Raw genomic sequence first — 55,631 nt, 5'->3', positions numbered from 1 at the left:
GTGACGAAGGCGAAGCGAGCGGCATAAGTTCGGGGTCCTACCTGAGCGACATCCGGGCGCGCTTCGCCGGGCAGGCGGACTGACCCGGAGCGATCATCGGAACGACACCGAGACCGGCCTGGCACTGATGGTCCCCGCCAGGGTGGTTCGCCGAAGGTCGGCAGATGCCCTCCCGGCCCGGGTCACGGGAGCGCCGAAGGATCGGCCATTGCCGACTCCGACGCCTCCGTGGCACCATTTATCGATGCGCGTCGAACTCTTGCGTCGCAGCAGGTCTCGTCTACTGCTGGCGATGGCAGCGGCTGCCGTGTCCACCGCATCCCTGGGCTTCGCCACGCCGGCATCCGCCGCGGCCTCTGACGGTCACTACTGCGGGTGGATCTCGCCGGACAGCCCACCAGGCAAGACGGACGCCAAGACCGTCAACTTCACCGGAACTGTCCAGTGCGACGGTCCGGTGCGTCGCGTCGACCTCACCGTGGAGTTGCTCTACCACGGGCTGGTCGGTGGCCCCGGCCAGACGGTGAACGGCCGTACCGAGGTGTGGCAGGACACCAACGTGACCCTGTTCGGTCTTGGCGTCACCAACCCGGGCACGCTCTGCGAGTCGGGCTACTACTCGGGTCGAGCGACCGCCACCGTCCAATTCCTTTCGGGAAGTCCGGAATACATCACCAGATCGGCAAACTCTCTGACGACATACCTGACGTGCCCGCCCCCGGATATTCCGATACCCCCGCCGAGCGGGGCGGTGACGGTCACCAACCCGGGCACCCAGAGCATGCTCAAGCTGGACTCCGTGGCGCTGCAGATGCAGGCCACCGGCGGGAGTGGGTCGTACGCCTGGTCGGCGACCGGCCTGCCTCCCGGGCTGGCCATCAATCCCTCGACCGGCCTGATCAGCGGCACGCTCAGCACCATCGGCACCTACAACGTCACGGTCACGGCCGACGGGGGCGGACAGGGCAGCACCACCTTCACCTGGAGTGTCCGAAAAGACTCCCCCTGCACGCGCTGCTGACCAGGACCTGCAAAACCCCCTCGGTGTCGGAATGACGACGGACGGCCGCACCACGCGCGACCGTCCGCAGCTGCCGCGGGTCAGTGCTCGGCACCGACAAGGCTGGGTGAGTCGTCCTCTCCCGACACCTTCGCACTCACCAGTGAGGTGAGCACCGACAGCACCGCCGCGCCGGACGCGATGCCACCGGCCGCCGCCCAATCCGCCTGCCATGCGTTGAACACGACGTCAGCGCCCCAGTAGAGCAGCAGACCCTGCGCGGCGCTCTTCACCGCCCGCTCGGCGGTGGCCTTCCAGAACTTCGTGGTGAACATCGTGGTACCTCCAGGGGTAGGTTCATCGGACGGTCCATATCCCAAGAATGCCTGGTCAGAGGCTGTTACTGCTTGCCGCGCCGCCCGGGGATGCCGGTTGTCCCGCCGTGCTAGCCAGGAGAGGTAGGCTGCTTGCCCGGAACGCTTCGGGTACCACGGCTGGCCTACTGTCCCGAAGGCTGGTGGTGCCAGGTGAAAGCAGTCGTGTACGACCGGTACGGATCCCCGGATGGGTTGCGGATCGAGGACCTCCCCAAGCCTTCCCCGGCTGCCCGACAGGTGCTCGTCAAGATTGCGGCGACCTCGGTGAACCTGAGCGATTGGGAGGCGCTGCGGGGTTCGCCGCTGTATGCGCGCATCGGTGGGCTGCGCTCCCCGGCACGCCGCACCCTCGGCTCGGACATCGCCGGACGGGTCGAGGCGGTGGGCTCCGCCGTCACCCGGTTCCGACCTGGTGACGAGGTGTACGGCGACAATCTCATGCTCAAGGGCGGGTTCGCCGAGTACGCGATCGCCCCCGAGTCGGTCCTGGCCCGTAAGCCCGCCGCCCTGACGTTCGCCGAGGCGTCGGCGATCCCGCAGGCGGGCGCGATCGCACACCAGGGCACTGCGGGCGCAGGAGCCGGCAGCCGAGTCCTGATCAACGGCGCCGGCGGGGGATCCGGCGCGTTCGCGATCCAGTTGGCCAAACGACTCGGCGCCCAGGTGAGCGGGGTCGACAACGCGGGCAAGCTCGACTTCATGCGGTCCGTCGGCGCGGACGAGGTGATCGACTACCGCAGCCGGGACTTCACCCGCGGCGGCCCGTACGATCTCATCCTCGATCTGGTCGCGTACCGGTCGGTGTTCGCCTACCGCCGGGCGCTGGCCCCCGGTGGCCGCTACCGGTGCGTCGGCGGATCGGTCCCGGCGGTGCTGCGCGTGCTGACGGTCGGCGCGCTGGCCGGCCGGCTCAGCAACCGCCGGCTGGGCGTGCTCGCCGTCCGGGAAGGGCCGGCCCACTTCGAACCGGTGGCCGATCTCTGCGTAGCGGGTGACCTCGGCATCCACATCGACCGGGCCTTCACCCTCGACGAGACGCCCAAGGCGTTGGCCTACGTGGGCGAGGGACGCGCCCTCGGAAAGGTCGTCGTGAGCGTCACCTGACAGGCGTCAGGACAGCGACGGCGGCCAGCGGTGTTCGCGCCACTCGTCCCATGTCGAGAATCCAGCCGGCGGATCGTCAAGAGGTTCACTGCCGTCGAGTTCTGCTCGCGTTGGGATCTCGATGGTGGCGGCCCACTCGGCGAGTTCGTCGTCGGACATCGGCCACGTCGTGTGTGGTGCTTCGGCTTGACGCCGATCACGTCGTCTCCGCTGCTCGGCCGGGGTGAGTTCGAAGTAGCGCATCTCTACCAGCGCGCCCCGGTCTTCTGCGGCCTGGCGGAGCGCGCTGCGCTCGTTCCGACTCCAGAGGCCGTAGTCGATCACGACGTTGTTGCCCAGTTCAAGCGCGCGCAGCCCGATCTGGATGAGCCGACCTTCGATCACGTCGCCCGCCGACGGCGGATTCTCGTGCCTGTAGAGAGCCTTCACCCATTCGTCCTTCGTGAGACGGAGCGCTGCCCGCTCGATCTCGATGCGCCGAGCGGCAGTGGTCTTCCCGGTGCAGGGGAGTCCCACAGTCAGGAACAGTGTTGGTCGCCTCATCATCACCCGCGTCCGGCCGTCAGCGGCGAATGACCAGGTTGGCCATGTCGACGACCGGTCGGTAGCCGAGCGCGGCGTAGATCTTGTTCGAGGTCGGGTTGGCCTGGTCGGTGAACAGGCAGACCCGCGTACCCTCGGCCTGGATTCGTCGGGAAACCTCGGCGACCGCGTTGCTGGCCCACCCCCGTCCGCGTTGGGTGGGCGGGGTGTACACCGGGCCCACCCGGGCCACTCCGAACGACGGCGGGTTGGCACCCGTCAGGTGCACCGGCTCTCCGGTGTCGTCGACCCAGAACCACAGCCGTCCGGCGTGGAGGCGGCGCACCATGTCCGCCCGGTCGGGCATCTCGTGGGCTCTGGTGCCGCGTGGTCGGCCAGCCTGTTCGTCGGCGTCGTCCATGAACGCGGCGAACCAGTCCGTGACCAGCTCCACATCGTCCTCGGTAGCGACCGTCAAGCCGCCCGGCACCGGTGGCGGCATCGTCAGCTCGCCGAGCTCGTGCAGTCGGGTGTGCTGGGTGATGTCGACTCGACCCCCGCCGAGCCGGGTCAGCTCGGCGGCGCACAGTTCCACGGCAGGCAGGGCCCCGTTGACAGCGAGTACCTCCTCCTCGCGCTCGTGCAACGCGTGGGCCAGCGCAACGGACGCCTCGTCGGGCATGGGCAGCAGAAACGGGGGGTGGGGGGCATACGGTGCCGTACGCATCCCGGCGCCGACCACGACGCCGGAGCTGTCGCTGACCACCAGCCACCAATTGCGGTCGGGCTGTGAGATGCCCTCGGCCCGCTGCGACAGCAGCCGGTGCGCGACGGTCGTCACGACCGTGCTGACGACCGGATCGGCGCTCAGGTAGTCATCCGCCACAGCCAGGAACTCGCCCGGATCGGTGCAGAACCGCAGGCGCAGCCCGGCCGTCGAGACAGCGCTCATCCGCCTACGCTAGCCACCGCCCCATTCTCCGCGCCTCCGAATTACCGGCTGCCGCCGGGACTGAGGAAGGCGACTCAGATGCCGTCAACCGTGCCGTCGCTGAGCTGCGGAGGCTTGGGTAGCAGGATCGGGACCGTTGACAGGCCTTGGATCGCCATGGAGTAGTACGAGTCGAAGAGGTCGAACACCTCGTTGGCCTGGTCAAGGGTGAGGTCGTCGGCGCCGGTGCCGGCTGGCCAGTCGTGCGATGAGACGTGGTACTCGGAGTCCATGGACATCACCTGAACCGATCCGATCTGCCGGGGCGTACGGGGCTCACCTCAGTGAAAACGTACGCGGTGCCGTTCTGGTTCACAGACGGGTGCGTCGATGTATTGTGATCGCTCGATGTGGTGGGCCGAGTGTAACAGGGGTCCACCCTAGTGAAGGTGCTCTTTGGGGCCACCGAATCCGTCGGTTCTGCCCGATAGATGGATGAATTCCCACGTCCTCGCGAGGTACGCGTAACCGGTGGTGCTCGCGTTCAACAGGGCCAGCAACATCAGCGCGCTCCATGCCATCGACGTGATGCCCAGGATCTGCATATCGGCCGGGACTTTCCATTGCAGGAGGGGGAGTTCTGCCTTGTAAACCATGAACAGGCCGCTGGCGGCGATCGAACACAGCACAGTGGCCAGCAGGGAGATCCGCGCCGCAAGTGTTCCCTCAAGTAGACGTCGCGGTTGGCTGTCAAAGCCGAGCCAGGCTGCGGCGACGGCGGGAAAAACCAGAAGGAACGCCGGCACGTCGGTTCCCGGGTCGGAGTCGCGCGAGGTGACGAAGCCGATCAGCCAGATGAGGAGTGCCGCCGCTGTGGAAGCGATGAGCGCGCGGAAAACCGAACCCGGTGGCACCTCGTAGAAGCGGAACCGCACATCCGGGATGCGATCACCGTTGGGCAGTTTTTCCCTGGGCTCGGGAAAGAAGCGTGTGTAGAAGTGGGCGTAGCGTTGGCCGGCGCGTCGGCGGAAACGGTAGTAGGGCGGGGGCGTGGTCAGTTCCAGCAGCGGCCCCGACTTCTCCTGCGCGAAGCTCTGCTCAAGTCGTGACTGGCGATCGTTCCAGTGGGCGTTCAGGTATCCCACCAGTTCCTGCGCCTCCTGTACGCCGACGAACACCCCGTCCTGGCAGTCGATGATGAGGTGATAGCTCTGCGTGGTCCACGCGTTGTCCAACGATATGGAGAAGTCGACAGGTCGGGAGCCGAGCAGCAGACGTGCGCGCGCCTTCAACCAGCTCAGGATGCCCTCGGACAAGGGCGCAAGGGCGAGGGTGGGCGTCATCATCCGCTCGTACGAGACGACGAATCGACCATCCACGGGACAGGGCACAGCCGCCACGACCGCGTAGTGGGATGACAGCTTCTTGATCAGTTGCGCCGCCAGCTTCAGCGCTGCGGGGTTCGCGAGCTTCGTCCGGCCGTTCGCGTGTCCTGCCCGGTACAGCGCGTTGCTGCCCTCGCTGTCATCAGGCTCGTCGCTCGTGGTCGTGGCCCGGCGCATCACCGCCTGGAGAGCGGTCCGTTCCGCGTCGAGAGCGTCCGGGTGTCTGCCGTTGGAGATGTCCTCGCCGTAGGCGATGTCGAGGAGGGTCCGGAGCACTTTGGCGACGAGTTGCAGGTACTGCCGGTAGGAGAGCACCGGTACCGCGCTGCCGTCGGCGGCCAGGACCCGCAGGTTGTCCACCATTTCGCCCTTGCGGGGCACGAGTACGGGGAAGAGGATGACGGCCGGATGCTGGGTGGCGTCGGTGGCGTCGCTCCGCCCACCTTCGAAGCCCTCGTTGCCTGTTGTCGTGCGCTGGGCCGGAATTCCTGGCCTCGGAAGTGTCGCGGTATCAGCGGTGTTCAGCAGCCGTTGGACGTCCCGTGACGGCAACTGCGCATCGATGGTGACCAACTGGGTCAGCGTCCGCTGGCCCGGATCGTATCGCTCGGTGAGCCGCTGACGAACGTGTGCGGGGTAGATGACGGCAGAGGCGAAAATGCGCGCCTGTGCGGGCCCGGCGTTGTCCGAGGTGTTGCTGATCTGCGCTTGGCCAGCGGTTCGCTGCAGGACGTTGACCTGGTATTCGGGTAGCCCCCATACCTTCGTGGATCGATGTGATGTCCGTTGCGGAAGAACGTAACGGCGTCGGGTGTGTATGACGAGGAGCAGACCGAGCGTCAGCGCCGCCAGTGCCCGTAGCGCCCATCTCAGGTCGGCGCCCCATCTGTCCGGCGTGCCGACGATCACGAAGACAAACAACAGCGCCATGAGGATGCAGGTGACGAAAACGGAGAGGGCCGATGGCGGCGATACCACTTTTCGCTCTGCGGTGACACGGGCCGACGACGATTTACCCGCCGGCTCTGCTTCCTGCGCGGCCGGTGCGTGTTTGAGCGAGGAGACCACATCCACCTCCGGGATCGCCGCTAGGACTCAATGAAATTCACGTTGGGCTCTACACCCTTACGGCCGGCCATAGAGGGAAGAAGATTGGTGTCAGCGATGCGACAGCAGGACCGGGCGGGCGGTTACAGTTGCCCACAGCAACGGTTCGATTACGGTGGACGGCCGGGCCGGCTGCTGCTCCTCCGAACCGGTTGATTGGGCCCGGCGGCTCAGCCCGCTGGGGGAGCGGGCGGCCAGCGGTACGCCGACAATGGGGGGATGAAGCGAGAGGTGAGCCTGATGCGGTTGACCGGGGCGCGGGCGAACGGCGCGGTGGCGACGGGTGCGGCGGCCACCGGTGCGCGGGCTGCGGGGGCTGTGTCGCTCGGTGCGCTGGCCGTGGGGGCGCTGGCCGTCGGGGCCGTGGCCGTCGGGGCGCTGGCCATCGGGCGGCTGGCTATCCGCAGGGCAGTGGTGCGGGAGCTGCGCGTCGGCCGGTTGGAGATCGACGAACTGGTGGTGCGCAGTCGACCCACCGCCGAGGAGTAGGGCGTAGCCGCAGCGGGCGGCAGCCGCTGGGCGGGGTCTGGCGGCACCGCGTACGGGAGTCTTGCGGGCACTTGCCGCTCCGGTCGGAGCTGACGCGTGTCCGTCGGCGGGGCATGCTCCCGCCGACGGACCTCAGGCAGGGCGGGCCTACGGTTTGCGGGCGAGCATCCCGACGAACGTGTGATAGGTGTCGGTCTGCACCGTGACGGGTGCGTCCGGCTCCGGGCGCCACTCGGCCAGCGGCACCAGCCCCGGTTCCAGCACCGTCAGCCCTTCGGCGAACGAGAGGATCTCCTCGTCGGTACGCCAGCGGCCGGTGCCCAGCGACTCGTTGAAGACCCGTTCGACCTCGCGGGCCTTGCGGGAGCCCTCTGGGTCCCGGTCGCCCGGGTCGCGGAAGTGTGAGATCGCCACGTAGCTGCCGGAGGGCAGCGCGTCGATCAGCGCCGCTGCCACCGCCTTCGGGTCCTCGTCGTCACCGAGGTGGTGCAGGATCGCGAAGAGCAGCAACCCGATCGGCCGGTCGAAGTCGAGGAACCGGCGTGCGTCGGGGTGGTTGAGGATCGCCTGCGGTTCGCGGATGTCCGCCTGGATCACCGTCGCGGTGCCCTCCGCGGCGAGCAGGGCGCGCCCGTGCGTCAGGACGATGGGGTCGTTGTCCACATAGACCACCTGAGCCTTCGGGTTCTGCTCGGTGGCGACCTCGTGCACGTTGCCCTGAGTGGGCAGCCCGGAACCGATGTCGAGGAACTGGTCGATGCCCGCCTCGGTGACGAGGTAGCGGATCACTCGACGCAGGAAGGCCCGGTTCGCCTGGCCGGCGGCCGGCCCGTCCGGGGTGATCCGCAGGGCGTGCTCGGCGACCTTCCGGTCGGCCTCGAAGTTGTCCTTGCCGCCCAGGAAGAAGTCGTAGACCCGGGCCACGCTGGGAATGGTGGGGTCGATGCCGGCGGGTGCCGCCTTGTCGCGGGTCATAGGCGTCTCCATTCGATCGGGGTTGGCGCAGGCAGGGGTCTACGGATGGTGCCGGCGTTGCGGCGAGTGTAACGATCGGAACTGTTGAATTTTGCCCCACTGGTATCGCTCCCAGCCCAGCGAGGGGCGTGAATGGTGCTGACTCGGGAGGAAGGGTGCGGCGACCCTCCGGTGTGGACCGGGCCGTCGCCGACCGAGGCGTGAGATACGTTGGCGATCATCGATGTATCACTGCATGGTCGGTGTATGACAGGCGTCTCCTGGTCCTCGCTGCTCTGCCGTCCCCGGCCGGCCCTGCTGGCCGCCGTCCTGCTGTCGACGGCGGTCCTCGGCACCGCCCTGAGCGCCGCGCCGGCGGCCGATGCCGCCACCGTCGCGCCCGCCGCCCATCCGGGAGTGGCCCCGGCAGCCGCTGCGGGCGCGGTGTCCGCCGCGACGCCGGCCGGAACCGCGCCGCCGGCGCCGGTCAGCACGCCGAGCACCACGCCCGTCCCGCCGAGCCCGCCCACGAACGTGACCGCCAGCGAGGTCCGGACCGGGGCGATCACCCTCACCTGGACGGCCGCCACGTCCGGCTGCTGCGGCATCGCCGGCTACGACATCGCGTATTCCCAGGAGTTTGGCGATATCGGCCTCAGCGCCACCGCCGGCGCGGTCACCACCACCACGATCACCGCCCACGTTGGGCCGGGCATGCAGTTCTCGATCCGCATGATGGCCCGGGACAGTCTCGGGCAACGCTCGAACTGGTCGGACGTGCTGACGGTGGTCACCCCGGTGACGGACACCGGCCCGGACACCACCCCGCCGAGCGCGCCGCAGAGCCTCACCGTCGGCGAGGTGACCGCCTCGACCGCCACGTTGTCCTGGTCACCGTCGACGGACAACGTCGGCGTGCTCGGATACAGCGTCTACCAATTCGACGGCTGGTTCACCTCCAGGCTGATCGCCACCGTGCCGGGTACGACGTACACGGCGTCGCTACCCACGTCGACGCCGACGCCGCTGCGCAACCTGTACTACGTGCGGGCCCGGGACGCGGTGGGCAACGTCTCGATCGCGTCCAACACGGTCGAGCTGCCCACGACGCCCACGACGCCGCCACCCGCCACCTGCCGGGTGACCTACCGCAACCAGTCCGAGTGGCCGGGCGGTTTCGTGGCCACCGCGACGGTCCACAACCTTGGCGCAGCACCGGTCGACGGCTGGACCGTGACCTTCAGCTACCCGGGGGACCAGCAGGTCACCTCGGGGTGGAACGCCACGATCGGCCAGACCGGCACCACCGTGACCGCCCGTAACGTCGACTGGAACCGGGTCCTCGCGCCGGACGGCTCGGCGACCTTCGGCATCCAGGGCCGGTGGGGGGTCAGCGACGCTCCGCCGACCGGTTTCTCGCTGAACGGCGCTCCCTGCACCGTGGGCTGAAGGAGTCTCGTGAACACCCGTCCGGTCACTCCCCACCGTCGCACCAGGGCCCTGGCCGCCGCTGTCACCGCCGGCGTCCTCGTCGCCGCCACGCTCGTCGGCGCGCCCGCACCCGCCTGGGCCGCGAACACGCTCACCATGAGGGGCGCCGACGTCTCCTCGCTTCAGCGCAGCCTGGATCTGGGGGCCACGTACTACGACGCCGGCGGGGTCGCCCGCGACCCGCTGGACATTCTGAGGTCCGTCGGCGTCAACTACGTCAGGCTGCGCGTCTGGAACAACCCGATCAGCGGCTACAACAACAAGAGCAGGGTGTTGACCCAGGCGAGGGCGGCCAGGGCGAAGGGCCTCAAGGTGCTCATCGACTTTCACTACTCGGACACCTGGGCCGACCCTGGTAAGCAGCACAAACCCGCCGCCTGGGCCACCCACAACCTGAGCCAGCTGCGTAGCGACGTGTACGCGTTCACCTACGACGTCTGCGCCAGCCTCAGCGGGCAGGGCACCCCACCGGACAGCGTCCAGATCGGCAACGAGATCAACGTCGGGATGCTGTGGAACGAGGGCAAGGTCGTCAACAACGACTTCGCGCCGCTGGCCAGCCTGCTGAAGCAGGGCTACTACGCCACGAAGGCGTGCGGCGGCGGCATCCCGGTGATGATCCATACCGCCAACGCCGACAGCAACGCCAACGCCAGATGGTTCTACGACGGCATCCGCGCCCAGGGTGTGCAGTGGGACATCACCGCCCAGTCGTACTACTGCATGTGGCACGGCAGCCTGGCGAACCTCTACAACAACATCGTCGACCTGCGTGGTCGCTACGGCAAGCCGGTGGTGATCGTGGAGACCGCGTACCCCTTCACCCGCAACAACGCGGACAGCGAGCCGAACGCCATCGGCGACGCGACCTGCGACGGCATCAGCGCGACCTGGTCCGGGCAGGCCCAGGAGTTCGACTGGGTGCAGAACACGGCGCGCAACGCGGGGGCCATCGGTGTCTTCTACTGGGAGCCGACCTGGTACGCCGTCCGCGGCAACGGCTGGGACCCGGCCAACATCAACGGCACCGGAAACCAGTGGGACAACATGGCCATCTTCAACTGGTCCGGCCAGGTGAACCCGGGCGTGCGCTGGACACCGTGACCCGGCCGGGTCGGACGTCCGGCGGCGGCTCCCGGCGTGTGCCACTGCCCCTCGGAGCGGCGGCCACGATCCGTCGCCGAACGTCCGCGATCAGGCGTCGGGGGAGGGTCAGCAGGTGCGCGTCTGCCAACTCACCTTCGTCGCGACCAGCGGCACGTAGAAGTTTCCCCCGCCGGGGCGAACGCACTCGACGCCGGTGTGCTCCGTCCCGAGATAGTTGTAGGACCAGCTGATCTCGGCGTTGCGTGAGGTGCGGTTGTAGAAGTTGAAGGCCGGGACGCTGCCGGACCACTCGGTGCTGGTCACCAGGGACGGAGTCGCGGTAGGACCCTCCGCTGGGTGATCCCAGTTGGCCCAGATGCAGAACGTGCCCTGCGGGCAGTTTCCGGGCGGCCAGACGTCGTTGGATGCTGCGGAGGGTGCCGCCGAGGCGGCGGGGGCGGTGGCCAGCACCCCGACGACAGACGCGACGAGGGCGAGGGATTTCACCAGCACGGTTCACCTACATAAATCGATAGCCGTCGATGTATATCGATAGGCTACCGATGGAAATTTGAAGGGTCAAGCACTTGACGTCGCCCCGGAGTGGAGCGCGGCCTACGCTGCGCAACAGGTGCCCAGGAGGCTTCCGTGAACCGTCAGCGGTTGAGGTAGGCGGCCAGGCCGCCGAGTTCCTCACTGGCGATGAAGACCGACCGCACGTTGAGGATGGCCTCCTCGACGTGGGTGGGGCAGCCCCACGCCGCGTCGCCCCACGAATCGGCAATCTTGATCTCGGCCGGCGCGGTGCACCCGGCGGCGCCGCCGAGTTGGCAGTGCTCAGGGTGCGGCGCGGCGGCCTGCGCCGCCGCGGCGGCTCGCATCTGGGTGGCGAGTTCCGCGGCGGCGGCGGCACGCTGCTCAGCCTCGGCGCGGAGCTCCCGCTCCACGAGCACCACCCTGGCCAGCTCGTCATTGGCCGACCTGGCGTGTGCCTCGGCGGCGAGCTTCGCCTGCTCGATGTGGTGGCGTTCGATGGCCAGGGCTGCGGTGCCGGCGAAGAGCCGGGCAAGGGCGAGGTCGGTGTCCTGCGGGACGCGCGGGGTGCGGTGGTACATCGCGAAGGTGCCCAGCAGGCCGCCGTCGCGGGCCAGGATCGGCGTCGACCAGCAGGCCGCCAGTCCGGCCTGGTCGGCCAGGTCCCGGAAGTCGTCCCAGAACGGGTCGGTGGCGATGTCGGTGACGATGACCGGCGCCCGCCGGTGGGCGGCGGTGCCGCAGGAGCCGACACCTTCGCCGGTCGCGATGCCGTCGATGGCCTTGTTGTAGAAGTCGGGCAGGCTCGGCGCGGCACCGTGGCGCAGGTGTCGGGCGTCGGCGTCGGCGAGCAGGACGGAGACGAGCACCCCCGGTGCGAGGTTCTCGATGCAGCGGGCCATCCCGTCGAGCACCTCGGTCAGCGGTGCCTGGCGGGCGATCTGCTCCAGCAGGGCCCGGTGTTCGGCCATCAGCCGTTGGGCATGTCTGACCTGTGTGGTCTCCACACCGAGCACCCGAATCCCGGTGACGTTGCCGTCGGCGTCCCGGCGCGGCTCGTAGGTGAAGTCGAAGAACGCCTCCCGCACCTGCGGGCCGCTGCCCAGCATCACCTGGATGTCCCGACCGGTGTAGGGCTCACCCGAACGGAAGACCTGGTCCAGTAGCGCGATGAAGCCCTGATCGGCCAACTCGGGCATCAGTTCGGCGAGCGGGAGCCCGACGCGGGCGCGTTCTTCACCGATGGTGGCGAAGAACGCCGGGTTGGCCGTCTCCAGCAGGTGCCCGGGCCCCGTGAGCGACGCGAAGACGGCGATGGACTCCCCGAACAAACCCCGCAGGTCCTCCTCCGCTGCCTGCTCGGCAGCAGCCGGAGCCGCAGCGGCAGGAGACCGTTGGCCTGGCACTGCGGTCATCGTGTGGTCTCGCCTCTCGTCTGCGGCTGTCGCCGGTCCAGCGTACTCACGGGTCCGGCACTGAGGTCCTACCCACCAACCAGGCGTCGCAACCCGTCGCCCGAGCAGCCACGACACCCGGCACGCGGGGTTCGTCAGCCCGTCTGGTGCGAGGGCTCCGCCGTGGTGGGCCGGGGTTGCTGTTGCCACGGATCACCGCGGGCGCCGGCGGCGAGGTGTCGCTCGTAGCTGTCCACCTTGCCGTCGACGAGGTCGAGGCAGTCGCGCAGCCGCGTGAGCTGCTCGGTGATGTGGCGCCGGTGTTCACGGAGCAGTTCGAGCCGTTCGGCCTCGTTGCCGCTGCCCTCGCGAACGAGCTGGGCCAGGCGGCCGATGGTCGTGAGCGGCATCCCGGAGGCCCGGAACTTGACGCAGTTCGCCAGCCACTCGACGTCCCAGGTGCTGTAGACGCGCCTGCCGGACCTGTCACGCTGCACCTCGCTGGCCAACAGACCCGCACGCTCGTAGAGGCGCAGGGTGTGCACACTCAACCCGGTGCGCTGTGCCACCTGCCCGATGCTCAGTCCGCCGTCCGCCATGGCACCGACCGTAGCCCGTTGACCTAGACCCCGGTCTAGCACCTAGCGTCCGCCTCATGACCCACACCACATTCGGCCCGCACAGTACGACCGACGACGTCCTCGCCGGAATCGACCTCACCGGCACTACCGCAGTCGTCACGGGCGGCTACTCCGGCCTCGGTCTCGCCACCACCCGCGCCCTCACCCGGGCCGGGGCCCGGGTCATCGTCCCCGCTCTTCGGCCGGACGCGGCGCGCCAGGCACTCGCCGACACCGCCGGGGTCGAGGTCGACCGCCTCGATCTGGCCGATCTCACCTCCGTCCGCGCGTTCGCCGAACGGTTCCTCCGCAACCATCCCGCCCTCGACATCCTGGTCGCGAGCGCCGGCATCATGGCCTGTCCGGAGACACGCGTCGGCACCGGCTGGGAAGCGCACTTCGCGGTCAACCACCTCGGCCACTATGCGCTGACGAACCTGCTGTGGCCCGCCCTCACCGCCGCCGACACGGCTCGGGTCGTCTCGGTCGCCTCCGGGCGGGACCCGGCGTGGCGTATCCGGTGGGACGACGTGCAGTTCGAGCGCCGCTACGACAAGTGGGAGGCGTACACCCAGTCGAAGCTCGCGAACATCCTGTTCGCCCGCCACCTCGACCTGCTCGGCAGGGCACACCGCGTCCGCGCCTTCTCCGTCAACCCCGGCTGGATCCGCACGCCCCTGCAACGGCACCTCGCGGCCGAGGAGATGGTCGCAGCCGGCTGGATCGACGCGGACGGGAACTCCGCGCCGGGCCTGTTCAAGACCGTCGAGCAGGGCGCTGCCACCCAGGTCTGGGCCGCCACGTCACCCCAGCTCGACGGGAACGGCGGCGACTACTGCGTGGACTGCCACCGCACCGACAGCGACCCGACGGACAGTGGCGAGGCAGCTCGACTCTGGGCGTTGTCAGCCGAGCTGACCGGCCTCGATCTCATCGCCTGAGCCGGAGTCGTGCGGCGAGGGCGGGCTCCTTCCCGGAAGGCTTGTCGAATCAGGCTTGTCCTGCAATTCAGTTCATGGAAATCCGCGTCTTGATCTATGTCTGCACCATCCACAATTGAGCGAAGTTGCTGGACATGGGACCGAATTGCGTCTCAAGGCCGATGCCGGGCGCCACATGAATTCACTTCAATTGCTGGATGTCTCAACGTCGGAGAGCCTCATGAACAAACAAGGTGCTTTCTTCAGCTAATCGGTTGGTGCGACGAGACAGCAGGGGGACGCCATCGGCAGTATCGCCATGGCACCTTGAACGCGCTGCTCCCATCCGGGCGCATCACCAGCACATCGGGGAGACCTAAACACCAATGACCAACCCCTACGAGCCTGCCCAAAACCAGCCATCCTCGGGCGCTCAGCAGCCGGCACCGCCAACCGCTCAATTTGCTCAGGTACCCGCCGGCCAGTATCCGCCGCCGCCCGGGCAGAGTCCGGCGCCCGTGGCGCCGCCGTCCACGCGCAAGCGGTCGTGGCTGATCCCCACCCTCATCGGTGCGGCTGTCGTCGTGGTGCTCTGCTGCGGTGGTGGGCTCGTGATCGGCCTGACCGGCGATGACAAGAAGCCCGACGCGTCGGCCAGCACCGACATCCCCGCAGCTGGCAGCAGTGCCTCCGCACCGGCTGCGGCAGCGCCGAGCACGGTGCAGTCGGCACCCGCGTCGGCGAAGCCCGACCCGGTGACGACAACCGCCGCTCCCGACAAGCCCAAGACCTTCGGCACCGGTGACAAAGTGCGTGGCGGTGACTTCGAGTTCACCGTCAACAGCGTGAAGTGCGGGATTTCCCAGGTTGGCAGCGAGTTCCTGAACAAAAAGGCGCAGGGCACCTTCTGCCGGGCCAGCGTGACCGTCAAGAACGTCACCAAGAGCGCGCACACCTTCCACGCTGATGGCACCATCACCGCCCAGGACGGCTCTGGTCGGAAGTACGAGGTCGACGGCGAGGCAGCCATCTACGGCAACACCGACGGGCAGGGCTTCCTCGACAAAATCAACCCGGGCAACTCGGTGAAGGCAAACGTCTACTTCGACGTACCGAAGGGCACGAAGCTGAAGAGCATCACGTTCGATGCCGGCTTGTTCACTCTCGCCGAGGACGCTGTCGTCACTCTGTGACGGAGACGAACCAGCAAGGCGCCGGGCTCACGGATGTGGGCGTGCCTCGTCGTCATTAGACCAATCGATGGCGGCGAGGACGCTGATGCTCTCCAAGGCGGCGGATCGCCCGTCGTGCCGCCCTTGGTGGCACGACGGGCGATCGCTGTCGCGCACCAGGCATCGCCGTACCAGACGGCGGTTCTCCGGTCGCCCTGGTCTCGCGAGGGTCAGATCAGGGCCGCGGCCAGGGTGCGGAACGCGTCGGCGGGGAACGTCGTGTCGTCGCCGCCGTTGAGCACCTGGATCGCCACCTCGTCGGCGCCGGCCTGGTAGTGCTGCTCCAGGCCGGCCGCAACCTTCTCGACCGTCCCCCAGGGGATCAGGGCGTCGACGAGCCGGTCGCTGCCGCCGTCGGCGAAGTCCTCATCGGTCCAGCCGAAGCGCCGCAGGTTGTTGGTGTAGTTCGGTAGCGCGAGGTACCCGCTCGTGTACTGCCGGGCGGTGGCGCGTGCGGTGGTGGCGTCCGCGTCGAGGACCACCGCGACCTCGGGGGCGAGCAGCCGGTCTGGCCCGATCGCCGCCCGGGCCTCGGCGGTGTGCTCGGCCGGGACGAAGTACGGGTGGGCCCCGGCGGAACGGTCGCGGGAGAGTTTCAGCATCCGCGGGCCCAGGGCGGCCAGGATGCGTCGCTCGGGCGAGAGCCCGGCCGCGTCGAGGCCGTCCAGGTAGTCCACCATCCTTGAGTACGGCTTGCGGTAGTCGGTGCCGCCGCTCTCCACCACCACTGCGTGGCTGGCGCCGAGACCGAGCAGGAACCGGCCCGGATGCGCCCGCTCGGCGTCCTGGGCGAACGCCGCCACCTCGGGGGGCGACGAGTGCCAGATGCTCACGATTCCCGACGCGACCCCGATGCGCGTGGTCCCGTCCAGGATCTCCCGGAAGCGCGGGGCGACGTTCTCGCCGAAACCACCGGAGAACCAGATTCGTGAGTAGCCGAGATCCTCCAGCTCGGTCGCGGCGTCGATCACCGCGCCCCGACTCTCGCTGGCGAGGAAGAACGGTTGCCATACGCTGACGAATCGTTGTGCCATACCTGAACCCTACGGCCTGCGGCAGCGTCGCGGCGTGGGTTCAACCCGGCCGATGACCATCCGCCCCGGTCTGCTGTGGACAGTGATGGCGTCGGCCCGCTTCATCGCTCTCGTGGCCGGGGTGCCTGTCCGGCCTGGATCACTCACGGTGCCAGGCCGGCCTGGATCGCCAGGATGGCCGCTCGTACCCGGTCGCGGCTGCCGGTCTTGGCCAGCACGTTCGTCACGTGGGACTTGACGGTGCTCATCGACAGGTAGAGGCGTTCGGCGATCTCGTTGTTGTTGAGCCCGGCGCCGATCAGGGCCAGCACGTCGACCTCCCGGGCGGTCAACTGGTAGGTCGACAGGTCCACCCGGGTGGCCGGGCCGGTCGCCCGGACCCGGTCGAGGACGGCACCGGTGACCTCGGCGGAGAGGACCGCCTCGCCGGCCGCGACGGTGCGTACCGCGGCGATCAGGTCGCGGGCGCTGGACCGTTTCAGCAGGAACCCGCGCGCCCCGGAGGCGATGGCGTCCAGCACGTAGGCGTCGTCGTCGAAGGTGGTGACGACGATGACGGCCGGTGCGTGCGGGATCGTGGCCAGCTCACGGGTGGCCTGCAGACCGTCGAGCACCGGCATGCGGATGTCGACGAGGGCGACGTCGATGCGGGAGTCGCGGCGTACCGCGTCGAGGAACTGCCGGCCGTCGGCCGCCTCGGCCGCGACCTGGATGTCGGGTTGGGATCGCAGGATCAGGCTGAAGCCGTCCCGGACCAACTCCTGGTCGTCGGCGATCGCGACGCGGATCACCGGTTCGCCACCGGCAGGTTGGCCTGCACGACGGTGCCGCCGCCGGGGCGTTGGCCCAGCTCCCAGCTGCCACCGTACGCGGAGACGCGTTCCCCGATGCCGAGCAGACCCGACCCGCTGGTGGGCGTGCGGGGCGGTCCGACGCCGTCGTCGCTGACCCGCAGGCGGGCATGGTCGCCGACCCGGACCAGTTCGACCCAGGCCGCCGTGGCTTTCGCGTGCCGGGCGATGTTGGTGAGGGCCTCCTGGGCGATGCGGTAGACGGTCAACACCCCGATCTCGTCCAGACCCGGATCGGGGTCCAGTTGGACCCGCACCGTCACCCCCTGCTGGCGCAACGGCTGCGCGAGCAGTTCGTCGATGTCGGACAGGCGCGGCGGCGCGCTCACCGCGATCGACGCGTTCGGGTCGCGCAGGTGCACGACGAGAGTGTCGAGTTCGCTCAGCGCGGTACGGCCGCTGCCCGCTATCGCCCGCAACGCCGCCCCCGGGTCGTCGCTGAGTTGGCCCGCCTCGGCCTGCACCACCATCGCGGTGACGTGGTGGCCGACCACGTCATGCAGCTCGCGGGCCAGGTTGGTGCGCTGTTCGAGCCAGGCGGCCTGGCCGCGCAGGTCGGCTGTCTCCCGGGTGAGGGCGTAGCCGCGTGACCACGAGCGCAACAGGACCGCCAGGAGGTAGCCGGCCGTCACGAAGAACAACGGCTGCTCGTACAGCCCCCGCTCGTTGAGCAGTGCGATGCCGAGTGCGCCGGCCGCACCGGTCAAGCCACCCACCCAGCCCAGCCACGGGTGTCGGGCCGGGTCCTCGCAGGTGGAGACGAACACCAGGCCGGCGGCCGCGAGGCCGAGCTGCACCGATTCCCCGGTGCTGACGATCGCCACGAACCCCGCGCAGACCGCGAAGATCAGGGTTCGGTGGCGCGGGTGCAGCGCGGTGGCCCCGAGGCCGACCGGCAGCACCAGCCACGCCCAGCCGGCCGGAACGGACACGCCCCCCTCGACGGTGGTGACGACGGCGACGATGATCACGCCAACCACGCCGTACGCGAGTCGGCGCGCCCGCGCGGGGTCACGCAACAGTTCGCGGATTCCAGTGCTCACCCGCACAGTCTCCGCGACCAGCCGGAACGCCGACCAGTACCCAGGTACCGGATCGGCCGGCACCCCGGTACCGCCCGCGCGCCCAGATCGGCACCGCGGCACGTTCCGCGCGAACGCTCACCGGACGAACCTGCGGGGGTGACTCTCGTTGACTCCCGTGCCGCCCTCACCGTCGGCCCTTTCCGTACGGTTCCCAACTACATCACCGCCGTTCGTACGGTCGCCGCTGTCGCCGTCGGTGTCGTCGCCCTCGTCTCCGGTTCGATGGCATTGATGGCGGTATCGTATGGTATCTACTGGGTCGGCGACGTGCTCGACGGCTGGGCCGCCCGCCGACTCGGCCAGGAAACGCGAGCCGGGGCCGTCTTCGACATCGTGAGCGACCGCGCCTGCACCGCCGTGCTCTGCGGGGGCCTGGTCGCCCTCGTGCCTGAGGTCGCGGTCGTCGCGGTGGTCTTTCTGCTCTCGTTCCTGGTGCTGGACACCATGCTGTCGCTGGCGTTCCTGTGCTGGCCGGTGCTCAGCCCCAACTACTTCCACCTCGTCGACCGGCGGGTATGGGCGTGGAACTGGTCGCCGCTGGCCAAGGTCGCCAACACCGCCGGGGTGATCGGCGCCATCGCGTTCGGGCAGTACCGGCTCGCGCTGGCCGTCGCCGTCGCCGTCGTCGCGGTGAAGCTGTGGTCGGTCGCAGCGGTGCTCCGGCTGCTCCACCGGGACGGCCGGGCGTGAACAGCCTCGCCGAGGCCGCGGTGGCGCTCGGCTACGGTCTCGCCTCGGCGCTCGTCCCGGTCGTCAACGCCGAGGCGTACGCGGTGGTCGCCGGGCACCGTGGCGGGCACGCCCTCCTCGCCGTGCTCGCCCTGGCGCTCGGGCAGACCGTCGGCAAGCTGCTCCTGTTCGAATCGGCGCGACGCGGATCGGGGCGGCTGGCCCGGACGCTCGCGCGGCGCGACGAGTCAGGTCGCGCCGCGGCCCGGACGGCACGGTGGACCGCGCCGATCCGGCGCTGGCTCTCCCGCCGCCGCACCGCCCTGCCGACCGTGCTCGTCTCCGCCACGGTGGGGGTTCCACCGCTGGCAGTCGTCAGCCTCGCCGCCGGCACCGCGGGCCTTCGACGCTGGGAGTTCGCCGTCGTGTGCCTGTCCGGTCGGATGCTCCGGTTCGCGGTCCTCGTCCTGCCGGCGGCGCTGGCCTGACCGCCGGTTCACCTCAGAGGAGCCGGCCGTCGTGGGCGAGCAGGGCGATCTGGGTACGGTTGTCGAGATCCAGCTTGGTCAGGATGTGCGAGACGTGGGCCTTCACCGTCGTCACGCTCATCAGCAGCTCGCCGGCGATCTCGGCGTTGGAACGGCCGTGCGCGATGGCCAGCACGACGTCGCGTTCCCGGGGCGTGAGCACCGCCAACCGCCCTCGCGCCTGCTCGTAGGTCTCGGCTCCCGACGCGACCCGCTGCATGAGCCGGCGCGTCACCCCCGGCGACAGCATCGGGTTGCCGGCCGCCACCGCGCGGACCGCCTGGCTGATCTGCTCGGGTGGAGTGTCCTTGAGCAGGAAGCCGCTCGCGCCCGCTCGCAGGGCCCGCACCACGTGCTCGTCGGTGTCGAAGGTGGTGAGCACGATGATCTCGGGCGGCCGGTGGCGGCGGCGCAGGCGCTCGGTGGCGGTGATGCCGTTGACGCCGGGCATCCTGATGTCCATCAGCACCACGTCGGGCAGGTGCCGGTCCACAGCGGTGATCGCCGTGGCACCGTCGGCGGCCTCGCCCACGACGACGATCCCGTCCGCCCCGTCGAGCATCAGCGTGAGCATCCCCCGCACGAGGGGATCGTCGTCGACGATCACGACCCGGATCGGTCCCGTCACGTCGGCCACGGCAGCCACGCGGTGAGGTGGAACCGACCCGTGGCGTCGACGTGGTGGGTGACCCGACCACCGGTGAGCGCGGCCCGCTCGGCGAGGCCGATCAGACCCGTGCCGGCGCTGCCGGTGGCGTCGCCGTCGGGCGTGGTCGGGTTGCTCACCGCGATGCGCAGGCCCGTGCCGGGCGCGCCGCCGAGCACCAGCCGGACCGGCTGCCCGGCGGCGTGCTTGCGGGCGTTGGTCAGCGCCTCCTGCGCGATCCGGTACGCGGTGCGGCCCACCGCTGCGGGAATCTCGACCGGCGGACCGAGCGGGTCGTCGACCTCGATCCGTTGCCCGGCGGCCCGCGCCTCGTGGAGCAGGCTCGGCAGGTCGGCGAGGGTCTGCCCGGGTGGCGCGTCAGTCGGCGACTCGGCGTCGTCGCTGCGCAGCAGGGTGATGACCTCGCGCAGCTCGTCGAGGGCGTGATGGGCGCTGGCCCGGATCACCCCGGCGGCGGCGCTGAGCCGCTCGGGCGGCGCGTCCGGCCGGTACTCCATCGCGCCGGCCGCCGCCGCCAGCAGTGACAGCCGGTGGGCCAGCACGTCGTGCATCTCCCGTGCGATCCGGCCGCGCTCCGCCGCCCGCGCCTCGTCGACCCGCCGTTCCTGCTCCCGCTCGGCCCGCCGGGCCCGGTCCCGCAGCTCCGCCAACAGGGCGTTGCGGGCCTGCGCCCAGGTGCCCCAGCCGAACAGGGCCGCGTACGCGATCGTCATCAGCACCAGCCGCCACCCGTACGGCAGGCTCGGCACCGGCCGCCAGAACGCCTGCACCGCCTCACCCGCCACGCTGACCGCCGCCACCGCCGCCGCCTGGCGAAACGGCCGGTTGCGGGCGACGAACAGCACCGCGAAGCTGGCCACCGGCGTGACCACCGGGGACAGCGCGACGAGCACACCGGCCAGCACACCACCGGTGCGCGGGCGGCGGATGACCACCGGAACGAGGATCAGGGCGGTCACCGCCAGCGCGACGTCGACGCCGATCATTCCGGCGGAGCTGGACCGGGTGGCGGACCACAGCATGGTCGCGACGAGGACGCCGACCACCGCTGTCGTCACGCCCACCCGAGCGAATCGCCACGCCCCGGGCGGTTCGACCTCGCACGCCGCCGCATCCACATCGCGCACGCTACTGCGCTGGTGGCGGGCCGGACCACCTCCTTTGGTAGTACGCCGAGCCGCCGGCGGACGTACCCGTCGCGGCGTCCGGACCGACGCGTCCCGCCCGGCCCGGTCCGCAGACTCAGGCCATGACGAAGAACCTTCCCCTGGTACGGGCCATCGTGGCGGCCGGCGCGATCGTGGTGGCGGTGGCCGAGTTCGCGTTGCTGCACTCGGCTGCCGGCGTCGACCTGTCGGTCAGGTCCGGCAGCTCGACCCGACAGGTCACTGTGGGCGCTGTCATCGTCGCCGCGGTGGTCGCGGCGCTGGCGGGCTGGGCGCTGCTCGCGGTGTTGGAACGTCGTACCGACCGCTCCCGTGTCTGGTGGACCTCGACAGCGGTGACGGTCCTGCTGCTGTCGCTCGTGGTCGGGCCACCCAGTGGCGTCGGCGGGGCAGCGAAAGCGACCCTCGCGCTGCTGCACCTGAGCGTCGGCCTCGTCCTCATCCTCGGCCTGCCCCGGCCCCGACCGGCAGGGGCGGACCGGTGACCGCCCTGACCGTCCGCAAGCAGGACGGGGCGTTCGTCCTCGACTCCGGGTCACGCGCCTCGCTGCGTACCGGCTGGACCTGGCGGTGCGGTGAGATCCGCACCGGCACCGGCCGCTGGACGGTCGAACCGACCGGCCGCCGACGGACCGGATTCACCGCCCGGGGCGAGTACGGCGTGCCGGTGCGGCTCGACCCGGGCCGGTCGCACGTGCCGGGGCCGGGCGGGGTGGCGCGCTGGCTGCCCGGTCACTGCGGTGGTGAGCTGGTCCGCGACGGGCACCGCCTGGCGGTGCGGCTTCCCGGCCGACGGGGTGGGCCGATCCGCGTCGACGTCACCGGCGAGTGGGCCGAGCTGGAGTTGGTGGTGCTCACCGCCTGTTTCGCGCTGATGAGCCAGCGGCGGCGGCGCACCCTGATCATGATGGCGGTGGTCAGCGGGGCCGGTGGCTGATCGTTCGACGGCGGAGCGTGCGACGCGACGCGGTGGGGTCGGTCGGCCCTGGTCCGACGGCGCGACCGCGACGCGTGTCCACGGCGAGCAGGGTGAGCGCGGCCAGCGCCAGCAGCCCGCCGACGAGCGCCAGCGGGCGGGCCCCCGAGGTGGGCAGCAGGGCACCGCCGAGCAGTGACCCGCCGGCGATGCCGGTGTTGAAGGCGATGCTGACCCCGGCCGACGCGATGTCGGTGCTGCCCGGGGCCAGGTGCAACATCCGGTTCTGCACGGCGGAGCCGAACGCCGCGTACGCGAGGCCGATCCCGGCGAGGAACGCGACCACACCCGGCTTGAGCGCGCCGAGCGCGTACAGCCCCAGCAGCGACACCATGCCGATGCTCAGCGGCGTCAGCAGCGAGGCGATCGGTCGGCTGTCCAGAGTCCGCGCCGCGACCAGGGTGCCGACGACCCCGGCCGCGCCGGAGACGAACAGCAGCGGTGCCAGCACCGCGTCGGCGAAGCCGCTGACGTCGAGCAGGAACGGTGTCACGTAGGTCTGCAGGGTCATGAAGCCGCCGATGCCGAGGGCAGTGGCGATCAACAACACCACGAAGCGACGCCCGTCCGGCGCGGAGCCCCGGGCGGCGCCACCAGCGGCCGGGGGATAGGACGGGAGGAGGACCACCACCGCGGCGGCGATCGCCAGACCGACCCCGGCCAGCACCGCGAACGCGGCGCGCCAGCCGGCCTGCTGCCCGAGCCAGGTGCCGAGGGGTACGCCGAGCACCGGGGCGAGCGTCGCCCCGGTCGCGAACAGGGCCACCGCCCGGCCGCGTACCGCGACCGGAAACGGTCCGATCACCGTCGCCGTGGCGACGGACCAGAACAGCGCCTGGGCGAGGGCGGTGACCAGACGGGCACCCGCCAGCACGGTGTACGTCGAGGCGAGCGCGGCGGCGGCGTTGGCGGCGGCGAACAGCAGCATCGTGACGCCGAGCAGCTGCCGCCGGGGGATCCGCTGGGTCAGCCGGGTCAGCGGCACGGACGCCAGCACCACCACCACGGCGTACCCGCTGACCAGCAGTCCCACCTGTGAGCGGGACCGGCCGAGATCGGGTGCGATGTGGGTGAGCAGACCGACCGGCAGCAGTTCGGTCGTGATGAACGCGAACGCGGCGAGGGAGAGCGTGACGAGCACCGCCCTGGCCCTTCGCGGCGACACCTCCGGTGCCATGGTCCACCCCCGTTCCAGGGGTCACCGTAGTGGAGTCCCCGACCTCAGCTCCGCTCGCGGGTCTCTCGACGGACGTCGATCCCGTCACGGGCGGGCCGGTTGCCGTTGTCGACGGCCGGGCCTGCGCTCACTGTCGGGTCCGGAACGGGGCGAGGACGGCGCGGATCTGCTCAGCCGCACCCCAGTCGTCGTCGAACTGGGCCAGCACGGCGAGGTGCTGCCGCAGTTGGATGAGCGGCATGCGGGCCTCCCAGCCGCCGTCGAGCGAGGTCAGCTCCGCGTAGAGCGCGAACATCCGTCGTGCCTCGGGTGGGGGAGAGGTGGACCACACGTGCGCGAGGTCCACCTCGGCCCACATGTACGACACGGCCGGGTCGATCAGCGCTGGCTCTCCGTCCACGGTCGCCATGATGTTCTGTGCCCACAGGTCGCCGTGCGTCAGACACGCCGGCCGGTCCGGCAGCAGGTCCGGCAGCCGGTCGCAGAGCCGTTCCAGCGCGGCTCGGTCCGCCGCGTCCAGCGCCGCCTCGACGCGGGGCTGATCGAGCCAGCGAAGCAGCCGGTGCTCGGCGAAGAAGGCGAAGCCGTCGTCGTTCCAGGTGTTGATCTGGCGGCGGCGACCCAGCCAGTTGTCGTGGTGCCAGCCGAAGCGCGGATGGGTGGTGCTCAGGTGCAGGCGGGCGAGCAGGTGCGCGAACCGCTCCCAGAAGACCTCGCTCTGCGGCCTGGCCCGCAGCACCGACAACACCAGCAGGTCCCGATCCGCCAGGATCACCTCGGGGGTCGCCACCCCGCCGAGCTCGCGCAGCGCGGCCAGCCCGTCGGCCTCGGCGGCGAAGACGTCGTCGGCCGGCGGATCGGCGAAGCCCTTGACGAACACCGGCGGAGCGTCCCGGCGGGTGGCGATGCCGGCCAGCGCCGCGAGCCCGCCCGTCACCGGCCGCACCGTCACCACCTCACGCATGCCGGCCCGGTGCAGCCGCTCCAGCAGGGTCATCCGGGATGCTCCTCGTGTCCGGCGACGGTCAGCCGATCCTAGGTGGCCGGTCGCGGCTCGTCCTGCCGGTGTTGGACACTGCTGGGCATGCGTCACCTGTCGGTGGACCAGCAGCGGCTGGAGCGGGTCGTCCGGGAGTTCGGCGCGCGGTGGACGAGAGACGCCGCCGACATCGAGACCTACCTGGCGGCGCAGGTCGCGGACACCAGCCACCGCGAGGTCGTCGGTCCGCTGCTCGCCGCCAGTGGGGCCAGCGGCGTCGTCCTGGTCGGCGGTCGCGAGGTCGCGGCCTGGGGCGACCCGGACGTCCCGGAGATGGCTTTCAGCGTCACCAAGTCCGTGGTGTCCGTGGTGGCCGGCCTGGCCTTTGACGACGGGCTGTTGGTGCCGGACCAACCGGTGCACCAGGTCGTCGACGTCGCTGAGTTCCGCGGGCCGCACAACGAGCAGATCACCTGGCGTCATCTGCTGCAGCAGTCGAGCCAGTGGGAGGGCGAGCTGTGGGGCAAGCCGACGAGCGTCGACGCGCAGAGCTTCCGCGAGCGGACGGAGGTGCACGGCACGCCTCCGGGGCAGGGGTGGGCGTACAACGACGTGCGGATGAACCTGCTGGCGTACGCGTTGACGCTGCTGCTCCGCCGGTCGCTGCCGGAGGTGCTGCGGCAGCGGGTCATGGACCCGCTGGGCGCCTCCGACCGGTGGTCGTGGCACGGGTACCGGACGAGCGTCGTCGACATCGACGGTCGCCCGACCGCTGTGGTCTCCGGCGGCGCACACTGGGGCGGAGGGCTGATCGTCCCCGCCCGGGACCTGGCCCTGATCGGTCAGCTCTTCCTGGACCGGGGGACCCATGCCGCGACCAGGCTGCTCAGCGCCGAGTGGGTTGATCAGTCGTGGTCTCCGTGCCCGGTGAAGCGGGAGTACGGCTATCTGTGGTGGCTCAACGACGATCAGGTGCCGTGGCCGGGAGCCCCGGCCACCGGCCGCAGCGCCCGGGGCAACGGCGGACGACACCTGCTGTGGGTGGATCCGGCCCGGGAGCTGGTCCTCGTCTCCCACTGGACCGAGGAACCGCTCGAACTGATCCGTGCGGTATCCCGCGCCGTCGGCCGGTCAGGGCCGGTTGTGGACGAACCACACGTCACCGGCCGATAGGGCGACGGCGACCTCCCACCGGCGCAGGTCGAGGTTCGGGGCGAGCGCCTTGAGCTGACCGGCGGCGACCCACGCCTCGTCACCCGGCGTCGGACGACGGCCCACCTGGAACTGCAACATGGTGCCCCAGGACGCGACCAGTCGGGCGTCCCACCGGTGCCGCCACTGCGCCAGCACCTCGGCGAGCTTCCGCTGATGTTCGCAGGTCAGCGCACCGTAGAAGTCCACCCAGTACGCCGAGCTGCGGACGTCGCTGGTGGGCACCAGCATGAGCAGGACGCTGTCGGGCGTGAACCAGTAGTCGGTCTGCGTCACGAGCCGCACCTTGCCGAGCACCTGGGCGTGCAGGTCGGCGTCGGTGAGCAGCCGGTCGTACATCGCCCGTTCCAGCACCGGGACGGGCGTCGGCAGCGCCACGTCCGACACCAGGGCGCTCAGGTCGACGCGGGTCGTGCCGCGCGCATGGTAGTCGATCTCGTTCTGCTCGACCTGCTGGTCCTCGCTGTAGTGGCGGTAGCTCAGCCAGGGTGCGGAGGCTGCGGCGGCCTCGGCGAACGCGCGCAGCTCGGATTCCGACGGACCCTGCTCGGGCTCCGGCCGGATCGTGAGCCCGTCGTCGAAGTCGTCGGTGACCAGGACGGGCCGACGTCCGGTGACCGGCACCAGCGCGTCTGCGGCCCGCCAGGCCTCGTACAGACGATCGGGGTCGACGTCGGCGACGAGGATGGTGCCCGCCGGGCCGTGCCCGATCGGCAGGCCGGCCAGTGGGGTGCCCACGAACGCCGCTTCGATCCGGGCGAGGTCGTCTCGCCGGTCGACGGGTATCCCGCTCATGCGAAGCGGTCGGCCAGCTTCGTCAGCTTGCTGACGTAGGCCGGCCAGTCGAAGTCGTCGGGGAGGATGGTGCTGTCCCGCCGAAGGCCGATCGCCGCGTCGTGCTGTTCGCGGATGATGTCGGCGTGCCCGGCGTGACGGGCGAGATCGCAGGTCACGTGGATGATGATCCGGTGCAGGGTCACGTCCTGCGAACCGGGCCGCCACCACGACACGTGCCCCGGCGCGTCGAGCGGTAGCTGGTCGATCGTCTGGTCGGCGAACGCGGCGACCCGGCGATACAGGTCGATCAGCCCGTCCTTCGTCTCGTCCTCCGTGGCGTACCAGTCGGCCTGCGGGTCCTCGTCGAACGCCGCCATCGGGACCAACTCGTCAGGGGTCGGGAACTCGCGGCCGAAGGTGGGCCCGAAGTAGCCGGCTTCGACATTGAGGCAATGCTTGAGAATGCCCAGCAGGTTGTTTCCGGTCGCCGTGCGGGGCAGCCTGACCTCGCGTTCGCTGAGCCCGTCGAGCTTCCAGATGAGGTCTTCGCGGGTCCCTCGAAGGTAGAGGTGCAGCGCAGCCTTCATGTCGCTCAGATCAGCCATGCCGGCCAGTCTTCCCTACCCGTCTGACGTTTTGGCAACCTCGGCGGGCCGGTGCCGGGGCACCGGCCCGCCGAGCGACGTGGTCAGCTTCCGGTGCAACTCGCGGTGGCTCCGCTGCCGGTGCCGGTGCCCTGGAATCCGAAACTGGTGGCCTGTCCCGCGGCCAGTCGCCCGTTGTAGCTCTGGTTCGTGACGGTGATGGTGCCGCTGGTGCCGCTGCTGACCCCGTTCCACAGCGAGCTGACCGACGCGCCGCCGGGCAGGGTGAGGGTGACCCGCCAGCCGGTCAGCGCGGTGGTTCCCGCGGTGACGCTGACGTTGGCGACGAATCCGCCGTTCCACTGGTCCTGCACGGAGTAGACAGCGGTGCAGCCGGGGGTGCCGGTGGGCGGCGGCGTGGTGGGAGGTGGGGTGGTGGGAGGTGGGGTGGTCGGCGGCGGCGTGGTGGGCGGTGCGCCGTCGTCGAGCGTCAGGTTCTTCTGCTGGACGCTCCACTGGCTGCGGCACAGACCGCAGTCGGCGCCGACGAAGTTGCGACCGGCGGTGGTGTCACCCTTCAGGCGCCACTTGAAGTAGAGGGTCGCGACCCGACCGAACTCGCCGCCGTTGGTCTGGTCGTAGGTGCCGCCGTGCCCGACGTTCAGGTTGCCCATGAAGGCGGGCAGGCCGGCGGGGAGTTTGCCCCAGTCGTCCATGGCGTTCGGGTACGCGATGTCGCTGGGCCCGCCGACGAAGTAGGCGATCGGCTTGGTCAGCCTCCGGAGCTGGTAGTCGTCGGCGTCGTTCAGCAGTCCGCTGCTGAAGATGCCGGTCGTGGTGACGCGCGGGTCGTTCGAGACGGCGTACGCCTCCAAGCCTCCGCAGGAGAAGCCGGCGACGGCGACCTTGCTCGTGTCGATCTTGTTGTAGTACTTGCTGCCCTGCCGGGAGTTCTCCGCGACGGCCCAGTCGATGGACTGGGTGAGCATCTGGGAGGTGGTGGAGCCGGACCCGTTCGGAGCACCATTGGCGATGGCCAGGAAGCCGTGGGAGGCGATCTCGCGGAGGAAGTTGCCCTGGGAGAGGCCGTTGGCCGAGCAGCCGCCGTTGCCCCACACGACGATGGGCAGGCGTTCGGACGGGAGTGTCTGGGGTCGGAAGATGGTGTGATTGGCAAGGGTGGTCGAGGTTTCGTAGTCGGCCGGGTAGGGGCCGGAGCCGCCGACGGCGGCGGACGCCGGTGTCCCGCTCAGCGCCATGATCACGGAGGTGACCGGGACGATGGCGGCCGCCAGGCCCGCGTAGATCTTCGATCGCCTTCTCATTGAACCCTCCAGGAACAGTCACGGTGGCGCTCCCTGGGGTGGTGGTGTCATCCGCACCCCGACGAAGGTGGTCGGCGCTGGCCACGGGTCTGGTCGACAGGGGCGCGTCGCGGCCTGGGCGGTGGCCGTGCCCTCGGCCACCACTGCCCGCTCGTCCGGCGCCGGCGACCGCCCGGCCGCGGTCCCCACAGGCGATCCGATGGGAGCTGTGTGCAGTTACTATCACTCTCGTAACGAAAAGTGTCAATGTCTCGGCTATTCTGACTGGCCGCGACCGGTCAGCCAACAGGTGGTCTGCCGCCGATCGGCGCCGGGCGGGAGGGGTTCCTCGACGCCCGGAAATGGGTGATCCACGACGAGGCCTGCGGCCAGTGCGGCGTCATCACCTCGACCAGACGCGCCTGGGCGAGCGAGCCGAGCATGGTGTGGATGTCCAGGAAGGTCTCCCGGGCCTCGGCACGGGGCCAGGGCTGCGGTAGCAGATGCGCGGGCAGGTCCGGGTCGACGTCGGCGAACTTCCGCCAGGAGTCCATGGCTGAGGTGCGCGCCACCAGCGCCCGGGCCCCGTCCACCTCCCCGTTGCGCGCGGCCGTTCGCAGTTGCGCGTACCGCGCGACGAAGCTCGCGTACGCCGAGGCGAGAGCGGTCAGGTCGTACGCGGCGGCCGGACCGTGTGGCCCGGTCTCCTCGTCGAACCGGGCGTGCAGGACCGACCACCGGGCGCCCTCCACGTGCCGCAGCAACGCACGCAGCGCCTCCCGCACCGGCGCGGCGTCGGACCCCGGCCGGATCCACACGCGGTCGTACAGGCCCACGAAGCCCAGTGCGCTCAACGACCTGCGCAGCGCGTGACGGGACGCCTGGCCGGAACTCGGAAGGGAGAAGGACGCCAACAGCCACTCGCCGGTCCAGGACGCCGGGTGGGAGCCGAAGTTCAGGAAGTGCTGCATCCGGGAGCGGTGCTTGGCGATCGCCTGCGGCGTGAGGTGGTAGACCGGCGGCCGGCGGTTCCCCCGCACGGCGATGAGACCACGCTTGACCAGCCGGGACAGCGCGGCACGGGCACTGGACTCGCTGACCCCGAACTCGCCCAGCATCGCGATGACCGCCGTCGAGGGCAGGTCGGCCTCCGCGGAGTCGAGGTACTCGCCGAGCAGGGTCGTCAGAAGGTGCTGCGGGCTGGACCCGGCCTGGGCCCGGGGGGTTCGGACGTCGTCGGCGGGCTCGTGGAGGTTCACCTCACCAGACTGCCGCACCACGACGCGCACGGGCCTCGTCACGAGCAGGGCGGGGTAAGGCGCTGCCCGGGGCGGACGAGGGCACTATCGTTCTGGCGTGCACATCCGCTTCGACGTCCCCGCCGATCCCGCCTACCCCGGCCGGGTGGCCGCCGCGCTCGGCGCCGTCCGGCTCCGCAGATTCGGCTATATCGGAGCGGTCCTGACGGCGGTCGGGGTCATCGGCCTCGTCATCTCGCGGGGGTTCGGGTGGGGCGAGCGGAGTGCACCGCTGTGGACCGCGCTGGTCGTTGCCGGTGTGCTGTCGATGCTGTACCGGCCGTGGGTGCTGGCCCGCGCCCGACGCCGCTCCGGCCGCTACGCCGTCGCGGGCGCGTACGACATCACCGATGACAACATCATGATGCGCAGCGGCTCCGAGTCCGGTGGCATCGCCTGGGACGGGGTCGACCAGGTGCGCGACGTCGGAGATTTCTGGGTCGTGTACGTCGGCCGGATGCCGGCGACCGTGATCCCGCGCTGGCTGATGGCCGCCGAGGACGCCGAGACGTTGCGCGCCCACCTGACCGAACGAGGGCTGCTGGGACATCGGTGAGCCCGGCTGGCGTGCCGGAAAGCGGCACGCCAGCGTCGCGGAATCGGGCCGCCGTGTCGGCATCCGCGGCCCCTGATCGGCGACGGCTACCTATCCTCGACGGAGATGCACCACATCTGAGTGGTGGCCGTCGGCCCGACGGCTGACAGGAGGCCGTCATGAGCAGCAAGGATCGACCTGCGGGGATCAGCCCCACGGCGGTGGAGTCAGCGCCGGGGCTGTGGCGGATCGACCTGCAACGGCACGACCTCAGCATCCCCGGGCGGGAGGTCATTCAGACCCGGGTGGAGTTCACGCCGGATTCGCCACCGTTCAAGCACTTCCACCCCGGCGAGGAAATCATCTGCGTTCTGCAGGGAACGCTGGAATACCGGCTCGAGGGGCAGCCGCCCGTGGTGTGCAATCCCGGCGACGCGCTGACCGTTCCGTACGGTGTGCACCACCAGGCCCGCAATGTCGGTGACGGTATCGCTGTCGAGCTGGCCACGTACGTCGTCGAGAAGGGGAAACCACTTCTCACCAAGGTGGAGTGAGTCGGGGGCCAGGCGAGTCGCCTGGCCCCCTCCGTGCGGGCTCGGTCAGCCCAGGTACTTCTCCCACGGACCGGTGATGGCCAGGGTGAGGCCCGGGTCCTGCATGTTGACGAAGAGCACCTTGCCGTCGGCGCTGAAGGTCGGCCCGCAGAACTCCGAGTCGTTGAGCTGGTTGCGGGCGATCGGGTACGTCGGGCCGCCCGGGATGGTGCTGAGCACGTGCGAGGCGCCGGAGCCGTCCTCGGCGAGCACGAGGCTGCCCCACGGGGTGACCGTCACGTTGTCCGGGCCGTCGAAGGTGAGGTCGGTGTACCTGACCGCCGTGCCCTCCTCGGACTGGGTCTGGTGCGGGAAGTACGTCACCAACTGGATGGTCTGGTCCTTGAAGTTGTAGAACCACACCATGCCGTCGTGCGGCGCCGCGTCCGCCGGCAGGTCACCCTCGTCCCAGGCGTACGAGTTGACCACGTACACGCCCTCGTCGGTGGCCCACACGCCCTCGAACTTGCGTCCCCGGGTGACCTCGCCGTCGGCGAACTGCTCGCGTACCGACGTGGTGCGCGCGTCGCGGTCCGGCACCTCGATCCAGCGGACCGGGAAGGGGCGGCCCAACTGGGCGGAGGTCAGGTACGCGACGTCCGGCAGCACCGAACCGTCGTCCATGATGATCTGCATGGCGGCGAGGACACCGGCGTTCGGTGCGAGGCGGGTGAGCACGCCCGGGCCCAGCTTGACGCCGTGCGGCGCCGTCCAGCGGTAGAAGAGGCCGTTGGGCCCGTCGGCGTCCTCGGAGAGGTAGATCCGGGTGCGGTCCCTGTCGACGGCCAGAGCCTCGTGGGAGTAGCGGCCCAGGCACTTGATCGGCTTCGGGTCGGCGCTGCCGTCGGCCCACACCTCGAAGACGTAGCCGTGGTCCTTCTGGTAGACGCCGGAGCGACTGCCCTCTTCCCACTTGTCGCCGGCCCGGTCCTCGGTCTCCTCGCAGGTGAGCCAGGTGCCCCAGGGGGTCGGCCCGCCGGCGCAGTTGGAGATGGTGCCGGAGAGCGCCACGAACTCACCCAGGTTGCGGCCCGCGAGGTCGGCCTTGATCACTGTGCAACCGCCGGCGTCGACGGCGCCCGCGTCGTAGACGGTCCCCTTGACGTGCGGCACACCGAACTCGGCGCCCGGGTCGATCTCGTGGTTCTGGATCAGGGTGTACCGGCCCCGGCCGGCGTCGTAGACGGCCATGCCGTCGTGGTCCGAGGGGGTCACGCCCTGGCCGCGGTCGAGCCGGGTGACGCCGGTCCGGGTGATCACCGTGTAGCTGAAGCCCTTGGGCAGGGCCAGGACTCCCTTGGGGTCGTCCACCAGCGGCGGGAAGGGCACGTTGCCGGGCTTCACCGGCGGGTGCGGCCGGGCCGGGCTGGCCTGGGCCAGGGACGGCAGGCCGCCCGCGACGGCAAGGCCGACGCCGGCGGCGGCACCGCTGGCGAGGAAGGTACGACGAGAGGAAGGCACGCGGATCAGCTCCTGGTCAGGACAAGTGCGACGGCTCGCAGCCAACTCCTGCGGGCGGACGGCGACACGTCACCAGTGGGAGCGGACGGTGACATCGGGGTGAAGAGTCAGGGTCGCGACGGCGTGCGGGTTGTGGTGTCGGCGGCCTGCGGGCTTGACCTTGACGCTGCGTCAACCCTCCATGCTGACGCCATGAGCATCCCGCCACCAACAGCGCAGGTCGAGCAGCCAGCGATCCACGTGCACGGCCTGGAGAAGTCGTTCAAGCAGCTGAGGGTGCTGCGCGGCGTCGACATCGACGTGGCGCGCGGCAGCATCTTCGCCCTGCTCGGCTCGAACGGGGCCGGCAAGACCACCGTGGTGCGAATCCTGGCCACGCTCCTGAAGGCCGATGGGGGGACCGCCCGGGTTGCCGGCTTCGACGTGGCGACCCAGGCCGCCGACGTACGGCAGGCGATCAGCCTCACCGGGCAGTTCGCGGCTGTCGACGAAATCCTCACCGGCCGGGAGAACCTGGTCCTGGTCGCCCGGTTGCGGCACCTCAGTGAGCCCGGCGTGATCGCTGACGACCTGCTGCGGCGCTTCTCGCTGACCGAGGCGGGCAGCCGCAGGGTGCGGACCTACTCCGGCGGCATGCGTCGCCGGCTGGACATCGCGATGAGCCTGATCGGGAACCCGCCGGTGATCTTCCTCGACGAGCCGACGACCGGGCTGGACCCGGAGGCGCGCATCGAGGTGTGGCAGGCGGTCAGGGAACTCGCCAGTGGCGGCACCACAGTGCTGCTCACCACCCAGTACCTCGACGAGGCGGAGCAGCTCGCCGACCGCATCGCGATCCTGCACGAGGGCCGGATCGTCGTGAACGGCACCCTCGACGAACTCAAGCAGCTCCTGCCACCCGCCCAGGTCGAGTACGTGGAGAAGCAGCCGACCCTGGAGGACGTCTTCCTCACCCTCGTCGGCACGAAGACGGAGAAGGAACAACGATGAACAAGCACTTCCTCGGCGACACGACGGTCCTGCTGGGACGCTCACTGCGCCACATCGCCCGCAGCCCGGACACCATCATCACGACCGCTGTCATGCCGATCGCCTTCCTGCTGCTGTTCGTCTACGTCTTCGGCGGCGCGATCGAGACCGGCTCCGACTCGTACGTGAACTATCTGCTCCCCGGCATCCTGCTCATCACCATCGCGTCGGGCATCTCGTACACCGCCTTCCGGCTGTTCCTGGACATGCAGGGCGGCATCTTCGAACGGTTCCAGTCCATGCCGATCGCCCGATCCTCGGTGCTGTGGGCGCACGTGCTGACCTCGCTGGTCGCCAACCTGATCTCGCTCGCCGTGATCGTCCTCGTGGCCCTGGTGATGGGCTTCCGCACCGGCGCCGGGGTGCTGGACTGGCTCGCCGTCGCCGGCATCCTGCTGCTGTTCACCCTGGCGCTGACCTGGATCGCCGTGATCCCCGGCCTCACCGCGAAGTCGGTGGACGGCGCGAGCGCGTTCTCGTACCCGCTGATCTTCCTGCCGTTCGTCAGCTCGGCCTTCGTGCCCACCGCGTCGATGCCCGGCCCGGTGCGCGCCTTCGCCGAGCACCAGCCGGTGACCGCCATCGTCAACGCGATCCGGGACCTCTTCGCGCAGAAGCCGGTCGGTGCCGGCATCTGGGCCGCCCTGGCCTGGTGCGTCGGGATCCTCGTGGTCGCGTACGTGTTCGCCAACCTGACCTACCGCCGCAAGATCTCCTGATGCGGATTCGGGTGGGGCCGGACGACTCGCAAGGCAGGATCAGTGCATGCTGACGATCAGCCAACTGGCGGCGTACGCCGGCGTCACGGTGCGGGCGGTGCGCCACTACCACCAGATCGGGTTGCTGCCGGAGCCCGAGCGGGACGCCTCGGGCTACCGGCGGTACGGCGCCACGGCGGCGGTGTCCCTCATCCGGATTCGGATCCTCGCCAACGCCGGGGTGCCGCTGTCCCAGATCGGTCAGATGCTGGAGGCCGACGCGCCGACCTTCGCCGCCGCGGTCGCTGACATCGACAGGCAGTTGGGCGACGAGATCGCCCGACTGGAGGCCAGCCGTCAGCAGATCGCGCAACTCGCCGCCGGGGACCGGCTGGCACTCCCGCCGCAGGTGATCGCCTATCTCGACCGGCTCCGGGAGATCGGGGCCTCGGAGCGGGTGGTGGCGGGCGAGCGGGACGGCTGGATCCTGATGTCGGCCCGTTGGCCCGACCGCGTCGGCGACTGGATGCCCGGCAAGATCGCGCAGCTGGATGACCCGCAGGTCGTTCGGCTGTACCAGATCCTGTCCGGGGTCTTCGACAGCGACGCGGGCGACGACGCGCGCCTGGAGGAAGCCGCCGACCTCATCGCCGGCCTGGCCGAGCAGGCGTACGCCTCCGGCGAGATCGACCTCGGCGAGGTGGGGCAGGACGACCTGCCGTTCGACCTGCTGGACGCGCTCGCCGTCGAGGCCGACCCGCGGTTGCAACGCCTGCTGGACCTCGTCCGGGAGCGGGGCTGGGCCGGGCTGGCCAGGTTGGAGCGGCTGCCGGCGTCCCCCGACTGACCATCGCCACGAACCGCGGTCAGCTCTGCTGGTAGTTCACCGCGGCGAACCCGCACGGCTGGTGCAGGTGCAGGTAGTAGGCGCCCTCGCCGACCTCGTCCAGGTCGGCACCCCCGATCAGGCCCAGGTAGTCCATCGGCTCGCCGCAGCCGGGGCAGTCGGGGTGCTCGGCGTCCTGGATCCAGTCGGGCCGGCCACCCACCGTCGAGCCACCCTCGTTCCAGGCGCTGGCCTGGTACGGGCTCGCCAGGGCCGGCCCCGGAACCGGGAGCAGCGTCGGCGGGTCCTCCGGCCCGACGTCACCGCCCAGGTAGCTCGGACGGGTGTTGTCAGCCCACCAGTCGGTGGTGCCGGCCGGCGTGACCCGGCTGTACAACGTCGTGTAGCAGGCGCAGAAGTGGCAGGTCTCGATGACCAGGCGGCCGGACCAGTCGGTATGTGCCAGCGCGGCGCGGATCGTGGGGTCGGTGGTGTCAAGGTCGGCGGCGACCCAGAGGGGTGACGTGCACCAGGGGCAGGCGGGTCGGTCGGCTGGCGCGGGCCCGTCCCGCATGACCCACCGGTACGCGAGGTCAGCGCACAGGTCCCGGCGGTTGCCGTCCGGCCCGATCGTCCAACCGCCCTCGAGGGCATAGCTCAGCACGCCGACGTGCAGGTCGTCCGCACCGGCTGGCGGCTGCGTCGACCAGCGACGCAGGGCACGCTCGGCGAGCGGGTGCCCGCTGTGGGCCAGGATGAGGAGCAGATGGTTGAGCTGGTCCGGCGTCCGCCCGCCGTCGATCTGCTCGATGACCCGGCTGACCACGTCGGCGTTCGCCGCCCGGTACAACGTCGCCGGCCACAGCAGATCGAGGTCGAGCAGACTTGCGTGGTACGGCGACAGTCTCCGCGGATCGGCGGCACCGATCCCGGTCAACTCCTCGATCGCGTCGTCGTCCCCGTCCGCCGCTCTGCCGATCAGTTCCTCGATCACCAGCGGATGGTAGCCGGGTGGCGGCCGCGCTTGTGAGGTCGGCGATCCGTTGACGCATCCGGCGCGGCTCGCCACCACCGGCGGGACGCCAACGCCGCCAGTCCGGCGCCGGCGGCGTTGAGCAGGACGTCGTCCACCGACGACACCCGGTCGAGCCGCAGGACGTACTGGGCGGTCTCGACCAGGATGGAGGAGCCGGCCGCGAGGGCCAGGATTCGCGGTACCGACGCCAGCGCCCGGAACCGCAGCGGGGCGAAGAACCCCACCGAAGCGAAGACCAGCAGATTGCCGACGACCTGGACCGTCGCCGTCAGCGGGCCCCCGTCGGAAAAGATCGTGAGCAGGTCGCGTAGCGGCACCAGGGCCACCCGGCCGGACACCACACCGGCCTGGTCGCCCGGCAACATGATCATCCAGACCCACGGCACCGTGCCGTAGACGATGCCGACGTCGGCCAGCGACGTCCGCCACGCCGAGGTGGTGCCGGCGGCACGTCGGCGGCGCGCCACCGCCCACACCGTCAGCGCGGCCAACGGCAGCAGGAGCACCGTGATGAGGACGACGCCGTTGATCGTGCCGAGCCAACCGTGCCAACCCTTGACCACGCGCCCCCGCCTCTCGCCCGGCCCCGAAACCTACCCGGACCGGGCGGCGCGCGTTCGCCCGTTTGTGACACCCGTGGGTCGGGGACAACAGCGGCATGGCGACGCAGATCCTGGTGATCCAGGGAGCCGGTGCCGGCGTACACGACGAGTGGGACAACCGGCTGGTGGACAGCCTGCGCCGTGAGCTCGGGGACGGGTACGAGGTCCGCTATCCGCGGATGCCCGACGAGGACGACCCGAGCTACGCCACCTGGAGTACCGCCATCCGGCGGGAGATCGCGGCGCTGGCCGACGGGGCGGTCGCCGTGGGCCACTCGGTGGGCGGGACGATCCTCGTCCACACCCTCGCCGAGCAGCCACCACAGCGGGTGCTCGGCGCGATCGTGCTGATCGCCGCCCCGTTCGTCGGCACCGGCGGCTGGGCCGCCGACGAGTTCGAGTTGCCGCCCGACCTCGGCGCGAGGCTGCCGCGCGGGGTGCCGGTGCACGTGTTCCACGGCCTCCGGGACGACACGGCGCCACCGTCGCACGCCGACCGGTACGCCGACGTCATCCCGCAGGCGCGTCTGCACCGGCTGCCGGAGCGCGATCACCAGCTCAACGATGACCTGCGCGAGGTGGCTGCGGTGATCCGGCGCGGTCCGGCGACCGCAGCGGACCGTGTTCCGCCGCGGTCGCCGCTCGTCTGAACCCGAAGCTGGTGCTCAGCGCATCACGGGTTCAACCGCACCTCGGGCTGGTGGCGGCGGGTGAGGCGATCGATGCCGGTAACAATGGCGGCGATCACCGTGATGAGGATTGCCAGTGGTAGCGGCTGACCGTCGAAGTGCCGCATCGCCGTGTTGACGAGAAGCGGGTCGGGGATGAGCCACCCGGCCAGGAATCCGGTGAGTCCGACGCCGACGATGACGGCGGGCCGATGGCGGCGGACCGCGAAGGCGGCGACGACAGCGGCGGTGGCGGCGGCGAGGATCCCCAGGACCGTCGGCACGGCGTCGAGAACGTAGACGCCGTGGCGTCCCCATGCTCCGGTGCCTTTCCAGGCGAGGATCCCGAGCGGGACGAGGGCCCACCAGAACAGGCGCGGCCGGGGCGCGGTCCACCGCTCGCGGGCGGCGATCACGAGCAGGACGAGGATCGAGACCGGTACGGCGGTGGTGAAGAGCTGTTGGCCGAGGTTCGTGCCCACGGCGCCGCCGTTGCGAGCATCGACGACGAACCAACCGACGGTGGCCGTCAGGAATATCGCCTGTACGGTGAGGGCGGTCCGGGCCGCGCCGCACAGCCAGGCGATCAGCGGTGCGAGGGGCAGCAGGCCGAGACCGACTGTCTGTGGCCAGCCGGCGATGATGGCCGGCATGTCGGTGGCGAGGACGGCGCCGGTGAACAGGTCCAGGGTCTGACCGGCGGGCTGGGTGCCGGCGGCGACGAGCAGGGCACTGAGGCCAGTGGTGAGGGCCGTGGTGGTGACGGGCGTGGTGAGTCTCAGTCGGATCGCCAGGGCGACGATGTGCAGCGTCTCGTGCCAGCTCGGGTGCCGGCGGCCGTGGTCGAGGTCCAGCAGCAGTCCGAGCAGTTCCTCGCCGCGGGCGGTGCGGTGCGCGGCTGGCAGCAGCCGCAGCAGCCGTCGATATCGTCGCTCCAGACTGCTCATGCCCGGGTTCATCCGGTGTTCCCGAGGCGCGGAGTGTTGCGGGCGGCACGCTTGCTGAGGCGCTCCTCGGCGAGCCGGACCGCTCCGGCCATCCGCTGGCTCTCGGCACGGATGGCGTCTGCCCCCGCGTCGGTCAGTTTGTAGAAACGTCGCAGCCGACCCTTCTCCACCTCGTCGTGGTCGGGGGCGATCAGCCCCTGGGCGACGAGGCGGTCAAGGGCTCCGTAGAGGGTGCCGGCGCGTAACCGGATCCTGCCGTCGGTCATCTGGTCGACCTCCGTCACCACGGCGTAGCCGTGCCGGGGTTGGTCGGCGAGGGCGGAGAGGATCAGGAACGTCTGCTCACTGAGGTCCATGCACGATATATATCGCACCGCGATATATAAAGCAACGATGCCGATGTGGGACGTCGCCGGTCGTGCCGCCCCCGGCTGCGTTGCGGGGGGCGGCGCGACCGATCAGTGGGCGGGTGGGTCAGCTGCGGGTGGACCACTGCTGGTTGCTGCCACCGTTGCAGGCCCAGAGGATGAGTTTGGTGCCGTTGGCGGTGGCGGCGCCATTGGCGTCGAGGCAGAGCCCGGACTGGACGCCGGTGATGGTGCCGTTGGAGTTGAGGTTCCACTGCTGGTTGGTGCCGCCGTGGCAGTCCCAGATGATGGCCTGGGTGCCGTTGGCGGTGCCCTGGCCGAAGGCGTCGAGGCACTTGTTGCCGTACACCTGGAGTTGTTTGCCGGCGGTGTAGGTCCAGCGCTGCGCGGTGCTGTTGCTGATGCAGTCCCAGAGCTGGACCTGGGTGCCGTTGGTGGTGGTGCCGTTCGGTACGTCGACGCAGCGCCCGGACTGGCCGCCCACGACCTGGGCGTTCTGTTGCGGGTTGCCGCCTCCGGCCGGTGCGTAGCCGGCGGCGTTGATGTTGGCCTGGACGGCGTTCTCGGTGGCGGCCGTCGGGTAGCCGGAGGTCAGTACGCCCTCGAAGAACGTGCCCCGGCCGGTGATGCTGTTGTCGCCGCCGATGCCGAGCAGGATGGCCCCTTCCTTCTTCATCGGGTGGTAGCCGTTGGGGCGTGGCCCGTCGAAGTAGGTCGTCAGGCTGCCCGACTGAGCGTTTCCGCCCCGGATCGCCCAGTGGTTCGGCTCGCCCTTGACCATGGCCGTGACGAAGCGGTGGTTGATGGACGCGATGTTGTTGTAGCCCGCGTTCACCCCGGAGAACAGCCCCCACTCCAGGTCGGCCATGATCCAGGGGCCGGCGCCCGCGCCGTAGCCCCACTGCTTGTTGGCGCCGAAGTAGACGGTCTCCATGATGGCGCGTTCGTCGGCCAGGTTGTTGGTCTGGGCGTTGCCGTAGTCGAAGCAGCACCACTGGTTGTAGTGCGTGCCGTCGACGACCGCGTAGATGCCCTCGGGCTGGTCGCCGGTGGCGACACCGTTGGTGTTGTTGTTGCGGTAGCCGGTGCCGGGGGCGATGTAGACGCCGTACGCCTTCTGGCCACCGACGGTGACCGGGGCCGCCTTCGCGTCGGCGAGGTTGTCCCAACCGCCGGGTGCGGGGCCGGCGAAGCCGCCGGGCGGTGCCTGGGTGAGCCGGTTGTTGCGGCCGGACTGGTCATAGATGATCGTGATGACGCAGCTGGTGCTGGCGCAGAACGAGTCCTGGGTGGCGGCGTTGGCGTAGCCCCCCTCGCTGAGTACGCCCACGTCGCGGGTGGTGTTGTCCGACGAGCGTCGGACCTGGTAGAGCGGGCCGTTGTAGGCGCCGTACAGCGCGCGGGTGGTGCTGTGCGCGGCCACGCAGGGTGTGCCGCCGGAGGCGTAGATGTCGCACGGGCCGGTGCCGGCGGCATGGGCGACGCCCGGGGTGTCCGAGACCACGTAGACGCCGGCGCTGACGACCACTGCCAGCAGGGTCCCGGCGGCGGCCATCAGGCGACCCAGTTTTCTCTTCACATTCATCGGATCCTTTCCGGTACGGGACGGGGTGCGGTGCGGAGATTGACGTCACACGTCATACCTGTGACATTAATAGTCGCCCATCTATGAGCGCTAGTTGGCACACGTTGGTTGTCGATCGATGAGCCTGAGGACGGATATGCTGGTCGGCGGTGCAAGGTGCGTCCCCGTGTCGGGGCAAGAATCGATTCGAGGGCGATTGATGAACATCGGGGAGATCGCCCGTCGGGCGGGGGTGTCCCGCAGCACCGTCTCCTACGTGCTCAGCGGGAAACGCAGCGTCTCGGAGGGGACCCGGCAACGCATCCAGTCGGTCATCGACGAGTTGAACTACCGGCCGAACGCCAGCGCCCGCGCGCTGAAGGAGGGGCGCACCCGCACCCTCGGGCTGGTCATCCCGCCGGCCAGCCAGCGATTGACAGACATGCAGCTGGGCTTCGTCGCCAGCGTCGTCGAGGCGGCCGCCCGCCACGACCTCGATGTGCTGCTGTCCCCCTCCGGTGGCGACCATGACCGGTCCTTCGAACGGATCGTGACCGGGCGTCGGGTGGACGGCGTGATCCTGATGGAGATCCGGTTGGCCGACGACCGGGTGACCCGGTTGACCACGGCCGGGCTGCCGTTCGTCACGATCGGCCGGACCGCCGAGCCGCACGGGATGAGCTGGATCGACATCGACTACGCCGGCCTGATCGCCCGGTGCGTGCAACACCTGGCCGATCTGGGGCACCGGCAGGTGGCCCTCGTGAACCGGTCGGCGGAGCTGGTGGCCGCCGGATACGGCCCCAGCCATCGCGCGCTGGCCGGCTTTCGTGCGGCGGCGCTGGAGCGGGGGCTGACCGGCGTGGAGGTCTGCAGCGGCGACGACACGGCCTCCGGCGAGGCGTGCATGGAGCAGCTGCTCGCCACGCACCCGGAGGTCACCGCGGTGGCCACCATCAACGAGGCCGCACTGCCCGGGATGCAGCGCGCGCTGACCGGCGCCGGGTTGTCGGTGCCCCGCGACTTCTCCGTCACCGGCGTCGCCGCGCAGCACTGGGCGGAGGACTTCCGCCCGCCGTTGACCGCCGCCGACGTGCCGATGGTCGAGATGGGCGCCGAGGCGGTGGCGCTCCTGCTGGAGATCATCGCGGCTCCCGGCGCCGTGCCACGACACCGCCTCTACAGCCCGCCCATCTCGTTGCGTTCCAGCACCGGGCCGGTCCGGGCCCGCTGATCCGACCCGGCTACCCGCCCCTGACCCGCCGTTGCTCCGCGGCGGCGGCGAGGATGAGATAGCTGCTCGCGGTCCAGGTGTACGCCCGGTCGCGCAGGCCGGTGCCGGTCTCGGCGTCGAAGTTCTCCGCGAAGCCGGACTTCTCACACAGGGCGAGGAAGCGTCGGCTGATGTCGTCGGCGATCCCGGTCTGCCCGGCCCGGCGCAGGCCGTCCTCGACCAGCACCGTGGACGGTGCCCAGATCGGGCCACGCCAGTAGCCGTCGGCCACGTAGTGGGCCGAATCCGTCGGCTCGGTGGCCAGCCCGTGCGTGGTCAGGTGGGTTTCGACGCCTCGCGCCAGCGCGGCGGCGACCGGGGCCGGCAGGTCGGCCCCCAGCGCGACGGGCATCAGGTCGAGCAGACTGCGGCTGGATCGCCGCTGCCCGGTACGGGGGTCACGCGCGCGGAAACGCTCACCGTCCCACAGGTCGCGCAGCATGGCAGCGTGGATCCGGTCGGCCTCCCGGGACCAGCGGGCGGCGGGCTCACCCAGCTCGGTGGCGAGGTCGGCGAGGCAGCGCAGCTGCGACACCAGGAACGCGGCGAGGTCGGCCGTCTCGAGGACCCGGTTGTCGTCGAAGGTGGTGGCGTTGTCCCAACCGCTGTCGTTGCCGTGGTGGTAGTGCGGCAGGTCGTGGCCGGGGGCCCGCCGCGCGTCGAGCCAGAACCCGGTCCAGCGCGCCAGCCGGTCGTAGGTCTGCGCCAGCGCCGCCCGATCCGGCGGCTCGGGAAGGCGTCGGCGCAGGTGACGCAGGGCCCAGCCGTGGATGGGGGGCTTGACGTAGTTGTGCAGGACCTCGGAGTGGGTGACCGAGTCGGGCAGGGCGCCGGTCTCGTCCTGGTGGTCGAAGGGCAGCTGGAACTGGTGCCAGGCCAGCTCCGGCTCGCCGGCCGCCAGGGCTATCGCGTTGAAGCAGTGGTCCCAGCTCCACACCTTGTCCATCCAGTGCTTGGACATCAGCACGGCCGGTCGGGTGACGAAACCCGCCGGAGCGACGGTGGCCGACCACAGGACGTACGCGGCCAGCTCGGCGGCCGGGGTCTGGGCACCACGCCAGGGCGCGATCGCGTCGACGAACGCGGTGAACTCCGCCATCCGGTCACGGCACAACCGCTCGAAGGCGACGGATCCGGCGTACGGGCGGCGCGCCGTGGCGTACTCCTCGATCGCGATCTCCCAGGGCTGGTCGCCCGGCAGGTCCACGGACCGGCCGGCGGTGCCGAGCGCCTGCGCGCCGTCGGTGCGCGACAGAGCGCCGGAGAGCACTGTGACCCGGTAGCGGCGACCGGTCTCGTACGAGGTGAACACGTGTGACCCGTCGACCGGGTCGGCGTACAGGTAGGTGCCGCTGAACGGGGTGAGGGTGTGCGCGGCGGCGGCCACCCGCAGGCCGAGCCGGTGGCCCCGGATCCGCAGGGTGTCCGGCCCGTCGTAGACGGCCTCGATCCGGCCGGTGCCGTTGTTCCAGGTCAGCACCGTGGGTGTGGCGACGACGGTGGTGCCGGCGACACTGGGGGCGAGCCGCAGGACGGGGTGCAGCCCGGTCTGGTGCGAGACCAGGTGCAGATCGTCGGCGTACGTCTTCTCGGCTACCACCGGGGAGATGTTGAACCAGGATCCTCGGTAGCTGAACGGGATGTCCTGGATTCCGAACTCCGGACCGGACGGGGCGACGGTCATGGGTGGCGGGTGCCTCTCTGTGGTGCGGGTGGTCGGTCCTCGACCGCCGCGGATGGTCAGTCCTTGACGGCGCCGGCGGTCACGCCCATCGAGACGTAGCGCTGGGCCAGGATCAGCAGTACGGCGGCGGGGATCGAGGCGACGACGGCGGTGGCCATGATGGCGTTCCACTGCTGGTTGTTGTTGCCGATGTAGTGGTAGATGCCGAGGGTGATCGGCTGGTGGTCGCCGCCTCCGGCCAGGGTCGAGGCGAAGATGAAGTCCGACCAGGACCACAGGAACGCGAAGAGCGACACCGTGACGATCGAGTTGCGGCTGACCGGCAGCACCACCGACCAGAAGGTCCGCAGTCGACCGGCGCCGTCGACCACTGCGGCCTGGAGCAGCTCGTCGGGGATGCCGGACATGAAGGCCGTGAAGATCAGGACGCCGAACGGCACCGCGAGCGTGGTGTCGGCCAGGATCAGGCCGGGCAGCGTGTTCAGGACGCCGAGGGTGAGGAAGATGGCGTAGAAGCCCATCGCCATGATGATTCCCGGGATCATCTGCGCGATCAGCAGCACGAAGCTCAGCGCCGGCCCGCCGGGTGGCCGCAGCTTCGCCAGGGCGTAGCCGGCGGGGGCGGCCAGTGCGACTGTCAGTGCCACGGTGCCGAGGCCGACCAGGAAGCTGGTGCCGAGGTACGGCAGTTGCTGGTCGAGCACCGCCCGGTAGCCGTCCAGGGTGCCGTTCGTGGGGAACAGGTGCGGGGGACTGGCCCGCATGTCCTGGTCCCGGGTGAAGGACACATTGATCATCCAGTAGACGGGGAAGAGCATCAGCCCGGTCAGCACCAGGCCGACGCCGGTCTTCCACCAGGCCCGAGGCGTCGAGGTGGTCATCGCAGCTGCTGCCTCCGCTCGATCCGGATGTAGACGAGGCCGGCGATCAGGGCCAGCACGATGAGCAGGTTCCCGATGGCCGCGCCCGGGCCGAACTCGGGCAGCAGGTTGCCGAAGCCGAGCCGGTACGACCAGGTGGCGAGCGTGGCGGAGGAGCCGGTCGGGCCACCCCTGGTCATGATCCAGATGATGTCGAAGACCTTCAGCGTGTAGATCAACCCCAGCAGGAGCGTGATCGCGGAGACGGGACGCAGCAGCGGGAAGGTGATCCCCCAGAACCGTTGCCACCCGGTCGCGCCGTCGAGCGCGGACGCCTCGTACATCTCCGCCGGGATCGCCTGGAGGCCGCTGTACAGCACCACCAGGTTGAACGGGATGCCGATCCAGACGTTCGCGATGACCACCGAGGTGAGCGACCAGCCCGGTGAGGTGAGCCAGTTGACCGGGTCGATCCCGACGACGCCGAGCGCCGCGTTGACCAGCCCCGAGTCGCTGTTGAGCAGCCACGACCAGGTCGACGCCGAGACGATCAGCGGCAACAGCCACGGTACGAGGATCAGCGCCCGCAGCGTGCGCGACAGCGGGAAGTGCTGGTGGAAGAAGAGGGCCAGGGCCATCCCGATGGTGAACTGGAAGGCGAGCGAGGCCGCGGTGAAGACCACCGTGTGCGTGAGCGTGGGCCAGAACGCCGGGTCGGTCAGGACCGTCCGGTAGTTGTCGAGGCCGGCGAACGGTGCCCCGCCCTGCACGAACGAGCGGACGGTGTACTCCCGCAGGCTCAACTCGACGTTGCGGTAGAGCGGGTAGGCGTAGAAGGCCGCCAGGTAGATGGTCACCGGGGCCAGGAAGCCCCAGGCCCACCATCGGTTGGGCCGGCGGGCCCGGGACGGGGGAGGCCCGGGTGGGGCGGTGCTCGCCGCCCCACCCTGGTCCCGTACGGCTGTGGAGGTCTCTGTCGTGGCGCGCATGGTGTCGGTTCGGATCGCTTACCTGGTCGAGGCGGCGGTCTGCGCGGCGGTCAGCGCCTCCTGTGGTGACTTCCCGCCGCTGAGGGCCGCCTGGACCGCCGTCCACAGGGATTCGGAGATCTTCGGGTACTTCGTACCGAGGTTGTCACCGGTGCGGCCCTTGGCTGCCCGGACCGCCTCCACCCAGACCTTGAGCTTCGGGTCCGCGGTCGCCTGTCGCTCCTGCACGGCGGCGACGGGTGCGACGTAGGAGAGCGTGGTGTCCGTGGTGAGGAGGTTGTCGGCGTTGGTCAGACAGGCGACGAGCTGCTGCGACGTCTGGTAACGACCGGTGTTCTTCTGCACCGGGATGGAGACGAACTCACCACCGGTGGGCGCCGGGGCCGGGCCGCCCGCGCTGGCCGGGACCGGGATGGTGCCGTACGCGAAGGGAAGCTTCTCCGCGTTCGCCAACTGCCAGGTGCCGTTCTCGGCGAACGCGTAGTCGCCGGTGGCGAACTCCTGCCAGCTGGTGGTCTGGGTGTTGTTGATGACGGAGTTGGGGGCGTGGCCCTGCTTGAGCCAGTCGGTCCAGAGCGTCAGCGCGGACACCGCCTGCGGCGAGTCCAGGCTGGTCAGTTGGGCCCCCGATCCCCAGAACCAGGGCAGGAACTGGAAGCTGCCCTCCTCGGTGCCGATCGCGGAGAAGGTGATGCCCTTCTTCCCCTTGGCCTTGACCTTGGTCAGGGCTGCGGTCAGCGACGTCCAGTCCGTGACGGTGGCGGGATCGACGCCGGCGGCGGTGAGCAGGTCCTTGTTGTAGTAGAGGGCGAGGGTGTTGGCCCCGATCGGCACCCCGTAGGTCTTGCCGTCGCTCTGGCCGGCGCCGAGCAGGTTCTTCTCCATGGCGGAGACGTCCAGCTTGTTGTCGTCGGTGGTGGTGAGCGCACCGGCCTCGGCCAGCGTCGAGATGACCGGGTTGTCGACGATCAGCACGTCCGGCGAGTTCCCCTGCTGGGCGGCGAGCAGCGCCTTGTTGGTCAGGTCGGTGGTGTCGTAGCCGGTTCGCTCGACCGTCACTCCGGCCGAGGTGCCGCACTTCTTGAGCAGCGCGACCCACTCGGAGTCGTCGGCGAACTGCGGATACGGGTCCCAGACGAGGTAGGCGCCCCCGTCGGAGGGGCCGTCGGTGGACGACGAGCAGGCACTGCCCGTCACTGCGGCGAGAGCTATCACGGCGACGGCGGCCAGGCGCCGCCGACGATTCAGTCCGGTCATCTGGTGCCTCACTTCAAATCGATCGTCAGGTGGGGTGTGTGGGTTGATCGTCGCGGGTTGGACCAGTCCAACCATGAGGCGAATCGATTCGACGAATCGGTTCGCCCGAAGATAGGTCTGGGCGTGGCCGGGGGTCAAGAGCCGGTCGGCCGGTCGAGGAGGATCGCAGGGCAACGTGGACGTCACCGCGCCGTCATCTCATTGACATCGTTCAGTTCGTGGTCCTACGATCCGTGCGAATCGATTCGCAAGCGCTGCCCTCCGGAGAGCGTCCCCCGCGCCCCACCAAGGAGCCGCCCGTGAAAACCCCGTCCCGCAGCAGGTCAGGACGAGCCCGCGTGTTCGCGGCCCGACTCGTCGTCGGCCTGCTCGCCGCCGCCGCCGTCACCGTCGTCGCGTCCCCCGCCCAGGCCGCCGACGAGTCGATCAGTGTCAACTTCTCCACCACCAGCGGTGCGCCGACCTACCGCGCGTCCGGCTGGATCTACGGCATGACCGAGAACGCCAGCGGCCCCGCCGACCACTTCTACCGGGACGTCAAGTTCCAGTACATGCGCGCCGGTGGCGCGCAGCTTCCGGGGAGTGGCTGGGTCGGCGGCACGTACGACCGTCGCTGGAACTCGACCCTCGCCCAGGCGCGCCGGACCACGTCCCTCGGCGGAAAGTTCATTATCCTGCCGCACGACCTGTGGGGCGCCGACGGTGCCGGAATCTCCCGATTCCCCGGTGACAACGGCAACTGGACCGACTACGACAACTTCCTGACCCGCCTGATCAGCGACGTACGGGCGTCCGGCCTGTCGGTGCAGTGGGACATCTGGAACGAACCCAACATCACCATCTTCTGGAACCGGCCGATCTCCCAGTACCTCGAACTCTGGCGTCGGACCTACCAGCGCATCCGGGCGGAGTTCCCCAGCCAGCTCATCGTCGGGCCGAGCTGCGCCTGCGTGCCGTCGACCACGCACGCCTTCTGGAACCAGTACCTGGACTTCGTGCGCTCGACCAACACGGTGCCGGACATCATCAGCTGGCACTCGCTGCCCGGTGACCCGGTCGCCAACGTCGCGGCCGCCAACGCCACCCTCGACCCGCGCGGCATCGCCCACCTGCGTCCGTACCAGATCAACGAGTACGGCGCGCCGGACGAGCAGAACCCGGCCGACGGCGCCTGGTACATCGCGCGTCTGGAGCGGGCCCGGGCCGACGGCCTGCGGGCGAACTGGGCCAGCGGCGGCAGCCTGCACAACGACCTCGGCAACCTGTTGATCCGCAACTCGGCCGGCCAGCACCAGCCCAAGGGGGAGTGGTGGAACTACCGCTACTACGCCTCGCAGGTCGGCGAGAACGTCGCGGTGACCCCCAGCCAGTCGTACGACGCGTACGGCACGAAGACGGCCGGGTCGGCGAAGGTCCTGCTCGGCGGTGGTCGTACCACCGGGAACCTGACCGTCAACCTGCAACGCCTGGACACCACCAGCGGCATCGTGCAGAACAACCAGGTCCGGGTCGTCACCCAACGCATCCCGCACAACGGCGGTGGCGCCGTGCCGGGGCCGGTCACGGTCTCGAACAGCGTGGTCACGGTCTCCAACAACAACGCGACGGTGACAGTGCCGTACACCAACCAGACCGACACCTACACCGTCACGCTGCTGCCCCCCTCGGACGGTGGCTTCCAGTCGGTGGCGGTGGCCCAACACTCCCAGCAGTGCCTGAACAACGCCGGGCTGAGCACCGCCGACGGCAACGTCCAGCAGCAGAACCACTGCGACGGGGGTGACCAGCAGCTGTGGAACTTCCGGCCGGTGGCCGGCGTGGCCAACACCTACACGGTGGTCAACCAGCAGAGCGGCAAGTGTCTCGACGTCAGCGGCGTGTCCACCGCCGACGGCGCGGCGGTGCACCAGTGGACCTGCCTGAACGGCCTCAACCAGCAGTTCACGCTGCGCAAGGTGACCTACGCCGGCAACGACTCGCACGACTACCAACTCATCGCCCGCCACAGTGGCAAGTGCGTCGATGTCAACGCGGTCTCCACGGCGGCCGGCGCGCAGGTGCACCAGTGGACCTGCCGGGCGGCCAACCAGGGCAGCCCGTTGAACCAGACGTGGCGGCTCCTGGGGCGGTAGGCGTCCCGGGAAATGGTGACGCGCTGGCCGTCGGTCCCCCGGCCAGCGCGTCACGTCGCATTGCATTCATTGACATAAATTCCACAAAGGTCATACGATTCGCTGCGAATCGATTCGCCGCCACCACTGACCTGGCGCATCGACAATCCCCCTCGCCTCCACGACTTCCGAGGAGCACCCCGTGCGAACCCCGTCCCCCATCGGGCCAGGAAAGGCCCGTGACCTCATCCCGAGACGTCGTCGCGCCCGACGGCTGACCGCCGTGGCGGGCGCTCTGGTCGGCGTTCTCGTCGGCATCGGCGCCACCCCGGGCGCCTCGTCGCCGTCCGCCGAGGCGGCCGCCGCGCCGCTGGCGGCCGCCATCCAACCGGGGCAGAGCACCCCCATCGTCGGCACCGCATCCGGCCGCTGCCTCGAAGTGCCCAACTCCAGCACCACCAACGGCACCCAGACGCAACTCTGGGACTGCAACGGCAGCGCCGGCCAGAGCTGGACCTGGACGTCGACAAAGCAACTCCAGGTGTACGGCAACAAGTGCCTGGACGCCTCCGGCCGGGGCACCACCAACGGCACCCAGGTGATCATCTGGGACTGCAACGGCCAGAACAACCAGCAGTGGAACGTCAACAGCAACGGCACCGTCACCGGCGTGCAGTCCGGGCTCTGCCTCGACGCCAACGGCGCGGCCACCGCCAACGGCACCAAAATCATCCTCTGGGCCTGCAACGGCGGCACCAACCAGCAGTGGGCCTCGCCGACCACCACCCCGCCGCCGACCAACCCGCCCACCGGCGCGCGCCCGTGCGACATCTACGCCTCCGGCGGCACCCCGTGCATCGCCGCGCACAGCACCACGCGAGCGCTCTACGAGGCGTACGCCGGCAACCTGTACCAGGTCCGACGCTCGTCGGACAACACGACCCGCAACATCGGGCTCACGGCAACCGGCGGCACCGCCAACGCGGCCACGCAGGACTCGTTCTGCGCCGGCACGACCTGCGTGATCACCGTGGTCTTCGACCAGTCCGGGCGTGGCAACGACCTCTGGTACCAGGGGTCGAGCGTGGTGCCGGGCTCGCCCCAGAGCAAGCCGGCGATCGCGACCTCGGAGTCGCTGACCGTGGGCGGCGCGAAGGCGTACTCGCTCTACATCAATCCCGGTAACAGCTACTGGCGCGACGGGCACCTCACCGGCGTGCCGACCGGCGCGGCTCCCGAGGGCATGTACATGGTGACCAGCGGGACCCACGTCAACAGCGGCTGCTGCTTCGACTACGGCAACAGCGAGACGACCAGGAAGGCCGACGCCGCCGGGGCGATGGACGCCATCAACTTCAGCAAGCAGTGCTGGTTCGGCGGCTGCTCCGGCAGCGGGCCCTGGGTGCAGGCGGACCTGGAGTGGGGCCTCTTCCCAGGTGGCAGCCAGGCCTGGAACCCGAACCAGCGTGCCTTCACCAGCAAGTTCGTGACCGCGACGTTGAAGAACAACGGCACGACCCGCTTCGCCATCAAGGGCAGCGACGCCCAGTCCGGCAGCCTCTACACACTGTACGACGGCTCGCTCCCGCCGGGATACAGCCCGATGAAGAAGCAGGGCGCGATCATCCTGGGCAGCGGCGGTGACTGCTGCAAGCCCGACGGCGGCGCGAACCTCAGCGCCGGCACCTTCTACGAGGGGGCCATGGTCGCCGGCTACCCGTCCGACGCGACCGAGAACGCGGTGCAGGCCAGCGTGGTGGGCGCCGGTTACCGCTGACCCGGTGACGCCGGAACGGGGGAGTGCGCCGGTCACCACGCGGTGGTGACCGGCGCACTGTCTCGTCGACGCCAGCCTGGTCTCAGGCGATGGCGCAGGACGCGCCGTTGAGGGTGAACGAGGACGGCCCGGCGTTGTTGCCGGTGTGGGTGGCCTGGAAGCCGATGGTCACCGAGCCGTTGGCGGGGATGCCGCCGTTGTAGGCGACGTTGCGGGCCGTCACCTGCCCGGAGTTGGGCGAGTAGGTGGCGTTCCAGCCCGAGGTGATGGTCTGCCCGCCCGGCAGGGTGAAGACCAGTGACCAGCCGTTGACGGCGCTGGTGCTGGTGTTCGTGATGGTGATGTTCTCGGTCAGGCCGTTGTTCCAGGCGTTGACGGCGACGCTCACCCGACAGGCGCCGTTGGCCGGCGGCGGCGTGGTGGGCGGCGGCGTGGTCGGGGGTGGCGTCGTCGGCGGCGGGGTGGTCGGCGGCGGCGTCGTGGGGTTGGTCAGGCCGAAGAACTGCAGGGCCGCGGCAGCCATTCCGCCGGAGGGCAGGCTGTGCCCGGCCCCCTGGATGCTGTACGCCTCAACCTGGACGGTGCCGTTGCTGTCGGCGTAGCGACGCCGGTTCCAGTTGGCCTGGGGCGTGTCGGTGGAGGTGGGTGTCTGGCTCAGCCCAAACACGTTGGTCCACTGCTCGATCGTCTCCTGCAGCAACGAGTACGGCACGAGCGTGTCGCTGGTGCCGTGCCACAGCTGCACGCGCGGGCGGGGCCCGGAGTAACCCGGGTACGCCTGGCGGACCGCGTCGCCCCACTGCTGCGGGGTCCGGTTCATGTTGCCGCCGGTGCACTGGCTGCTGCCGGGCGGGTAGTCCGCCGCGTTGGCGAAGCAGTTGAACGGCACGCCCATGAACGCGGCGCCGGCCTTGAACACGTCGGGGTAGAGCGCCAGCATGTGGTTCGTCATCATGCCGCCGGAGGAACTGCCGGTGGCGTAGACCCGGTCCCCGTCGGCCGCGTACTGCTGCTGCACGTACCGGATCATGGAGATGATCGACACCGGGTCGCTGCCGCCACCACGTCGCTTGGCGGCGTCCGACCAGGTGTCGAAGCAGTTGCCGAACCCGGCCTGCTGGGTGGCGGACGGGTAGATGACGATGTATCCGTAGCGGTCCGCGAGGCTGGCGAACTCGCTCCCGGAGTAGAAGCCGGGGCCGGATCCTCCGCAGCCGTGCATGGCCACCACGACCGCCGGGCGGGCCGGGCGGTTGTCCGGCACGTAGACGTGCATGCGCATCCGACCCGGGTTGTCACCGAAGCTGGTCACCTCGGTCAGCGACGCCGCGTACGCGGGTCGGAGCGCGGGGACCAGCAGGCCGGCTGTCAGCAGCGGCACGGCGAGGGCGAGCAGCAGTTTTCTCTTGATTCTCAACGGACGACTCCTTCGATTGCCGGTTCGGCTGGGATTGGTCGCGCGATCCGTCAGCGGGTGCGCCCGGTTCCCGCGTGATCGCGCCTGCCCGCTACCTGTGGCTTGCCCTGCCCGGCTCCGGACGGCATTGCGTGGCAATTAGTGTTCCCCTCGGACCGACAAGTGTCAATCGAAGTTTCTCTATCGCGAGGCGGTCCCGGGGCTCGGCGGGGAGCGGCGATCCGTCTACAGTCGTCACACCGTCCCTGAAGAGCACGGAGCGCCTGTGGCAAGCCCGTTCGACATCGACGAGATATATCCGGACGACGGAGATCACGAACTCCGGCTGCCCAGGCGGCAGGTGGGCAACTCCCCCCAGGGGGTCGCCGTGACCCTGTTGGCGGACTACACCCTGCGGACCCGTGTCCCCCTGCCGTCCGCCGCCATCGTGGCGCTGCTCGGAGAGACCGGCGTGACGACGGCCGGGGCGCGCACCGCGATCAGCCGGCTGGCCCGCCGCGGGGTCCTGGAGGGCAGCCGACTGGGGCGCCGCAGCTCGTACCGCCTCAGCCGCGCAGCGGCGGCCAGCCTCTCCGCGGGCGCCCACTGGATCCTCGCCTCCACCACCTCGACGGTGCGATGGGACGGGTGCTGGACGGTTGTCGCCTTCTCGCTGCCGCAGGAGCTGAGCACGCAGCGACGGGCGCTGCGGGCTCAGCTGCGGTGGCTCGGCTACGCGCCGCTGTACGACGGGCTGTGGATCTCGCCGCGCGAACTGAACGCTCCGGCTCGGGCTCGGCTCGACCAGCTCACCCTCGGTGCCGTGACGGTGTTTCGCGGCCGACAGACCCCGCTCGGCTCGGCGGCTCATCGTGCCCCGATCGAGGCCTGGGACATCCAGGCGATCAGCCGGAGCTACGACGCGTTCCTGCGGCGCTGGACGCCGCTGCTGCCCGCTGTGGTGTCCGGGGAGGTCGACGGGGTTGCCGCGGTGCGGGCGCGTACCGAGGTGATGGACACCTTCCGGCGGTTTCCCGTACTCGATCCGCAGTTGCCCCTGGAGCTTCTTCCGCAGGGGTGGCTCCGGCGGCCGGCGCAGGAGTTGTTCGCGGCCGTCTACGACGGCCTCGCCGCGCCCGCCGAGCGGCACGTTCGGGCGGTCGTCGCCCGGTTTGCCGACGGCACACAGCCCGACATCCGGGCACACACCACCGCCGACATGCTCGCCGGTGTACGCGTCGAGGCGAGCCTGGCCGAGCATGGGCACGGCGGTTCTGCCGGCTGACGAGAATTACGTGGATCGTGCCGATGGCGCACTCGGGGTCTGGGGTCGGCGCGCTTGGCGATGACGCCTACGGGCAGCTGATCAAGGACGGTCTGGATCGGCTGGCGCAGGAGCTGACCTCCACGTAGGCGCGCGTTGCCGATAAGGACGACCTCTGGTCGCCGGATCGCCTGCCCCGCCGCCGCCCGTGCCCGGTCTCGCTTGCTAGCTGTGAGCGATAACAGAGCCACCCTCAGGCGTCTTTCGGTAGCGCCGTGGCGCGGCCGTTCCGGCAGGTCGCGCGGCGAATGACGCGGATCCTCGCAGGCGGCGGGTGGTGATCGGGGCGAGGTGTTCCGGCGCGTCGGCGTGAACGGCTCATTTCGTCTTGACGAACGACATGTTATCGCTCACTCTCGATATAGAGGACGATCGTTTCGTTGGGTTCACCGGGCGGGCCCTACGCGTCGTTTCTCGGTTCTCGGCGTCCATCCGGGCAGGCGGACGTCACCTCAGGGCTCCCGGCGGTGCCGGCGAACGCCTTCCCCAACCATGTGCGCCGGCACCAGGGGCCGTCCTGACTGAAGTGGCACATCACCACCACCGATGCACCCACTGAGAAGGAACGACATGAAATCACCGAGAACGTTGCTGGCGGCGGCGGCCCTCGCCGTCGCCCTCACCACCGGTATGACCGTGGCGCTGACTCCCGCAGCCGGCGCCGGCACGACCCTGAAGGCGGCCGCCGCCGAGAAGGGCCGCTACTTCGGCGCGGCTGTCGCCGTCGGCAAGCTGTCGACCAGCGCCTACACGACGATCCTGAACCGTGAGTTCAACAGTGTCGTGGCCGAGAACGAGATGAAGTGGAGCTCGACCGAGCCGCAGCAGGGTGTGTTCACCTACTCCAGTGGTGACCGCCTGGTCAGCCACGCGCAGGCCAACGGCATGAGCGTTCGGGGTCACACGCTGCTGTGGCACCAGCAGCAGCCGGGTTGGGCCCAGGGCATGTCGGGTAGCGCGTTGCGCAACGCGGCGATCAACCACGTGACCCAGGTGGCGACGCACTTCCGGGGCAAGATTCACTCGTGGGACGTGGTGAACGAGGCGTTCGCCGACGGTGGTTCGGGTGGGCGTCGTGACTCGAACCTGCAGCGCACCGGTAATGACTGGATCGAGGCGGCGTTCCGGGCGGCGCGGGCGGCGGATCCGGGTGCGAAGTTGTGTTACAACGACTACAACACCGACGGGATCAACGCGAAGTCGACGGGGATCTACAACATGGTGCGGGACTTCAAGTCCCGTGGTGTGCCGATCGACTGTGTGGGGTTCCAGTCGCACCTGGGTACCTCGCTGGCCGGTGACTACCAGGCCAACCTGCAGCGTTTCGCCGATCTCGGTGTGGACGTGCAGATCACCGAGTTGGACGTGATGACCGGTGGCAACCAGGCCAACATCTACGGCGCCGTCACCCGCGCCTGCCTGGCGGTCTCGCGCTGCACCGGCATCACCACCTGGGGGGTACGCGACTGCGACTCGTGGCGTGGCTCGGACAACGCGCTGCTGTTCGACTGCAACGGCAACAAGAAGGCCGCGTACAACGCCGTCCTGGACGCCCTCAACGGCGGCTCCACCCCGCCCACCACGCCCCCGCCGGGCACCGGGGTGGACACCAGCGCCTGGTACGTGCTGCTGAACCGGAACAGCGGCAAGGCACTGGACGTGTACGCCTCGGCCACCAGCGACGGCGCGCGGATCAGCCAGTGGACGCGCAACAACGGCAACAACCAGCAGTGGCAGTTCGTGGACTCGGGCGGCGGCTACTACCGGGTGAAGTCGCGCAACTCCAGCAAGGTGCTCGACGTCAGCAACTTCTCCACCGCCGACGGCGGCGCGATCGTGCAGTGGTCCGACCTCAACGGCACGAACCAGCAGTTCCGACTCGCCAATTCGTCTGATGGCTATGTGCGCCTGATCAACCGCAACAGCAACAAGGCGGTCGAGGTGCAGGGCGCGTCCACCGCCGACGGTGGCAACATCGTGCAGTACGCCGACTGGGGCGGCACGAACCAGCAGTGGCAGCTGGTCCGGATCGGCTAGTCGCTGCCATTGCCTGAGCTGGGGGAGAAGGGCTGCCGGCCGACCGGGATCCGGCCGGCGCCCGCCCCGGCGAGGTGTGACGACCGGTGGCCCGTCCCCGGGTGGGGGCGGGCCACCGCGACCATCAGGTAGTCGTTTCGGGCCACGATTCGAATCGATGACAGTCATTTGACGTATGACGTCTTTGCCGCTAATTTTCACCAGCGGGCGACGCGGCAGCCGGGAGCCAGGGCGTCGCGCCGCGCGGCTCGACGCGGCCTGCTCCGAAGCCCGGATCGCGGCATCGCCATCGACGTGCGCCGAAGGCCGCAGGATGCCCGCACAACACCCCCAGACGTGCTGACGCCACCACCACGACGCCGGCACGCACGCCAGGGCACCCGCGGCTCTCCGCTCCTGGGTGACCCCGATCGAAGGAGTGGACATGAAAGCCCTCGGTGAGGCTCGTCCCGCCTCTCGACAGAGACGTCGCTGGCGGTCAGGGTTGGCCGCTGCTGCGGCCACGGTCATGGCAGCCAGCACCCTCGTCGCCGTCAACGCGGCGCCCGCGGCGGCAGCGACAGTGGACACCAACGCCTGGTACACCCTGGTGAACCGGAACAGCGGCAAGGCGTTGGACCTGTACGCCTCGGCCACCAACGACGGTGCGCGGATCAGCCAGTGGACGCGCAACAACGGCACCAACCAGCAGTGGCAGTTCGTGGACTCCGGGGGCGGCTACTACCGGGTCAAGTCCCGGCACTCGGGCAAGGTGCTCGACGTCAGCAACTTCTCCACCGCCGACGGCGGGGCGATCGTGCAGTGGTCCGACCTCAACGGGACGAACCAGCAGTTCCGGCTGGCCGACTCGGACGGTGGCTACGTCCGGCTGATCAACCGCAACAGCAACAAGGTCGTCGAGGTGCAGGGCGCGTCCACCGCCGACGGTGGCAACATCGTGCAGTACGCCGACTGGGGCGGCACCAACCAGCAGTGGCAACTCGTTCCCGTCGGCGGCAGCAACCCACCGCCGACCGGCGGCAGCGGGTGCGGCAAGGCGCCGACGCTGGCCAGCGGCACGCACACGATCCAGAGCAACGGCAAGAGCCGAACCTTCATCCTGCGGGTGCCCGCCAACTACAACAACAGCAACCCGTACCGGCTG

Annotated in this window: 56 protein-coding genes (2 of these 56 cut by a window edge); 25 read left to right on the top strand and 31 right to left on the bottom strand. The window is 70.0% G+C overall.

Annotated features, from left to right (window positions below):
* Both KBX26_RS15110 and KBX26_RS15105 read left to right on the top strand, forming a co-directional pair.
* Positions 1-27 carry the 3' portion of a hypothetical protein gene (locus tag KBX26_RS15110; RefSeq protein WP_156057664.1) on the top strand. It extends 207 nt beyond the left edge of the window, so only the last 27 of its 234 coding nucleotides appear in the window; the start codon falls outside the window, past its left edge; its stop codon occupies positions 25-27.
* 217 nt (positions 28-244) lie between these two features.
* Complete coding sequence (locus tag KBX26_RS15105; protein WP_247675176.1) at positions 245-1,021, top strand: Ig domain-containing protein; 777 nt, start codon at positions 245-247, stop codon at positions 1,019-1,021.
* 80 nt (positions 1,022-1,101) lie between these two features.
* Here the strand turns inward: KBX26_RS15105 and KBX26_RS15100 are convergent, their stop codons facing one another.
* A complete protein-coding gene (locus KBX26_RS15100) occupies positions 1,102-1,335 on the bottom strand; it encodes a holin (protein WP_030333742.1) in 234 nt (77 codons plus the stop codon).
* 192 nt (positions 1,336-1,527) lie between these two features.
* On the opposite strand from KBX26_RS15100, the gene KBX26_RS15095 reads away from it, so the two are divergent.
* Entirely contained in the window at positions 1,528-2,481 is a 954-nt protein-coding gene (locus KBX26_RS15095) for an NAD(P)-dependent alcohol dehydrogenase (protein ID WP_210865686.1), read from the top strand.
* A 6-nt stretch (positions 2,482-2,487) separates the two neighbouring features.
* On the opposite strand, the gene KBX26_RS15090 is transcribed toward KBX26_RS15095, so the two are convergent.
* The 4 genes from KBX26_RS15090 to KBX26_RS15075 form a co-directional block, all read right to left on the bottom strand.
* Positions 2,488-3,024 (bottom strand): ATP-binding protein, encoded by a 537-nt coding sequence (locus KBX26_RS15090; RefSeq protein WP_247680662.1) that lies wholly within the window; start codon positions 3,022-3,024, stop codon positions 2,488-2,490.
* A 19-nt stretch (positions 3,025-3,043) separates the two neighbouring features.
* Positions 3,044-3,955, bottom strand: a complete 912-nt coding sequence (locus KBX26_RS15085) for a GNAT family N-acetyltransferase (protein ID WP_210865684.1) — start codon at positions 3,953-3,955, stop codon at positions 3,044-3,046.
* 74 nt (positions 3,956-4,029) lie between these two features.
* Positions 4,030-4,227, bottom strand: a complete 198-nt coding sequence (locus tag KBX26_RS15080; RefSeq protein WP_210865683.1) for a hypothetical protein — start codon at positions 4,225-4,227, stop codon at positions 4,030-4,032.
* Positions 4,228-4,374: 147 nt separating this feature from the next.
* Complete coding sequence (locus tag KBX26_RS15075; RefSeq protein WP_210865682.1) at positions 4,375-6,393, bottom strand: hypothetical protein; 2,019 nt, start codon at positions 6,391-6,393, stop codon at positions 4,375-4,377.
* 252 nt (positions 6,394-6,645) lie between these two features.
* Between KBX26_RS15075 and KBX26_RS15070 the strand changes: the two genes are divergently transcribed.
* Positions 6,646-6,915, top strand: coding sequence for a hypothetical protein (locus tag KBX26_RS15070; RefSeq protein WP_210865681.1), 270 nt, complete (start codon positions 6,646-6,648; stop codon positions 6,913-6,915).
* A 147-nt stretch (positions 6,916-7,062) separates the two neighbouring features.
* Here KBX26_RS15070 and KBX26_RS15065 read toward each other — a convergent pair whose 3' ends face one another.
* Entirely contained in the window at positions 7,063-7,890 is an 828-nt protein-coding gene (locus KBX26_RS15065; RefSeq protein ID WP_030333757.1) for an SAM-dependent methyltransferase, read from the bottom strand.
* A 246-nt stretch (positions 7,891-8,136) separates the two neighbouring features.
* Here KBX26_RS15065 and KBX26_RS15060 point away from each other — a divergent pair, with 246 nt between their 5' ends.
* Both KBX26_RS15060 and KBX26_RS15055 read left to right on the top strand, forming a co-directional pair.
* Positions 8,137-9,318 (top strand): cellulose binding domain-containing protein, encoded by a 1,182-nt coding sequence (locus KBX26_RS15060; protein ID WP_210865680.1) that lies wholly within the window; start codon positions 8,137-8,139, stop codon positions 9,316-9,318.
* Positions 9,319-9,327: 9 nt separating this feature from the next.
* The gene (locus KBX26_RS15055; RefSeq protein WP_210865679.1) at positions 9,328-10,464 is read left to right on the top strand and encodes a glycosyl hydrolase 53 family protein; all 1,137 of its coding nucleotides are present in this window, start codon (positions 9,328-9,330) and stop codon (positions 10,462-10,464) included.
* A gap of 108 nt (positions 10,465-10,572) precedes the next feature.
* On the opposite strand, the gene KBX26_RS15050 is transcribed toward KBX26_RS15055, so the two are convergent.
* The 3 genes from KBX26_RS15050 to KBX26_RS15040 form a co-directional block, all read right to left on the bottom strand.
* Positions 10,573-10,959 carry a hypothetical protein gene (locus tag KBX26_RS15050; RefSeq protein ID WP_210865678.1) on the bottom strand — a complete coding sequence of 129 codons (387 nt, stop codon included), beginning with the start codon at positions 10,957-10,959 and terminating at the stop codon, positions 10,573-10,575.
* Positions 10,960-11,102: 143 nt separating this feature from the next.
* Positions 11,103-12,395 carry a GAF domain-containing protein gene (locus KBX26_RS15045; RefSeq protein ID WP_210865677.1) on the bottom strand — a complete coding sequence of 431 codons (1,293 nt, stop codon included), beginning with the start codon at positions 12,393-12,395 and terminating at the stop codon, positions 11,103-11,105.
* Positions 12,396-12,529: 134 nt separating this feature from the next.
* Positions 12,530-12,973: a MerR family transcriptional regulator gene (locus tag KBX26_RS15040; RefSeq protein ID WP_210865676.1), complete on the bottom strand. Its 444-nt coding sequence runs from the start codon at positions 12,971-12,973 to the stop codon at positions 12,530-12,532.
* A 56-nt stretch (positions 12,974-13,029) separates the two neighbouring features.
* On the opposite strand from KBX26_RS15040, the gene KBX26_RS15035 reads away from it, so the two are divergent.
* Positions 13,030-13,935 carry an SDR family NAD(P)-dependent oxidoreductase gene (locus KBX26_RS15035; RefSeq protein ID WP_210865675.1) on the top strand — a complete coding sequence of 302 codons (906 nt, stop codon included), beginning with the start codon at positions 13,030-13,032 and terminating at the stop codon, positions 13,933-13,935.
* 365 nt (positions 13,936-14,300) lie between these two features.
* A complete protein-coding gene (locus KBX26_RS15030) occupies positions 14,301-15,107 on the top strand; it encodes a DUF4352 domain-containing protein (RefSeq protein WP_210865674.1) in 807 nt (268 codons plus the stop codon).
* Between the two features lie 209 nt (positions 15,108-15,316).
* Here the strand turns inward: KBX26_RS15030 and KBX26_RS15025 are convergent, their stop codons facing one another.
* From KBX26_RS15025 to KBX26_RS33005, 3 genes are all read right to left on the bottom strand, one after another.
* Positions 15,317-16,180, bottom strand: a complete 864-nt coding sequence (locus KBX26_RS15025) for a TIGR03620 family F420-dependent LLM class oxidoreductase (protein WP_210865673.1) — start codon at positions 16,178-16,180, stop codon at positions 15,317-15,319.
* A gap of 143 nt (positions 16,181-16,323) precedes the next feature.
* Positions 16,324-16,971, bottom strand: coding sequence for a response regulator transcription factor (locus tag KBX26_RS15020; RefSeq protein WP_210865672.1), 648 nt, complete (start codon positions 16,969-16,971; stop codon positions 16,324-16,326).
* The gene (locus tag KBX26_RS33005; protein ID WP_210865671.1) at positions 16,968-18,074 is read right to left on the bottom strand and encodes a sensor histidine kinase; all 1,107 of its coding nucleotides are present in this window, start codon (positions 18,072-18,074) and stop codon (positions 16,968-16,970) included. The genes KBX26_RS15020 and KBX26_RS33005 overlap by 4 nt, the downstream gene beginning before the upstream one ends.
* Positions 18,075-18,212: 138 nt before the next feature.
* Between KBX26_RS33005 and KBX26_RS33000 the strand changes: the two genes are divergently transcribed.
* Positions 18,213-18,806 (top strand): CDP-alcohol phosphatidyltransferase family protein, encoded by a 594-nt coding sequence (locus KBX26_RS33000; protein WP_210865670.1) that lies wholly within the window; start codon positions 18,213-18,215, stop codon positions 18,804-18,806.
* Positions 18,803-19,273 (top strand): hypothetical protein, encoded by a 471-nt coding sequence (locus KBX26_RS15005; protein ID WP_210865669.1) that lies wholly within the window; start codon positions 18,803-18,805, stop codon positions 19,271-19,273. The genes KBX26_RS33000 and KBX26_RS15005 overlap by 4 nt, the downstream gene beginning before the upstream one ends.
* Positions 19,274-19,286: 13 nt before the next feature.
* Here KBX26_RS15005 and KBX26_RS15000 read toward each other — a convergent pair whose 3' ends face one another.
* On the bottom strand, positions 19,287-19,949 hold the full coding sequence (locus KBX26_RS15000; protein WP_210865668.1) for a response regulator transcription factor: 663 nt from the start codon (positions 19,947-19,949) through the stop codon (positions 19,287-19,289).
* A complete protein-coding gene (locus tag KBX26_RS14995) occupies positions 19,937-21,037 on the bottom strand; it encodes a sensor histidine kinase (RefSeq protein ID WP_210865667.1) in 1,101 nt (366 codons plus the stop codon). The genes KBX26_RS15000 and KBX26_RS14995 overlap by 13 nt, the downstream gene beginning before the upstream one ends.
* 191 nt (positions 21,038-21,228) lie before the next feature.
* Here KBX26_RS14995 and KBX26_RS32350 point away from each other — a divergent pair, with 191 nt between their 5' ends.
* Together KBX26_RS32350 and KBX26_RS14985 are read left to right on the top strand one after the other, a co-directional pair.
* Positions 21,229-21,630: a DUF6069 family protein gene (locus tag KBX26_RS32350; RefSeq protein ID WP_247680641.1), complete on the top strand. Its 402-nt coding sequence runs from the start codon at positions 21,229-21,231 to the stop codon at positions 21,628-21,630.
* Complete coding sequence (locus KBX26_RS14985) at positions 21,627-22,082, top strand: hypothetical protein (RefSeq protein WP_030333783.1); 456 nt, start codon at positions 21,627-21,629, stop codon at positions 22,080-22,082. The genes KBX26_RS32350 and KBX26_RS14985 overlap by 4 nt, the downstream gene beginning before the upstream one ends.
* Here KBX26_RS14985 and KBX26_RS14980 read toward each other — a convergent pair.
* Together KBX26_RS14980 and KBX26_RS14975 are read right to left on the bottom strand one after the other, a co-directional pair.
* Positions 22,063-23,298 (bottom strand): MFS transporter, encoded by a 1,236-nt coding sequence (locus KBX26_RS14980; protein WP_210865666.1) that lies wholly within the window; start codon positions 23,296-23,298, stop codon positions 22,063-22,065. The two genes, KBX26_RS14985 and KBX26_RS14980, sit on opposite strands and share 20 nt — an antisense overlap.
* A 127-nt stretch (positions 23,299-23,425) precedes the next feature.
* Positions 23,426-24,295, bottom strand: a complete 870-nt coding sequence (locus KBX26_RS14975) for a fructosamine kinase family protein (RefSeq protein ID WP_210865665.1) — start codon at positions 24,293-24,295, stop codon at positions 23,426-23,428.
* Between the two features lie 87 nt (positions 24,296-24,382).
* Between KBX26_RS14975 and KBX26_RS14970 the strand changes: the two genes are divergently transcribed.
* Positions 24,383-25,450, top strand: a complete 1,068-nt coding sequence (locus KBX26_RS14970) for a serine hydrolase (RefSeq protein ID WP_210865664.1) — start codon at positions 24,383-24,385, stop codon at positions 25,448-25,450.
* On the opposite strand, the gene KBX26_RS14965 is transcribed toward KBX26_RS14970, so the two are convergent.
* From KBX26_RS14965 to KBX26_RS14950, 4 genes are all read right to left on the bottom strand, one after another.
* Positions 25,409-26,284, bottom strand: a complete 876-nt coding sequence (locus tag KBX26_RS14965) for a DUF4253 domain-containing protein (RefSeq protein ID WP_210865663.1) — start codon at positions 26,282-26,284, stop codon at positions 25,409-25,411. The genes KBX26_RS14970 and KBX26_RS14965 overlap by 42 nt on opposite strands.
* A complete protein-coding gene (locus tag KBX26_RS14960) occupies positions 26,281-26,871 on the bottom strand; it encodes a DinB family protein (RefSeq protein ID WP_210865662.1) in 591 nt (196 codons plus the stop codon). Before KBX26_RS14960 ends, KBX26_RS14965 begins: the two co-directional genes overlap by 4 nt.
* A gap of 83 nt (positions 26,872-26,954) precedes the next feature.
* Entirely contained in the window at positions 26,955-28,175 is a 1,221-nt protein-coding gene (locus KBX26_RS14955; protein WP_210865661.1) for a cellulose binding domain-containing protein, read from the bottom strand.
* A 278-nt stretch (positions 28,176-28,453) separates the two neighbouring features.
* Entirely contained in the window at positions 28,454-29,413 is a 960-nt protein-coding gene (locus tag KBX26_RS14950) for a PaaX family transcriptional regulator C-terminal domain-containing protein (protein ID WP_210865660.1), read from the bottom strand.
* A 97-nt stretch (positions 29,414-29,510) separates the two neighbouring features.
* On the opposite strand from KBX26_RS14950, the gene KBX26_RS14945 reads away from it, so the two are divergent.
* Both KBX26_RS14945 and KBX26_RS14940 read left to right on the top strand, forming a co-directional pair.
* Positions 29,511-30,008 carry a YcxB family protein gene (locus KBX26_RS14945; protein WP_030333798.1) on the top strand — a complete coding sequence of 166 codons (498 nt, stop codon included), beginning with the start codon at positions 29,511-29,513 and terminating at the stop codon, positions 30,006-30,008.
* Positions 30,009-30,166: 158 nt separating this feature from the next.
* Positions 30,167-30,541: a cupin domain-containing protein gene (locus KBX26_RS14940; RefSeq protein ID WP_030333800.1), complete on the top strand. Its 375-nt coding sequence runs from the start codon at positions 30,167-30,169 to the stop codon at positions 30,539-30,541.
* 45 nt (positions 30,542-30,586) lie between these two features.
* Here KBX26_RS14940 and KBX26_RS14935 read toward each other — a convergent pair whose 3' ends face one another.
* A complete protein-coding gene (locus tag KBX26_RS14935; protein WP_210865659.1) occupies positions 30,587-32,041 on the bottom strand; it encodes an alkaline phosphatase PhoX in 1,455 nt (484 codons plus the stop codon).
* Between the two features lie 192 nt (positions 32,042-32,233).
* Here KBX26_RS14935 and KBX26_RS14930 point away from each other — a divergent pair, with 192 nt between their 5' ends.
* The 3 genes from KBX26_RS14930 to KBX26_RS14920 are packed head-to-tail and all read left to right on the top strand — an operon-like array spanning position 32,234 to position 34,615.
* Complete coding sequence (locus KBX26_RS14930) at positions 32,234-33,031, top strand: ABC transporter ATP-binding protein (protein ID WP_030333804.1); 798 nt, start codon at positions 32,234-32,236, stop codon at positions 33,029-33,031.
* Positions 33,028-33,789 (top strand): ABC transporter permease, encoded by a 762-nt coding sequence (locus tag KBX26_RS14925; protein ID WP_210865658.1) that lies wholly within the window; start codon positions 33,028-33,030, stop codon positions 33,787-33,789. Before KBX26_RS14930 ends, KBX26_RS14925 begins: the two co-directional genes overlap by 4 nt.
* 46 nt (positions 33,790-33,835) lie before the next feature.
* Positions 33,836-34,615 carry a MerR family transcriptional regulator gene (locus tag KBX26_RS14920; RefSeq protein ID WP_210865657.1) on the top strand — a complete coding sequence of 260 codons (780 nt, stop codon included), beginning with the start codon at positions 33,836-33,838 and terminating at the stop codon, positions 34,613-34,615.
* Positions 34,616-34,634: 19 nt separating this feature from the next.
* Here KBX26_RS14920 and KBX26_RS14915 read toward each other — a convergent pair whose 3' ends face one another.
* A complete protein-coding gene (locus KBX26_RS14915) occupies positions 34,635-35,588 on the bottom strand; it encodes a hypothetical protein (RefSeq protein WP_210865656.1) in 954 nt (317 codons plus the stop codon).
* Positions 35,585-36,193, bottom strand: coding sequence for a VanZ family protein (locus KBX26_RS14910; protein ID WP_210865655.1), 609 nt, complete (start codon positions 36,191-36,193; stop codon positions 35,585-35,587). Before KBX26_RS14910 ends, KBX26_RS14915 begins: the two co-directional genes overlap by 4 nt.
* 95 nt (positions 36,194-36,288) lie before the next feature.
* On the opposite strand from KBX26_RS14910, the gene KBX26_RS14905 reads away from it, so the two are divergent.
* Positions 36,289-36,882: an alpha/beta fold hydrolase gene (locus KBX26_RS14905; protein ID WP_210865654.1), complete on the top strand. Its 594-nt coding sequence runs from the start codon at positions 36,289-36,291 to the stop codon at positions 36,880-36,882.
* Between the two features lie 23 nt (positions 36,883-36,905).
* Here the strand turns inward: KBX26_RS14905 and KBX26_RS14900 are convergent, their stop codons facing one another.
* From KBX26_RS14900 to KBX26_RS14890, 3 genes are all read right to left on the bottom strand, one after another.
* The gene (locus KBX26_RS14900; RefSeq protein ID WP_210865653.1) at positions 36,906-37,847 is read right to left on the bottom strand and encodes a hypothetical protein; all 942 of its coding nucleotides are present in this window, start codon (positions 37,845-37,847) and stop codon (positions 36,906-36,908) included.
* Positions 37,848-37,855: 8 nt separating this feature from the next.
* Positions 37,856-38,203, bottom strand: a complete 348-nt coding sequence (locus KBX26_RS14895) for a PadR family transcriptional regulator (protein ID WP_210865652.1) — start codon at positions 38,201-38,203, stop codon at positions 37,856-37,858.
* A 118-nt stretch (positions 38,204-38,321) separates the two neighbouring features.
* A complete protein-coding gene (locus tag KBX26_RS14890) occupies positions 38,322-39,800 on the bottom strand; it encodes an arabinofuranosidase catalytic domain-containing protein (protein WP_210865651.1) in 1,479 nt (492 codons plus the stop codon).
* Between the two features lie 199 nt (positions 39,801-39,999).
* Here KBX26_RS14890 and KBX26_RS14885 point away from each other — a divergent pair, with 199 nt between their 5' ends.
* Positions 40,000-41,013 (top strand): LacI family DNA-binding transcriptional regulator, encoded by a 1,014-nt coding sequence (locus KBX26_RS14885; protein WP_210857605.1) that lies wholly within the window; start codon positions 40,000-40,002, stop codon positions 41,011-41,013.
* A gap of 10 nt (positions 41,014-41,023) precedes the next feature.
* Here KBX26_RS14885 and KBX26_RS14880 read toward each other — a convergent pair whose 3' ends face one another.
* The 4 genes from KBX26_RS14880 to KBX26_RS14865 are packed head-to-tail and all read right to left on the bottom strand — an operon-like array spanning position 41,024 to position 45,842.
* Entirely contained in the window at positions 41,024-42,736 is a 1,713-nt protein-coding gene (locus KBX26_RS14880; protein WP_210857606.1) for an amylo-alpha-1,6-glucosidase, read from the bottom strand.
* A gap of 56 nt (positions 42,737-42,792) precedes the next feature.
* Positions 42,793-43,617: a carbohydrate ABC transporter permease gene (locus tag KBX26_RS14875; protein WP_030333822.1), complete on the bottom strand. Its 825-nt coding sequence runs from the start codon at positions 43,615-43,617 to the stop codon at positions 42,793-42,795.
* Positions 43,614-44,585 (bottom strand): carbohydrate ABC transporter permease, encoded by a 972-nt coding sequence (locus KBX26_RS14870; protein WP_030333824.1) that lies wholly within the window; start codon positions 44,583-44,585, stop codon positions 43,614-43,616. Before KBX26_RS14870 ends, KBX26_RS14875 begins: the two co-directional genes overlap by 4 nt.
* Before the next feature lie 18 nt (positions 44,586-44,603).
* A complete protein-coding gene (locus KBX26_RS14865; RefSeq protein WP_030333826.1) occupies positions 44,604-45,842 on the bottom strand; it encodes a sugar ABC transporter substrate-binding protein in 1,239 nt (412 codons plus the stop codon).
* A gap of 299 nt (positions 45,843-46,141) precedes the next feature.
* Here KBX26_RS14865 and KBX26_RS14860 point away from each other — a divergent pair, with 299 nt between their 5' ends.
* Positions 46,142-47,974 (top strand): RICIN domain-containing protein, encoded by a 1,833-nt coding sequence (locus tag KBX26_RS14860; RefSeq protein WP_210865650.1) that lies wholly within the window; start codon positions 46,142-46,144, stop codon positions 47,972-47,974.
* Positions 47,975-48,155: 181 nt separating this feature from the next.
* Positions 48,156-49,730: an arabinofuranosidase catalytic domain-containing protein gene (locus KBX26_RS14855; RefSeq protein ID WP_209444577.1), complete on the top strand. Its 1,575-nt coding sequence runs from the start codon at positions 48,156-48,158 to the stop codon at positions 49,728-49,730.
* A gap of 82 nt (positions 49,731-49,812) precedes the next feature.
* On the opposite strand, the gene KBX26_RS14850 is transcribed toward KBX26_RS14855, so the two are convergent.
* Entirely contained in the window at positions 49,813-51,147 is a 1,335-nt protein-coding gene (locus tag KBX26_RS14850) for a PHB depolymerase family esterase (RefSeq protein WP_210865649.1), read from the bottom strand.
* A gap of 265 nt (positions 51,148-51,412) precedes the next feature.
* Between KBX26_RS14850 and KBX26_RS14845 the strand changes: the two genes are divergently transcribed.
* The 3 genes from KBX26_RS14845 to KBX26_RS14835 form a co-directional block, all read left to right on the top strand.
* Complete coding sequence (locus KBX26_RS14845) at positions 51,413-52,411, top strand: PaaX family transcriptional regulator C-terminal domain-containing protein (protein ID WP_210857602.1); 999 nt, start codon at positions 51,413-51,415, stop codon at positions 52,409-52,411.
* Between the two features lie 609 nt (positions 52,412-53,020).
* Positions 53,021-54,487: an endo-1,4-beta-xylanase gene (locus KBX26_RS14840; protein WP_210865648.1), complete on the top strand. Its 1,467-nt coding sequence runs from the start codon at positions 53,021-53,023 to the stop codon at positions 54,485-54,487.
* A gap of 424 nt (positions 54,488-54,911) precedes the next feature.
* Positions 54,912-55,631, top strand: the 5' portion of a protein-coding gene (locus KBX26_RS14835; protein WP_210865647.1) for an RICIN domain-containing protein. Its footprint extends 666 nt past the window's final position; only the first 720 of its 1,386 coding nucleotides appear in the window; its start codon is at positions 54,912-54,914; the stop codon falls past the right edge of the window.

It is taken from the genome of Micromonospora sp. C97 (genome assembly GCF_018070385.1).
Classification (GTDB): Bacteria; Actinomycetota; Actinomycetes; order Mycobacteriales; family Micromonosporaceae; genus Micromonospora; species Micromonospora parva.
Note: the sequence above shows the minus strand (reverse complement) of the source record. Positions and strands in the feature narration are given on the sequence as shown.

Excerpts from the sequence above, each read along its gene's own strand:
- KBX26_RS15105 (WP_247675176.1), top strand. The coding sequence starts at position 245 with ATGCGCGTCGAACTCTTGCGTCGCAGCAGGTCTCGTCTACTGCTGGCG.
- KBX26_RS15100 (WP_030333742.1), bottom strand. The coding sequence starts at position 1,335 with ATGTTCACCACGAAGTTCTGGAAGGCCACCGCCGAGCGGGCGGTGAAG.
- KBX26_RS15090 (WP_247680662.1), bottom strand. The coding sequence starts at position 3,024 with ATGAGGCGACCAACACTGTTCCTGACTGTGGGACTCCCCTGCACCGGG.
- KBX26_RS15085 (WP_210865684.1), bottom strand. The coding sequence starts at position 3,955 with ATGAGCGCTGTCTCGACGGCCGGGCTGCGCCTGCGGTTCTGCACCGAT.
- KBX26_RS15080 (WP_210865683.1), bottom strand. The coding sequence starts at position 4,227 with ATGGACTCCGAGTACCACGTCTCATCGCACGACTGGCCAGCCGGCACC.
- KBX26_RS15070 (WP_210865681.1), top strand. The coding sequence starts at position 6,646 with ATGAAGCGAGAGGTGAGCCTGATGCGGTTGACCGGGGCGCGGGCGAAC.
- KBX26_RS15065 (WP_030333757.1), bottom strand. The coding sequence starts at position 7,890 with ATGACCCGCGACAAGGCGGCACCCGCCGGCATCGACCCCACCATTCCC.
- KBX26_RS15060 (WP_210865680.1), top strand. The coding sequence starts at position 8,137 with ATGACAGGCGTCTCCTGGTCCTCGCTGCTCTGCCGTCCCCGGCCGGCC.
- KBX26_RS15045 (WP_210865677.1), bottom strand. The coding sequence starts at position 12,395 with ATGACCGCAGTGCCAGGCCAACGGTCTCCTGCCGCTGCGGCTCCGGCT.
- KBX26_RS15040 (WP_210865676.1), bottom strand. The coding sequence starts at position 12,973 with ATGGCGGACGGCGGACTGAGCATCGGGCAGGTGGCACAGCGCACCGGG.
- KBX26_RS15035 (WP_210865675.1), top strand. The coding sequence starts at position 13,030 with ATGACCCACACCACATTCGGCCCGCACAGTACGACCGACGACGTCCTC.
- KBX26_RS15030 (WP_210865674.1), top strand. The coding sequence starts at position 14,301 with ATGACCAACCCCTACGAGCCTGCCCAAAACCAGCCATCCTCGGGCGCT.
- KBX26_RS15025 (WP_210865673.1), bottom strand. The coding sequence starts at position 16,180 with ATGGCACAACGATTCGTCAGCGTATGGCAACCGTTCTTCCTCGCCAGC.
- KBX26_RS32350 (WP_247680641.1), top strand. The coding sequence starts at position 21,229 with ATGACGAAGAACCTTCCCCTGGTACGGGCCATCGTGGCGGCCGGCGCG.
- KBX26_RS14980 (WP_210865666.1), bottom strand. The coding sequence starts at position 23,298 with ATGGCACCGGAGGTGTCGCCGCGAAGGGCCAGGGCGGTGCTCGTCACG.
- KBX26_RS14975 (WP_210865665.1), bottom strand. The coding sequence starts at position 24,295 with ATGACCCTGCTGGAGCGGCTGCACCGGGCCGGCATGCGTGAGGTGGTG.
- KBX26_RS14970 (WP_210865664.1), top strand. The coding sequence starts at position 24,383 with ATGCGTCACCTGTCGGTGGACCAGCAGCGGCTGGAGCGGGTCGTCCGG.
- KBX26_RS14965 (WP_210865663.1), bottom strand. The coding sequence starts at position 26,284 with ATGAGCGGGATACCCGTCGACCGGCGAGACGACCTCGCCCGGATCGAA.
- KBX26_RS14960 (WP_210865662.1), bottom strand. The coding sequence starts at position 26,871 with ATGGCTGATCTGAGCGACATGAAGGCTGCGCTGCACCTCTACCTTCGA.
- KBX26_RS14955 (WP_210865661.1), bottom strand. The coding sequence starts at position 28,175 with ATGAGAAGGCGATCGAAGATCTACGCGGGCCTGGCGGCCGCCATCGTC.
- KBX26_RS14940 (WP_030333800.1), top strand. The coding sequence starts at position 30,167 with ATGAGCAGCAAGGATCGACCTGCGGGGATCAGCCCCACGGCGGTGGAG.
- KBX26_RS14930 (WP_030333804.1), top strand. The coding sequence starts at position 32,234 with ATGAGCATCCCGCCACCAACAGCGCAGGTCGAGCAGCCAGCGATCCAC.
- KBX26_RS14925 (WP_210865658.1), top strand. The coding sequence starts at position 33,028 with ATGAACAAGCACTTCCTCGGCGACACGACGGTCCTGCTGGGACGCTCA.
- KBX26_RS14920 (WP_210865657.1), top strand. The coding sequence starts at position 33,836 with ATGCTGACGATCAGCCAACTGGCGGCGTACGCCGGCGTCACGGTGCGG.
- KBX26_RS14905 (WP_210865654.1), top strand. The coding sequence starts at position 36,289 with ATGGCGACGCAGATCCTGGTGATCCAGGGAGCCGGTGCCGGCGTACAC.
- KBX26_RS14900 (WP_210865653.1), bottom strand. The coding sequence starts at position 37,847 with ATGAGCAGTCTGGAGCGACGATATCGACGGCTGCTGCGGCTGCTGCCA.
- KBX26_RS14895 (WP_210865652.1), bottom strand. The coding sequence starts at position 38,203 with ATGGACCTCAGTGAGCAGACGTTCCTGATCCTCTCCGCCCTCGCCGAC.
- KBX26_RS14890 (WP_210865651.1), bottom strand. The coding sequence starts at position 39,800 with ATGAATGTGAAGAGAAAACTGGGTCGCCTGATGGCCGCCGCCGGGACC.
- KBX26_RS14885 (WP_210857605.1), top strand. The coding sequence starts at position 40,000 with ATGAACATCGGGGAGATCGCCCGTCGGGCGGGGGTGTCCCGCAGCACC.
- KBX26_RS14880 (WP_210857606.1), bottom strand. The coding sequence starts at position 42,736 with ATGACCGTCGCCCCGTCCGGTCCGGAGTTCGGAATCCAGGACATCCCG.
- KBX26_RS14875 (WP_030333822.1), bottom strand. The coding sequence starts at position 43,617 with ATGACCACCTCGACGCCTCGGGCCTGGTGGAAGACCGGCGTCGGCCTG.
- KBX26_RS14870 (WP_030333824.1), bottom strand. The coding sequence starts at position 44,585 with ATGCGCGCCACGACAGAGACCTCCACAGCCGTACGGGACCAGGGTGGG.
- KBX26_RS14865 (WP_030333826.1), bottom strand. The coding sequence starts at position 45,842 with ATGACCGGACTGAATCGTCGGCGGCGCCTGGCCGCCGTCGCCGTGATA.
- KBX26_RS14840 (WP_210865648.1), top strand. The coding sequence starts at position 53,021 with ATGAAATCACCGAGAACGTTGCTGGCGGCGGCGGCCCTCGCCGTCGCC.